This window comes from Streptomyces sp. V3I8 (assembly GCF_030817535.1).
GTDB lineage: Bacteria > Actinomycetota > Actinomycetes > Streptomycetales > Streptomycetaceae > Streptomyces.
This window is the reverse complement of the sequence record NZ_JAUSZL010000002.1, coordinates 8,330,387-8,388,057: the sequence shown is the minus strand read 5'-3', so window position 1 is coordinate 8,388,057 and position 57,671 is coordinate 8,330,387. Positions and strand designations below refer to the sequence as shown.

At 72.0% G+C, this 57,671-nt stretch carries 48 protein-coding genes (2 of these 48 running past the window's edge); 28 read left to right on the top strand and 20 right to left on the bottom strand.

The window, feature by feature from the left end; translation table 11 throughout:
* The 3 genes in view from QFZ75_RS37060 to QFZ75_RS37050 are tightly spaced (each overlapping or abutting the next) and all read left to right on the top strand, a layout consistent with a single transcriptional unit that may run on beyond the window.
* On the top strand, positions 1-703 hold the final stretch of the coding sequence (locus QFZ75_RS37060; RefSeq protein ID WP_307543809.1) for a serine/threonine protein kinase. 1,607 nt of this gene lie to the left of the window's left edge; 703 of the gene's 2,310 nt are visible here — the last part of the coding sequence; its start codon lies off the left edge, out of view; it ends in the stop codon at positions 701-703.
* A complete protein-coding gene (locus QFZ75_RS37055; RefSeq protein ID WP_307543808.1) occupies positions 700-1,938 on the top strand; it encodes a hypothetical protein in 1,239 nt (412 codons plus the stop codon). Before QFZ75_RS37060 ends, QFZ75_RS37055 begins: the two co-directional genes overlap by 4 nt.
* Complete coding sequence (locus QFZ75_RS37050) at positions 1,935-3,284, top strand: alpha-glucoside ABC transporter substrate-binding protein (RefSeq protein ID WP_307543807.1); 1,350 nt, start codon at positions 1,935-1,937, stop codon at positions 3,282-3,284. The genes QFZ75_RS37055 and QFZ75_RS37050 overlap by 4 nt, the downstream gene beginning before the upstream one ends.
* Positions 3,285-3,368: 84 nt before the next feature.
* Here the strand turns inward: QFZ75_RS37050 and QFZ75_RS37045 are convergent, their stop codons facing one another.
* The 3 genes from QFZ75_RS37045 to QFZ75_RS37035 all read right to left on the bottom strand — a co-directional run bounded on the left by QFZ75_RS37045 (position 3,369) and on the right by QFZ75_RS37035 (position 5,719).
* Complete coding sequence (locus QFZ75_RS37045; RefSeq protein WP_307543806.1) at positions 3,369-4,019, bottom strand: DUF4360 domain-containing protein; 651 nt, start codon at positions 4,017-4,019, stop codon at positions 3,369-3,371.
* Between the two features lie 368 nt (positions 4,020-4,387).
* Positions 4,388-4,921 carry a GNAT family N-acetyltransferase gene (locus QFZ75_RS37040; protein ID WP_307543805.1) on the bottom strand — a complete coding sequence of 178 codons (534 nt, stop codon included), beginning with the start codon at positions 4,919-4,921 and terminating at the stop codon, positions 4,388-4,390.
* 150 nt (positions 4,922-5,071) lie between these two features.
* A complete protein-coding gene (locus QFZ75_RS37035) occupies positions 5,072-5,719 on the bottom strand; it encodes an SRPBCC family protein (protein ID WP_307543804.1) in 648 nt (215 codons plus the stop codon).
* Positions 5,720-6,141: 422 nt separating this feature from the next.
* Here QFZ75_RS37035 and QFZ75_RS37030 point away from each other — a divergent pair, with 422 nt between their 5' ends.
* A complete protein-coding gene (locus QFZ75_RS37030; protein ID WP_307543803.1) occupies positions 6,142-7,104 on the top strand; it encodes a pyridoxal-phosphate dependent enzyme in 963 nt (320 codons plus the stop codon).
* A gap of 36 nt (positions 7,105-7,140) precedes the next feature.
* Here QFZ75_RS37030 and QFZ75_RS37025 read toward each other — a convergent pair whose 3' ends face one another.
* Both QFZ75_RS37025 and QFZ75_RS37020 read right to left on the bottom strand, forming a co-directional pair.
* Positions 7,141-7,296: a hypothetical protein gene (locus tag QFZ75_RS37025; RefSeq protein ID WP_307543802.1), complete on the bottom strand. Its 156-nt coding sequence runs from the start codon at positions 7,294-7,296 to the stop codon at positions 7,141-7,143.
* Positions 7,297-7,400: 104 nt separating this feature from the next.
* A complete protein-coding gene (locus QFZ75_RS37020; protein WP_307543801.1) occupies positions 7,401-8,216 on the bottom strand; it encodes a GNAT family N-acetyltransferase in 816 nt (271 codons plus the stop codon).
* A 104-nt stretch (positions 8,217-8,320) separates the two neighbouring features.
* Between QFZ75_RS37020 and QFZ75_RS37015 the strand changes: the two genes are divergently transcribed.
* From QFZ75_RS37015 to QFZ75_RS37005, 3 genes are all read left to right on the top strand, one after another.
* Positions 8,321-8,971, top strand: coding sequence for a beta-eliminating lyase-related protein (locus QFZ75_RS37015; protein WP_307543800.1), 651 nt, complete (start codon positions 8,321-8,323; stop codon positions 8,969-8,971).
* A gap of 116 nt (positions 8,972-9,087) precedes the next feature.
* Entirely contained in the window at positions 9,088-9,924 is an 837-nt protein-coding gene (locus QFZ75_RS37010) for an alpha/beta fold hydrolase (RefSeq protein ID WP_307543799.1), read from the top strand.
* A 98-nt stretch (positions 9,925-10,022) separates the two neighbouring features.
* The gene (locus QFZ75_RS37005) at positions 10,023-10,748 is read left to right on the top strand and encodes a type 1 glutamine amidotransferase domain-containing protein (protein ID WP_307543798.1); all 726 of its coding nucleotides are present in this window, start codon (positions 10,023-10,025) and stop codon (positions 10,746-10,748) included.
* Positions 10,749-10,964: 216 nt separating this feature from the next.
* On the opposite strand, the gene QFZ75_RS37000 is transcribed toward QFZ75_RS37005, so the two are convergent.
* Complete coding sequence (locus QFZ75_RS37000; RefSeq protein WP_307543797.1) at positions 10,965-11,774, bottom strand: aminotransferase class IV; 810 nt, start codon at positions 11,772-11,774, stop codon at positions 10,965-10,967.
* A gap of 129 nt (positions 11,775-11,903) precedes the next feature.
* Positions 11,904-12,989, bottom strand: a complete 1,086-nt coding sequence (locus tag QFZ75_RS36995) for a LacI family DNA-binding transcriptional regulator (RefSeq protein WP_373466001.1) — start codon at positions 12,987-12,989, stop codon at positions 11,904-11,906.
* Positions 12,990-13,185: 196 nt separating this feature from the next.
* Between QFZ75_RS36995 and QFZ75_RS36990 the strand changes: the two genes are divergently transcribed.
* From QFZ75_RS36990 to QFZ75_RS36970, 5 genes are all read left to right on the top strand, one after another.
* Positions 13,186-14,112: a carbohydrate ABC transporter permease gene (locus QFZ75_RS36990; RefSeq protein ID WP_307543796.1), complete on the top strand. Its 927-nt coding sequence runs from the start codon at positions 13,186-13,188 to the stop codon at positions 14,110-14,112.
* 5 nt (positions 14,113-14,117) lie between these two features.
* Complete coding sequence (locus tag QFZ75_RS36985) at positions 14,118-15,077, top strand: carbohydrate ABC transporter permease (protein WP_307543795.1); 960 nt, start codon at positions 14,118-14,120, stop codon at positions 15,075-15,077.
* 125 nt (positions 15,078-15,202) lie between these two features.
* Positions 15,203-16,540, top strand: a complete 1,338-nt coding sequence (locus tag QFZ75_RS36980; protein WP_307543794.1) for an ABC transporter substrate-binding protein — start codon at positions 15,203-15,205, stop codon at positions 16,538-16,540.
* 51 nt (positions 16,541-16,591) lie between these two features.
* On the top strand, positions 16,592-18,640 hold the full coding sequence (locus tag QFZ75_RS36975) for a beta-galactosidase (protein ID WP_307543793.1): 2,049 nt from the start codon (positions 16,592-16,594) through the stop codon (positions 18,638-18,640).
* A 69-nt stretch (positions 18,641-18,709) separates the two neighbouring features.
* Positions 18,710-20,773, top strand: a complete 2,064-nt coding sequence (locus QFZ75_RS36970; protein WP_307543792.1) for a glycoside hydrolase — start codon at positions 18,710-18,712, stop codon at positions 20,771-20,773.
* A 129-nt stretch (positions 20,774-20,902) separates the two neighbouring features.
* Here QFZ75_RS36970 and QFZ75_RS36965 read toward each other — a convergent pair whose 3' ends face one another.
* Positions 20,903-21,079, bottom strand: coding sequence for a hypothetical protein (locus QFZ75_RS36965; RefSeq protein ID WP_307543791.1), 177 nt, complete (start codon positions 21,077-21,079; stop codon positions 20,903-20,905).
* A gap of 288 nt (positions 21,080-21,367) precedes the next feature.
* Between QFZ75_RS36965 and QFZ75_RS36960 the strand changes: the two genes are divergently transcribed.
* A complete protein-coding gene (locus QFZ75_RS36960; protein WP_307543790.1) occupies positions 21,368-21,802 on the top strand; it encodes an ATP-binding protein in 435 nt (144 codons plus the stop codon).
* Between the two features lie 66 nt (positions 21,803-21,868).
* Here the strand turns inward: QFZ75_RS36960 and QFZ75_RS36955 are convergent, their stop codons facing one another.
* A complete protein-coding gene (locus QFZ75_RS36955; protein ID WP_307543789.1) occupies positions 21,869-22,345 on the bottom strand; it encodes an ATP-binding protein in 477 nt (158 codons plus the stop codon).
* A 147-nt stretch (positions 22,346-22,492) separates the two neighbouring features.
* Positions 22,493-22,864, bottom strand: coding sequence for a PRC-barrel domain-containing protein (locus QFZ75_RS36950; protein WP_307543788.1), 372 nt, complete (start codon positions 22,862-22,864; stop codon positions 22,493-22,495).
* 200 nt (positions 22,865-23,064) lie between these two features.
* On the opposite strand from QFZ75_RS36950, the gene QFZ75_RS36945 reads away from it, so the two are divergent.
* Positions 23,065-23,235 carry a hydrophobic protein gene (locus tag QFZ75_RS36945; protein WP_307543787.1) on the top strand — a complete coding sequence of 57 codons (171 nt, stop codon included), beginning with the start codon at positions 23,065-23,067 and terminating at the stop codon, positions 23,233-23,235.
* Between the two features lie 101 nt (positions 23,236-23,336).
* Positions 23,337-23,900, top strand: coding sequence for a Dps family protein (locus QFZ75_RS36940; RefSeq protein WP_307543786.1), 564 nt, complete (start codon positions 23,337-23,339; stop codon positions 23,898-23,900).
* Positions 23,901-24,024: 124 nt separating this feature from the next.
* Here QFZ75_RS36940 and QFZ75_RS36935 read toward each other — a convergent pair whose 3' ends face one another.
* The 3 genes from QFZ75_RS36935 to QFZ75_RS36925 form a co-directional block, all read right to left on the bottom strand.
* Complete coding sequence (locus QFZ75_RS36935; protein WP_307543785.1) at positions 24,025-24,969, bottom strand: sensor histidine kinase; 945 nt, start codon at positions 24,967-24,969, stop codon at positions 24,025-24,027.
* A gap of 219 nt (positions 24,970-25,188) precedes the next feature.
* Complete coding sequence (locus tag QFZ75_RS36930) at positions 25,189-25,482, bottom strand: DUF5133 domain-containing protein (protein WP_307543784.1); 294 nt, start codon at positions 25,480-25,482, stop codon at positions 25,189-25,191.
* Positions 25,483-25,616: 134 nt separating this feature from the next.
* Positions 25,617-26,534, bottom strand: coding sequence for a SigB/SigF/SigG family RNA polymerase sigma factor (locus QFZ75_RS36925; RefSeq protein WP_373466000.1), 918 nt, complete (start codon positions 26,532-26,534; stop codon positions 25,617-25,619).
* Between the two features lie 410 nt (positions 26,535-26,944).
* Between QFZ75_RS36925 and QFZ75_RS36920 the strand changes: the two genes are divergently transcribed.
* From QFZ75_RS36920 to QFZ75_RS36905, 4 genes are all read left to right on the top strand, one after another.
* The gene (locus tag QFZ75_RS36920; protein ID WP_307543783.1) at positions 26,945-27,823 is read left to right on the top strand and encodes an RNA polymerase sigma factor SigF; all 879 of its coding nucleotides are present in this window, start codon (positions 26,945-26,947) and stop codon (positions 27,821-27,823) included.
* 385 nt (positions 27,824-28,208) lie between these two features.
* On the top strand, positions 28,209-32,483 hold the full coding sequence (locus QFZ75_RS36915; protein ID WP_307543782.1) for a HAMP domain-containing protein: 4,275 nt from the start codon (positions 28,209-28,211) through the stop codon (positions 32,481-32,483).
* A gap of 91 nt (positions 32,484-32,574) precedes the next feature.
* Positions 32,575-35,064, top strand: coding sequence for a SpoIIE family protein phosphatase (locus QFZ75_RS36910; protein WP_373465999.1), 2,490 nt, complete (start codon positions 32,575-32,577; stop codon positions 35,062-35,064).
* Positions 35,065-35,261: 197 nt separating this feature from the next.
* On the top strand, positions 35,262-35,642 hold the full coding sequence (locus tag QFZ75_RS36905) for an STAS domain-containing protein (RefSeq protein ID WP_307543781.1): 381 nt from the start codon (positions 35,262-35,264) through the stop codon (positions 35,640-35,642).
* Between the two features lie 217 nt (positions 35,643-35,859).
* On the opposite strand, the gene QFZ75_RS36900 is transcribed toward QFZ75_RS36905, so the two are convergent.
* The gene (locus QFZ75_RS36900; RefSeq protein ID WP_307543780.1) at positions 35,860-36,339 is read right to left on the bottom strand and encodes a MarR family transcriptional regulator; all 480 of its coding nucleotides are present in this window, start codon (positions 36,337-36,339) and stop codon (positions 35,860-35,862) included.
* 144 nt (positions 36,340-36,483) lie between these two features.
* Between QFZ75_RS36900 and QFZ75_RS36895 the strand changes: the two genes are divergently transcribed.
* Positions 36,484-37,656, top strand: coding sequence for a PP2C family protein-serine/threonine phosphatase (locus QFZ75_RS36895; RefSeq protein WP_307543779.1), 1,173 nt, complete (start codon positions 36,484-36,486; stop codon positions 37,654-37,656).
* A gap of 365 nt (positions 37,657-38,021) precedes the next feature.
* A complete protein-coding gene (locus tag QFZ75_RS36890; protein WP_307543778.1) occupies positions 38,022-39,779 on the top strand; it encodes a PP2C family protein-serine/threonine phosphatase in 1,758 nt (585 codons plus the stop codon).
* A 38-nt stretch (positions 39,780-39,817) separates the two neighbouring features.
* On the opposite strand, the gene QFZ75_RS36885 is transcribed toward QFZ75_RS36890, so the two are convergent.
* Together QFZ75_RS36885 and QFZ75_RS36880 are read right to left on the bottom strand one after the other, a co-directional pair.
* Positions 39,818-40,294 (bottom strand): MarR family winged helix-turn-helix transcriptional regulator, encoded by a 477-nt coding sequence (locus QFZ75_RS36885; RefSeq protein ID WP_307543777.1) that lies wholly within the window; start codon positions 40,292-40,294, stop codon positions 39,818-39,820.
* A gap of 309 nt (positions 40,295-40,603) precedes the next feature.
* Positions 40,604-41,572: an alpha/beta hydrolase gene (locus tag QFZ75_RS36880; RefSeq protein ID WP_307543776.1), complete on the bottom strand. Its 969-nt coding sequence runs from the start codon at positions 41,570-41,572 to the stop codon at positions 40,604-40,606.
* 293 nt (positions 41,573-41,865) lie between these two features.
* Between QFZ75_RS36880 and QFZ75_RS36875 the strand changes: the two genes are divergently transcribed.
* From QFZ75_RS36875 to QFZ75_RS36865, 3 genes are all read left to right on the top strand, one after another.
* On the top strand, positions 41,866-42,285 hold the full coding sequence (locus QFZ75_RS36875) for a MarR family winged helix-turn-helix transcriptional regulator (protein ID WP_307545051.1): 420 nt from the start codon (positions 41,866-41,868) through the stop codon (positions 42,283-42,285).
* A 173-nt stretch (positions 42,286-42,458) separates the two neighbouring features.
* On the top strand, positions 42,459-45,266 hold the full coding sequence (locus QFZ75_RS36870) for a beta-L-arabinofuranosidase domain-containing protein (protein ID WP_307543775.1): 2,808 nt from the start codon (positions 42,459-42,461) through the stop codon (positions 45,264-45,266).
* Between the two features lie 32 nt (positions 45,267-45,298).
* The gene (locus tag QFZ75_RS36865; RefSeq protein ID WP_307543774.1) at positions 45,299-45,880 is read left to right on the top strand and encodes a GNAT family N-acetyltransferase; all 582 of its coding nucleotides are present in this window, start codon (positions 45,299-45,301) and stop codon (positions 45,878-45,880) included.
* 21 nt (positions 45,881-45,901) lie between these two features.
* On the opposite strand, the gene QFZ75_RS36860 is transcribed toward QFZ75_RS36865, so the two are convergent.
* The 3 genes from QFZ75_RS36860 to QFZ75_RS36850 all read right to left on the bottom strand — a co-directional run bounded on the left by QFZ75_RS36860 (position 45,902) and on the right by QFZ75_RS36850 (position 48,318).
* Complete coding sequence (locus tag QFZ75_RS36860) at positions 45,902-46,882, bottom strand: NADPH:quinone reductase (protein WP_307543773.1); 981 nt, start codon at positions 46,880-46,882, stop codon at positions 45,902-45,904.
* Position 46,883: 1 nt separating this feature from the next.
* Entirely contained in the window at positions 46,884-47,447 is a 564-nt protein-coding gene (locus QFZ75_RS36855) for a PadR family transcriptional regulator (RefSeq protein ID WP_307543772.1), read from the bottom strand.
* Between the two features lie 88 nt (positions 47,448-47,535).
* A complete protein-coding gene (locus QFZ75_RS36850; RefSeq protein ID WP_307543771.1) occupies positions 47,536-48,318 on the bottom strand; it encodes a thioesterase family protein in 783 nt (260 codons plus the stop codon).
* A gap of 129 nt (positions 48,319-48,447) precedes the next feature.
* On the opposite strand from QFZ75_RS36850, the gene QFZ75_RS36845 reads away from it, so the two are divergent.
* The 4 genes from QFZ75_RS36845 (at position 48,448) to QFZ75_RS36830 (ending at position 57,121) form a co-directional block, all read left to right on the top strand.
* Positions 48,448-49,398, top strand: coding sequence for a TauD/TfdA family dioxygenase (locus tag QFZ75_RS36845; RefSeq protein ID WP_307543770.1), 951 nt, complete (start codon positions 48,448-48,450; stop codon positions 49,396-49,398).
* 154 nt (positions 49,399-49,552) lie between these two features.
* Entirely contained in the window at positions 49,553-53,350 is a 3,798-nt protein-coding gene (locus tag QFZ75_RS36840; RefSeq protein WP_307545049.1) for a S8 family serine peptidase, read from the top strand.
* Between the two features lie 121 nt (positions 53,351-53,471).
* Positions 53,472-54,476, top strand: a complete 1,005-nt coding sequence (locus tag QFZ75_RS36835; protein ID WP_307543769.1) for a LuxR family transcriptional regulator — start codon at positions 53,472-53,474, stop codon at positions 54,474-54,476.
* A 296-nt stretch (positions 54,477-54,772) separates the two neighbouring features.
* Positions 54,773-57,121: a M4 family metallopeptidase gene (locus tag QFZ75_RS36830; protein WP_307543768.1), complete on the top strand. Its 2,349-nt coding sequence runs from the start codon at positions 54,773-54,775 to the stop codon at positions 57,119-57,121.
* A 123-nt stretch (positions 57,122-57,244) separates the two neighbouring features.
* Here the strand turns inward: QFZ75_RS36830 and QFZ75_RS36825 are convergent, their stop codons facing one another.
* Positions 57,245-57,671, bottom strand: partial view of a DUF6629 family protein gene (locus tag QFZ75_RS36825; RefSeq protein WP_307545047.1) — the 3' portion only. It continues 218 nt past the right edge of the window; the window shows 427 of its 645 coding nt (coding positions 219-645); its start codon lies off the right edge, out of view; it ends in the stop codon at positions 57,245-57,247.

The following is a 57,671-nucleotide window of genomic DNA, read 5'->3' as shown; positions in this document are numbered from 1 at the left end:
CGAGCGCCTCGGCCGCTGGCAGGAGGCGCTGACGTTCTACGAGGCGGTGCGGCTGCGCAACCCCTCGCTCGGCAGCGCGGCGTTCGGCGCGGCCCGGGCACGTCTCGCACTGGGCGGTGATCAGGTGTGGGACGACGCCGTACGGGCGCTGGACGCGGTGCCGCAGCACTCGCGGCACCGGACCGCCGCGCGGACGGCCGCCGTACGCGTCGGTGTCGAGCACGTGCGCACCGCCGGACACCCGGACGAGGGGGCCGAGCGGCTGCGCGAGGTACTGGCGCGGCTGGCACGGCTGTTCCACGCGCACGGACTGACGGACGAGCAGGCCAGGGTCCGTATGACGGCGGAGGTCTGGGAGGCGGTACGGGGCGCCCTGGCCCGGGGTGCCATCGACGCGGCGGGCCTGGCCGAACTGGCGGCGGGCGCCGACGCACGGCTGGGGCTCCCGTCCGACGAGCCCGGTCTGCGCCGGGAGCTCTCCCGTCTCTACCTCACCCTCGCGCACCAGGCCGCCCGGTCCGCCGCCGCCGAGGACGGGACCGTCGCCGAGACCCTGCTGGACCGCGCCTACGCGGTCCGCCCGCTCGCCTTCCGGCACCACCGGGACAGCCCGTGGCCGGGAAAACGGGTGGCGGCCTGGCTGCGCACGACCGCCCGCGCGGGCGCACGGGGGAAGAACTCCGGGACGGCGGCCGACGGGTGACCGGCACGGCGCGGCACGGGACGCGGCACGGGAGCACGCCCCGGGACACGGGGACCGCTGACGCGCCGCCCGCACGTCTGCGCCGTGCCGCGCGGGGCACGGTGGTCGTCGTCGCCGAACTCGCCCGCCGGCTGTGGCGCCACGCCTGGCCGTCGACCACGGGCCGCCGCAACCGCACCTATCTGCGGGAACGGCTGGTCGCCCTCCCCCTGCTCGCCGTGGTGGCGTTCGGCGCGCTCGGCTGGGCGTACGCGGACGTGCGGGACGACTCGGCGTATCTGCGCAGCCGGCTGGCGCCCGCGCTCGTCGGGCTCGCGAACGCCAGGGCGTCGCTGTTCATCGCGCACGGCGAGGCCGTGGCGAACCTCGACGGGACGGGGGCCGTCGAACTGGTCGGCCTCAGCCAGCGCTACCGCACGCGGGTGGCGCGGGCGACGCAGAGCCTGAACCAGGTCGCCCGCAGCGGTGCGCTGACCGTGGCCGAGGAACAGGAACTGCGTGTGGTGTCCGCGCTGGTCGTCGACTACACGGAACGCATCGGCCGGGCCCGGAGCAACGCGCGGGACGCCGTGCTGCGGGACGCCGAGCTCAGCTACGCGCGCAGCATGCTCTGTTCGACGCCGGTGGCCGCCGCGGACCGGCAGGAGCGCTATCCCCCGTGCCGGCCGGTGACCGGGGCCGGCGCGACCTCGATCGTGGACCGGGTGGCGGGCCTGGAACGGGAGTTGCGCGGACGGCTCGCGGACCGGGCCGCCTGGGGTCCGGGCGTGCTGGCCGCCGCGATGGTCGCCGGGGTCGCCCTCGTCCTGCTCGCCGCCGGCCTCTGGCGCACGACGGTGTTCCTGCGCCACCGCTTCCGGATCCGGCTCAGCCTCCCGCTGGCGGTCGCCGCGCTGCCCCTGCTCGCCGTACCCCTCCTGACGGCCGACGCGCTGCTCGCGCAGCACGCCCAGAGCCGGACCGTCCCCCTGGCCCACTCGCTCGCCGCGCGGACCTCGCCCCGCACGGAGACGATCGCCGAGGAACGCCCCTTCGACGGCCCCGACCCGCGGGCCGTCGAGGTGCTGGAGGCCCGGATCGACGACACGCTGTCCGACGGACGGCTCGCCTTCCTGGACGGGGTCGCCCCCTTCGTCCTCCCGGCAGGGTCGGCCGGTGCCGTCCTGGTCGGCGGCGCCCTGCACGCGTACCGCCGCGAGTACCTCGTCGTCGCCCGCCCGGGAGCCGTCACGTGATCCGTCGCGCCTTCGGTTCCACGGCCCGTCCGGGCCCCCGCGCCGTCACGGCCCGCCGTACGCTCCTGCCCGCGGCCCGTCTGCCGCGCGTCCTGCTGGCCGCCTGCCTGCTCGCCCTGGTCCCCGGCTGCACGTCGGAGAGCCCCCGTCCCCTCGTCGTCCTGGGCCCATGGACCGGCAAGGAGGGCGAGGCCTTCGAGGCCGCGCTCCAGCGGCTCGACGACGGGACCGGCCGGACGTACACCTACGAGGGCACCCGCTCGCTGCGCGAGACGCTCGTCTCGCAGCTGGAGGCGGACACCCCGCCGGACGTGGCGGTCCTCAACAGCATCGGCGAACTCACCGAGTACGCCCGCCGCGACCAGCTCGAACCGCTCACCGAGCCGACCCGCGAACGCGCCTTCTCCCCGTGGGCGCCGGACCTCCTGGTGGACGGCAGGAGCCGCACCTACTGGGTGCCGCTGAAAGTCGACCTGAAAAGCCTGGTGTGGAGCCGGAAGGGCACGCCGAGCGACGATCCGACCTGGTGCGTGGGGCTCGCCTCGCAGGCCACCTCGGGCTGGCCCGGCACCGACTGGATCGAGGACATCCTGCTCCACCAGGTGGGCCCCGCCCGCTACACGGAGTGGGCCACGAGCAGGCTCAGCTGGCGCGATCCGGACGTCGTACGGGCCTGGACGACGTGGGCGCAGCTGCTCGCGGGCCGCTCCGACCGCTCCGTCGAACGGTCCCTGACCACGTCGTACGAGGGCACGTCCGGACCGGCCGGGCCCCGCGGACTGCTGAACTCCCCCGGTTTCGACTGCACGCACGAGCACCAGAGTGCCTTCATCCGGTACGTGTACACGGGCGACGGCATCCGGGTGGAACCGTCGGCCCGGTTCCTGGGCGGGCGGGCCGAGTACCGTGACGCGTTCGAGGTCTCCGGTGACATGGCCGCCGTCTTCAGCGACGACCCGGCGGCCCAGGAGCTGGTGGAACGGCTGTCGAGCCCGCGGGGGCGGGAGCGCTGGCGGGCCGAGGCGGACCCGGCGGTGCGTCCGCTGTTCCCGGACACGAGGGGTCTGCCGCCCACGGAGTCCGCGAACACCGTCGAGCAGGAGATCGACGCCCTGCTCAACTCACGCGCGAGCGCGCTGTGCTTCGACGCCTCCGACGTGATGCCGCCCGAGCTCCGGGACGCCTTCCACCGGGCGGTGCTCGAGTACTTCCGTGATCCGGCGCGGGGGCACCTCGACTCGTTGCTGCGGCAGCTGGAGACCGTGCGGGTCCAGGTGGACGAGGACGCGGACGACACGCGCTCGTTCCGCCCGCCCCAGGAGATCTGCGACCGCCTCGGCGGCTGACCCCGCCGGACCGTCCCCGGCCGGCTCCCGATGCGGAGGAGTCGGCCGGGGCGGCCGTGCCGGACGGCCGGGGCCGGGGCCGGGTCAGGAGCTGGGGCACTCCTTCCAGGCCAGGTGGTAGACGGTGCTGATGTCACCGTCGGTCGAGTCCATGGTCATGAAGCTGGTGCTGCCGGGGGCCGAGGTGCCGGCGTTGACACGGAGTTCGGTGTTGATGTTGAAGTTCCGCTGGACGCCGCAGGGGGACCAGACGAGCTGGGCCCACTCCGTCGTGTCCGTGGCCTGCCAGTTGTCGTTGTAGGGGCCTTTGAAGGGGTGCGTGATGGCGACCGTGTTCGGTGAGCCCTGGAAGTAGTACGAGGCCTTCTCGGTGCTGTTCGCTCCGCTCTGGAGCGCGGCGAAGCCGCGGTAGTCCGCGCTGGCGATGGCGTACGTGAAGCCACCCGGCACGGCGACGATCAGGTTGAGCTGGCAGTTCTTGCGGAACGCGGTGGGGTCGGAGCTGCCGCCGGCCTGGGCGAGGTAGTCGCTGTAGGTCACCGTGAAGGCGGTGTTGTCCGGGGACACGGCGACGGCGGCGGTGCCCTGCGGACAGCCGGAGCCGTTCACCGTGGCGACCTTGATGACGATCTTGTCCGGGGGCGGGTCGACGATCCCCGTCGACGGGTCGTGCGCGGGAAGTGCGGTGGCGAACAGAGCGGCGATCGCGCCGCTCAGAAGCAGCCCACCAGTCATGGTGTTCCCATCCGTTGTGTCGGTGTTCCGGCGGCGGGGACGTGTCCCCGCCGCGAAATGGGGGGTGCGGCAGCGCGCGTACACGGGGCACGCGGCAGCCGTCGCTGACCGGTTGCGTGGATCGGATCGGGCCGTACCTCGTGCACGGTGCGTCATGCACATGTCAATCAATCAACCAATCCGCTGTCCGGTCGACCGCATGCGCACCGGGGCCCCGGCCCCTGTGAAGGAGCTGTGAAGGCCGGGAGTGACCGCATCGTATGCAGCCCGGCGGGGACCGGCCAGGTCGAACTCCGGCCATTTAAAGGCCACTTGTGGGCCGGGGCGGCCCGCGGGGCGAACCCGGAGCCGCCCCGCCGCACGGGCGGTCAGCCCTCGAACTCCGTCAGGTCGATGGCGTACAGCCGCAGCTCGTGCCCGTGCACCGGGTCGTGCGCGGTGCCGTCCGGCTGGAGGCCGAGCTTGTCCAGCACGTTCACGGACGCCGTGTCGCCCGGGCGGACAGCGGCCACGACCCGGTCGATGCCCCGGTCCTGCAAGGCGAACTCGAGCGCGGCGTGGGCGGCCTCGGAGGCGTACCCCTGCCCCCAGTAGACCCGGCCGAGCCGCCAGCTGATCGCGATCCGGTCCGCGATCGCGGCCGGGGAGTCGGCGACGTACAGGCCGACGGCTCCGGCGAGCTCACCGGACCCGAGGAGCTCGACGGCGAAGATCCCGAAGCCCTCCTCGTCCCACTCCTCCTCCCAGCCCTCGATGTCCTCGGCGGTCTCCTCCGGGGAGCGCGGCCGTCCGTCCCCGATCCACTGCATCACGGTCGGATCGGCGTGCATCTCGGACAGGGGCACGAGGTCGTCGTCCTGCCAGCGGCGCAGGAGGAGGCGGGGCGTACGGATGTCGTTCATGGCTCCATCCTGTCGACAGGGGGCGCCAGGAGGAAATCGACGGGGCGGCCGGCGCCCGGGGTGGCCGACGCCCGGAGCCGGGTGCGGATCCGTCGTGGCCGATCGCGCAGTTCCCCGCGCCCCTCGCAGGCGCCGGTGGCGCCCTCGGTGTCACCGCCTGAGCCAGATGACGAGGACGACGACGATCACGGCCAGGACCAGTGCCGCCGGGAGGGCCCGCCTGAGGGCGGCGCCGCGGGCGACGCCCATCAGGTCCAGGGACTGCGCCGCCGGCGCGGGCGGTGGTACGGGCGCGGGCGGCGGTGCCTGCGGTTCGTCTTCGGTCGGCCCCTCCACGAGGTGGTCCCGGCCTCTCTCCGCCGCCAGCAGGCCCTCCAGATTGTCCACGAACCGGGTCAGCAGTCGCCCGCTGACCTCCTCGATCATCCCGCGGCCGAACTGGGCGATCCGGCCGGTGATGGTGAGGCGGGTGTCCACCGTCACCGAGGTGCCGGCGGCGTCGGGGACGAGCCGGGCGGTGACGCGGGCGTCCGCGTTGCCCTGCCCGCGCGTGTCGCGGCCGCGCGCGTGGAGCACCGCCGTACGACCGGCCGCGTCCTTCTCCTCGAAGGAGACGACGCCCTTGTACTGGACGGTCATCGGGCCGACCTTGATCTTGACGATCCCGTTGTAGGAGTCACCGTCCACGCCGGTGAGCTGCGCGCCCGGCATGCACGGGGCGACCCGCTCCACGTCGGTCAGCAGGTCCCAGGCGGCGTCGGGCGGCAGGTTCACTCGGAACTCGTTGGTGAAGTCCATGACGGACACACCATGGACGCGGTCCGCCGGAGCGTCAACGACCTCATCAGGGTTTGTTCGATACCGTTCAGCCGCGCACCCACGACGCCGAGCCGCACCAGCGACCCGCGCCGCAGGTCGTCGCGTACGACCGGAGAGGGCTCGGGTCGGCACCGCTGTCGTACGCTGCGCACCGATGACCAGAGGTTCCGGACAAGTCCCCGGGGCGGCAGCAGCATCGTCGGCCCGCTGGGCGAAGTGCGGGCCGGGCCCGTCCTGGACCAGGAGGCTCTCCTCATCGCGGACCTCGACATGGCACCGATCCCACGCGCCCGCTACGACTTCGACCCCATCGGCCACTACGCGCGGCCCGGCATCTTCCGCCTCTTCGACCGACATGTCCATCCTCTCCCAGAGGTACCCGGCCCCCTTGGACACCGCCCATGAACGCACAGCCCGTCAGCATCCCCTCCCTGCACGACATCACGTCCGCAGCCGGACGGATCCGCAACGTAGTGCGCCGCACACCCGTGATACAGGTGGCGGCCGGGGAACTGGACGTGCCCGTCCCCGTCAATGTGAAGCTGGAATTCCTCCAGCACACCGGCTCCTTCAAAGTCCGCGGCGCGTCCAACACGCTCGCCCTCCTGGGCGCCTCGGAAGGCGGCGCCCCGACCGGCGGCGTCTGTTGCGCGTCGGGAGGCAACCACGGGGCCGCCGTGGCCTGGGCGGCGCGTGAAGCGGGCCTGCCGGCCACCGTGTTCGTACCCGACTTCTCGCCCAAGGCCAAGACCGACATCATCGAGGCCTTCGGCGCACGCCTGTGCTGCGTCGAGGGCTTCTACGCCGACGCGCTGACAGCCAGCCGGCACCATGCCCGGCACGAGGCCGCCTTCCACATCGACGCCTACGACGACCCGCAGACGGTGGCAGGGCAGGGCACGCTCGGCCTGGAGCTCGCCGAGCAGATACCGCAGGGGCGGCCCGTGCTGGTCGGGTGCGGTGGAGGAGGCCTGTACGCGGGGGTCGCCCTGGCGCTGGAGGGCCGCAACCGCGTGACCGCGGCCGAACCGTCCTCAGCGCCCTCGCTCACGGCAGCGCTGGAGGCGGGCAAACCGGTGGACGTGGAAGTCGGCGGGATCGCCCTGGACAGCTTGGGTGCCCGCCGGGCGGGCCGCATAGCCACCGCCGTCGGTCTCTCGCTCGGTATGAAGACCCTCACCGTCGCGGACGAGGACATCGCCGCCGCCCGCGCACTCCTCTGGCAGCGGCTACGCATCGTGGCCGAACCCGGCGGAGCCACCGCTCTGGCCGCACTGCTCGTCCACCCCGAACGCTTCCCGGACGGAGCCACCGTCGTCGTCTCAGGGGCCAACACCGCACCCTCCTCGCGTGGTGGCTCCTGAGAAGCCGTTACCCTGCCGGGAGGGCTTGGCCTGGGCTCATCGACCAGTCCCTCCAGCCGCTCGGCGAGCAGACGTGAACCCTGTTGACCATCGGCGAGGACGGTGGTCGAAGGAGAGCGCCAACTGTGCGGTGCAGCGTGGCTCGACACGTTCCCCTTGCCCGTCCTGGACCACCCACGGGGTGCGCCTCACGGCACCCGTCGCGAGGAAGGCGGCCTCCCCCGGGTTGGGGATGGGGATAGGGGGCCGGCCGACGGGTGGCCGGCCGACCGCGTCGGTGAGTCGCGAACCCCAGCTCAATGGGCCCCGTCGAAGAAGTGGCGGCGGTAGCGCGAGTTCATGTGGTCCAGGGAAAGGAGTACGTAGAACGACGCCACTCCGGCATCCGAATCGTACGCCGGCTCACCGCAGACCCAACTTCCCAATCGCAGGTAACCGCGCAGCAACGGCGGCATGACCAGGCCGGCCACATCGACGGTGTCGTCGTTCAGAAGCGGTTCACGCGCGGCGACCCGGAATTCGGGCGGGGCCATGTACTTCGCCCGTACCGCGTTCCAGGCGGCAACGGGCGGGCCTTCGTCACCCCGCAGGTGGACCCAGGCGCAGCCACCCAGCCAGCGGTGTCCGGTCCGGCGCATGTACTGGCCGATGCCGCTCCATATCAAGGTGATGACCGCGCCGTTGCGGTGATCGGGGTGTACGCACGAGCGTCCTGTTTCCACCAGGTCCGAGGCGATGGGCCGCAGGGCACCGAGATCGAAGGTCCGGTCCCCGAAGCGCTCACCCACGAGCGTTGCGCAGCGCGGCGGCATCATGCGATATGTTCCGACGATCTTCCGGCTGTTGTTCTCACGCACGATCAGATGGTCGGCGTGCTCATCGAACTCGTCGGCATCCAGGCCGCCGACCAGAGTGGACATGTGGGCGCCGAACTCGGCCGCGAACACGTCATGACGCAACTGCTGGGCCTCGCGTACTTCATCGCGGTCGGCAATCGTCAGGGTGTAGCCCGGGGCCAGGGAGACCAGTGCGGATTCGCTGTCTCCCGCGGCGGCATCAGCGGTGAGCCCGGTTGGGCCACCACCTTGCGCAAGATGAAAACGATTGCTCATGCTCCGCGTCCCTCTTCCCTTGCCGGCCGCCGCAGTCGGGCGATGCAAGACGGCTTTCGGTGCGGCGTCACGCGGACAGCGAGGCACAACAGGGGCGGACCGGCATGATCGTCACAACGCTTCAAAGTCATGATGGCAGAGGTGCGTCGCTCACCCGACTGCGGGTCCCTCACCTCGAAGTCCCGCCGAGCCGGCCGGTCGCCGGCCTGCGGCCGTCGCCACCGCACCGAACGGCGCAAGGACCGACCGGCACGTACCACCCGTGGAAAGGGAACTTCGACCTTCCGGCCCTCACCTCCGTCATCGAGCAGCACGGCGCCGAGAACGTGGCCGGTGCCATCGCCACCCTCACCTGCAACACCTCCGGCGGACAGCCCATGTCGGTCGCCAACCTGCGCGAGGTCTCCTCCCACTGCCGCGGCCTGGGCATCCCGGTCATCCTCGACATCGCCCGCTTCGCCGAGAACTCCTGGTTCGTCAAGCAGCGCGAGGAGGAGTTCAAGGACGGCACCATGTCCCACATCGTGGCGCAGACCATGACCTGCGGGGACATCGCCGTCGCCTCCGCCAAGAAGGACGGCCTGGTGAACATCGGCGGCTTCTGCGCCTTGTCGACGCCGGGGCCATGCTCCCCCACCTGGCCCACGACCCGGACACCGGCCTGCAGGAGAAGGCACCACTCGAACTGCTGCGGCTCACCGTTCCGCGCCGCGCCTGCACCAACGACCACATGGACTACGTCGCCGACGCACTGATCGAGGTGGCGGCCAGGTCGGCCACCATCGGCGGACGGACCCGCTTGACGGGCAAGTAGACCAGTCGTATAGTTCTGGGCAACGGAACGCGGAACACACTGTGGAGGTTGGACGTCATGGGGCGTATCAAGGTCGGCACGGAGAACAGCACCGACATCGAGGTGCACTACGAGGACAAGGGGGCGGGGCAGCCCGTGGTGCTGATCCACGGTTACCCGCTGGACGGCAACTCCTGGGAGGGGCAGACGGCGGCACTGCTGGAGGCCGGCTACCGGGTCGTCACCTACGACCGGCGGGGCTTCGGCAAGTCCAGCCAGCCCTCGACGGGTTACGACTACGACACCTTCGCCGCCGACCTGAACGCCGTACTGGAGGCGCTGGACCTGCGCGAGGCGGTGCTGGTCGGATTCTCGATGGGCACCGGGGAAGTGGCCCGCTATCTCGCCACGTACGGCTCGGACCGGGTCGCCAAGGCCGTGTTCCTGGCCTCCCTGGAGCCGTTCCTGGAGATCACCGACGACAACCCCGACGGCGCCGCACCCGCCTCCTTCTTCCAGGGCGTCTCCGACGCGGTGAAGAAGGACCGCTACGCCTTCTTCACCGACTTCTACAACGACTTCTTCAACCTCGACGAGAACCTCGGCACCCGCGTCAGCGAAGCCGCCGTCCGCAACGCCTGGAACGTCGCCGCCGGCTCCGGAGCCATCGCCTCGGCCGCCGCCCCCCTCGCCTGGCCCACCGACTTCCGCGCCGACATCCCCAAGATCGACATCCCGGCACTGATCGTCCACGGCACCGCCGACCGCACCCTCCCCATCGACGCCACCGGCCGCCGCTTCGCCAAGGCCCTGCCCACCGCCCAGTACATCGAGATCGACGGCGCCCCCCACGGCCTGCTCACCACCCACACCACCGAAGTCAACGACATCCTGCTGAACTTCCTCGCCCGGTAAGCCGCGCCCCGCGTCCTCGCACCCCGCTTCACTACGCCCCCTGCGCCGCTCGCCCCACCGAAGGCGAGCGGCGCACCGAATCCACAGGAGCAGTCATCATGAAGGTCCTCATCGTCCTCACCTCGCACGACCAGCTCGGCGACACCGGCCGCACGACCGGTTTCTGGCTGGAGGAACTCGCCGCTCCCTACTACCGCTTCCAGGAAGCCGGCTGGGACATCACCCTGGCCTCCCCCAAGGGCGGCAAGCCGCCCCTGGACCCCAAGAGCAACGAACCCGCCTTCCAGACCGACCTGACCCGCCGCTTCGAAACCGACCCCGACGCCACCGCCGCACTGGCCCACACCGTGCGCCTGGACACCGTCTCGGCCGACGACTACGACACCGTCTTCTACCCCGGCGGCCACGGCCCCCTGTGGGACCTCGCCGAAGACACCCACTCCGCACGCCTCATCGAAACAACCCTGCGCTCCGGCAAACCCCTGGCCCTGGTCTGCCACGCCCCCGGCGTCCTGCGCCACACCGTCGCCGAAGACGGCACGCCCCTGGTGAAGGGCCGGAAGGTCACCGGTTTCACCAACTCCGAGGAGGACGGCGTCGCCCTCACCGACATCGTCCCCTTCCTCGTCGAGGACGAACTCAAAAGCCTCGGTGGCATCTACTCCAAGGCCGGTGACTGGCAGCCCTACGTCGTCCAGGACGGCCTGCTCATCACCGGTCAGAACCCCGCCTCCTCCGGCCCCGCCGCCGACGCCCTCATCGCACTCACCACGGCTCGGGCCGGTTCCGCCGACGAGAAGACCCCGTCCGCCTCGGGGCTGTAGGACGCCTGGCTCCTCCGAGGTTTTCGTATCCGGGGCGCCGTGGCGGGGCGGCCACCCCTGCCGGCGGCGGCGAAGGCTCCGGGGTGGGAGCTGATCGCGGGCGACCGTGTCCCGAACGTGGGCATCGCCCCCCCTGACCGGACACCGGCGCCCCCAGGGCGCGGAGAACCACGCGACCGGCCACAGCCCGCCCGCACCCGACGGACCGCCCCCCGGTCAGAGGGCAGGAGAGGGCAGAGGTTCCCCGAGGCCGTCCAGCCACTCCTGCCACCCGCGGGCCCGCGGAGCCGCCCCCGCCTCCATGGGCCGCCCCTCCCAGCCGGTCACCGGACGGATTCCGTGCAGGGCGTTCACCAGCCACACCTCGCGGCCCGCCAGCTGCTCCAGGGTCCGCTCGCGGTGGGCCGGCTCGATCCCGCTGCGCACGGCGTGCTCCTGGACGAGCCCCGTGGTGACGCCGCCCAGGACCGGCAGATGCGGCGAGGGCAGGCACAGCGTGTCGTCCTCCCACCACAGCAGGCTCGCGGTCGCCGCCTCGAGCACCGCGCCGGACGGGGCGATCAGCACCGCCTCCTGCGCGCCCTGCCCGGCCGCCCGCTGACGGACCCGGGCCAGCACGTCCAGGTCCGGCCCCTTGCGGCGCGGCACGGTACGCGGATCGGGCTGCCCGGCCGCCCACACCCGTACACCGGGGGCGTCGGGGCCGGGCGGCGGGGCGTGCCGCAGGAGCAGCCGCAGCTGCAGTGAACCGGCCACCAGCTCGACACGCGGGAACCAGGACCCGGTACGGGGCAGCGCGGCCGTCATGTCCCGCCAGAAGTCGGTGAGTTGCTGGAGAGAAGGACCGCCGCAGTCCCCGCAGGCCCGCAGGAACCGCTCCCGGTGCCGGTCGAGACCGCGCACCCGCCCGTCCCTGACCAGCCAGGAGTCCGCGGCCAGCAGCTGGGTGTCGGCGGCCAGTCCCGAGATCAGCCCGTGCCCGGGCACCCATGCCAGCAGTCCTTCTGCGGTTGCCGGTTGTGTCATCAAAGAATCTCTCCTCTTCTCAGTACACCCGGGAGTACGTCCGCCGGCGCCCCTGGATTCATCCGCGAGCCCGTCCGGTGCCGTGACCAGCACCTCACGGGCGGCGCCCGAGGGGCGGCGCCTCGCGCGTCACGGCCGTCGCGGCGCCGCCGTGCTGTCGCGCACCACGAGACGCGTGGGCACGAGCGTCGTCCCGTGCCCCGGCGTGTCCTGCGCGTCCTGGCCCATCTGCCGCAGCACCCCCTCGACACAGCGGCGCCCCACCTCGGCGAAGTCCTGGTGGACGGTGGTCAGGGGCGGCAGGAAGGAACCGGCCTCGGGGATGTCGTCGAAGCCGATGACGCTGACGTCGTCGGGCACGTACCGGCCCCGCTCGTGCAGCGCCCGCAGCAGACCGAGCGCCATCTGGTCGTTGGCGGCGAACACCGCGGTGCAGTCCGGCCGTTCGGCCAGTTCGAGGCCGGCCCGGTAGCCGGACTCGGCGGACCAGTCGCCGCGTACCAGCGGGGGCGCCGGGCAGCCCGCGTCGGTGAGCTCCGCGCGCCAGGCGTCGGCCCGGCGCTGGGCCGCGAAGGACTCCTCGGGGCCCGCCAGGTGCCAGACGGTGGAGTGGCCGAGGTCGAGCAGATACCGTACGGCGTCGCGGCTGCCGCCCGCCTGGTCGGTGTCGACCACGGTGTAGCGGTCACCGGCGTCGGAGTCGGCGACCACCACCTTGATGTGCGGCGGCAACGAGAGGGTCACCGCGTCGAGCAGGTGCACCTCGAGGATCACGATGACGGCGTCGACGGCCAGCTCCCCGAGGCGGGAGAACGCGCCGCGCACCTCGTCCTGGGTGGGCACGGCGACGGGCAGGAGCGTCACGGCGTAGCCCTCGTGCGCCGCGGAGGTCGCGATCGCCTCCAGGGTGCGGACGTTGCCGGTGGTCGAAAGGCCGAAAGTGATCACACCTATGGTGCGGAACTCGCCCCGCTTGAGTGCCCGGGCGGCGCTGTTGGGCCGGTAGCCCAGCTCGCGCATGGCGGCCAGCACCTGCTGCCGCGTCTCCTCGTTCACACCCGCGTAACCGTTGGAGACACGCGAGACCGTCTGCGAGGAGACGCCGGCCAGCCGGGCGACGTCCGCCATGGACGCGTTCTGCGTCCGGCGGGACGCCCGTTTCCTGGTCCGTGCCGCCTGCGGCCTGCTCGGCAGGGCGCTGTCCGCTGTGTCCACCCGTCTCCCTCGTCGTAGCGAAACGTACTTTCCTCAAATGACCCTTGACCACCGTCAACGGGGCAGTGTAGACATGCCGCCATCAGATGTTTACGTAAACATAACAGGCCGCGGCTTCCTGCGGGTCTTCATGTTCACGCAAACATCATCGGCGTACGACGCCGGGTTTTCGCGAGAGGGACGAGCGAGGAACGACATGACGACGCTACAACCGCCGGTGGCCGCCGAGCCGCGCACGGCACGGCCCCCCGTGAAAGGGGACCGCCGCTCCTGGACCGGATGGGGTTTCATCGGTCCCTTCGTGGCCGTGTTCGCCCTCGTCTTCCTGGCCCCGATCGCATACTCGATCTATCTGAGCCTGTTCCGGGACCAGTTGATCGGCGGCACCCAGTTCGTCGGCTTCGACAACTACCAGCAGGCGCTGCAGGACGACCAGTTCTGGGCCTCCCTCGGCCGGGTCTCGCTGTTCCTGGCCGTCCAGGTGCCGATCATGCTCTTCATCGGCCTGCTGATCGCCCTGGCGCTGGACAGCGGCCGCCTCTACGGCACCGACTTCTTCCGCATCGCGATCTTCCTGCCGTACGCCGTGCCCGCCGTGGTCGCCACCCTGATGTGGGGCTTCATGTACGGCACCAAGTACGGCCTGGTGGGTGACATCAACGACGCGTTCGGCGTCACCCTGCCCGACCCGCTCTCCAGCGACCTGGTGCTGGCGTCCATCGGCAACATCGTCACCTGGGAGTTCGTCGGCTACAACATGCTGATCTTCTACTCCGCGCTGAAGGTCATCCCGAACTCGCTCTACGAGGCCGCCGAGATCGACGGCGCCGGGCAGATCCGCGTCATCACCGCCATCAAGCTCCCCGCGATCCGGGGCGCCCTCGTCATCGCGACGATCTTCTCGATCATCGGCAGCTTCCAGCTCTTCAACGAGCCGAACATCCTGCGGCCGCTGGCCCGCAACGCGATCACGACGGACTACACCCCGAACTTCTACACGTACTCGCTGTCCTTCAACGGCCAGCAGCACAACTACTCCGCGGCGGTCGCCATCATCATGGGCCTGATCACCATGGTCATCGCCTACGTCGTACAGCTGCGCGGCATGCGCAAGGGAGCGTGAACCCCGTGAGCGGCACGAGCAGCCCAGCCACCAGCGCCTCTCCCTCCCCGTCCGCGCCGGCCTCCGCCGGTACCGCCGGGCGGGTGCCCCGGCTGCGCAGGCGCGGTGACCAGGACACCCGGCGGCCCAAGCGCAGCGTCCTGCTGACGGTGCTGACCGGTCTGATCCTCGTCTACACCGTCGTCCCCCTGGTGTGGCTGCTGATCAGCGCCACCAAGACCCAGGAGGGCCTCGCCGACTCGTCCGGACTGTGGTTCGCCGACGACTTCGCGCTCTGGGACAACATCGGCGACACCTTCACGTACAACGACGGCATCTTCGGACGCTGGCTCCTGAACACCCTGATGTACGTCGTCCTCGGGGCCGGCGGCGCCACCTTCCTGGCGATCCTGGGCGGTTACGCGCTCGCCAAGTTCGACTTCCCCGGCAAGCGCGGCGTGTTCGCGGTGGTCATCGGCGCCGTCGCCGTCCCGGGCACCGCGCTCGCGGTGCCGACCTTCCTGATGTTCAGCAAGATGGGACTGACCGACACCCCGTGGGCGGTCATCGTCCCCTCCCTGATCTCACCCTTCGGCCTGTACCTGATGTGGGTCTTCGCCACCGAGGCGATCCCGGTCGAGCTGCTGGAGGCGGCCCGCATCGACGGGGCGGGCGAGGCGCGCACCTTCTTCCGGGTCGCCCTGCCGCTGCTCGCCCCGGGCATCGTGACGGTCCTGCTGTTCACCACGGTCGCGACCTGGAACAACTACTTCCTGCCGCTGATCATGCTCAAGGACCCCGACTGGTATCCCCTGACCCTGGGCCTGAGCGCCTGGAACTCCCAGGCCGAGACCATCGGCGGCGACGTGATCTTCAACCTGGTGATCACCGGTTCGCTGCTCACCATCGTGCCGCTGATCGCCGCGTTCCTGCTGCTGCAGAAGTACTGGCAGTCCGGCCTCGCCGCCGGAAGCGTCAAGGAGTGACCGGTTCCCGGATCGGCACCCCTCCCGGCCCCCTCCCCCCGACCGCCTCCACCGTCTCCGTCACCTCCACCGACCACCTGTCCCGCCACCACCCGTCCCGCCCACGAAGAAGTGGAACCATCCCCATGCGCAGAACGACCAGCCGCCTGATGCGCGGCCTCGCCGTCCTCTCCGTCCTCGCCCTGGGCGCGACCGCCTGCGGCGGCTCGGACGACGACAGCTCCGGCTCGAAGCCGGTCTCCGCCGACGACGTCCAGGCGGCCCTCAAGAAGGGCGGCTCGGTCACGGTCTGGGCCTGGGAGCCCACACTGAAGACGGTCGCCGCCGACTTCCAGAAGAAGTACCCCAAGGTCAAGATCAACCTGGTCGGCGAGCGCTCGGGCGACAAGCACTACACCGCCCTGTCGAACGCCATCTCGGCCGAGAAGGGCGTCCCGGACGTCGCGCAGGTCGAGTACTTCGCGCTCGGCCAGTACTCCCTCACCAAGGGCCTGACCGACCTGTCCTCCTTCGGCGCGGACAAGCTGAAGGACCAGTACACCCCCGGCCCGTGGAACGCCGTGAGCGAGGGCGACAAGGTCTGGGGCCTGCCGATGGACTCCGGCCCCATGGCGCTGTACTACAACAAGAAGATCTTCGACAAGTACAAGATCGAGGTCCCGACCACCTGGGACGAGTACGTCGAGGCGGCCCGCAAGCTGCACAAGGCCGACCCGAAGGTCTACATCGCCAACGACGCCGGCGACGCGGGCTTCACCACCAGCATGCTGTGGCAGGCCGGTTCGCGCCCCTACAAGGTCGACGGCACCACGGTGAAGGTCGACTTCTCCGACGCCGGTGCCAAGAAGTACACCGACACCTGGCAGAAGCTGATCGACGAGAAGCTCCTCGCGCCGATCAACGGCTGGACCGACGACTGGTACAAGGGCCTGGGCGACGGCACCATCGCCACCCTCGCCAGCGGTGCCTGGATGCCCGCCAACTTCGTCACCGGCGTCCCGAACGCCTCCGGTGACTGGCGCGCCGCGCCCATGCCGGCCTGGACCAAGGGCGACAAGGCCAGCGCGGAGAACGGCGGCAGCTCCCTCGCCCTGCCCGCGCTGGGCAAGAACAAGGAACTGGCCTACGCCTTCGTCGAGTACGCCAACTCCGGTGCGGGCGTGCAGAGCCGCGTCAAGGAGGGCGCCTTCCCGGCGACCACCGCCGACCTCAAGACCGACGCGTTCCTCAACACCGAGTTCGAGTACTTCGGCGGCCAGAAGGCCAACGAGATCTTCGCGGACTCCGCCGCCAACGTCGCCGACGACTGGTCGTACCTGCCCTTCCAGCAGTACGCCAACTCGATCTTCAACGACACCGTCGGCAAGGCCTACGTCGGCAGCACCAAGCTCATCGACGGCCTGAAGTCCTGGCAGGACGCCTCCGTCAAGTACGGCAAGGAGCAGGGCTTCACCGTCGAGTAGCCGACGCGAAGTCCCCGACGCCGCCCCCTGTGCAACCCCGGAAGGACCACGATGATCTCCACCCTCCTGTCCCAGCTGGACGGGCCGGACGGTGACCGCACGCCACGCCTCGCGTACGGCGCCGACTACAACCCCGAGCAGTGGCCTCGCGAGGTGTGGGAGGAGGACGTCCGGCTGATGCAGGAGGCCGGCGTCAACCTGGTCTCCGTGGGGATCTTCTCCTGGGCCCGCATCCAGCCGGCCCGGGACGAGTGGGACTTCGCCTGGCTCGACGAGGTGATGGACCTCCTGCACGCGGGCGGCATCGGGGTCGACCTGGCCACCGCCACCGCGTCCCCGCCGCCCTGGCTCACCACGGCCCACCCGGAGATCCTTCCGGTGACCGCCGCCGGTGAGACGGTGTGGCCGGGGGCGCGGCAGCACTGGCGGCCCACCTCGCCCGTCTTCCGCGACCACGCGCTGCGCCTGGTGCGGACGATGGCCGAGCGGTACGCGGACCACCCCGCACTGGTGGCCTGGCACGTCTCCAACGAGCTGGGCTGCCACAACGTCTACGACTACTCGGACGACGCGGCCCGTGCCTTCCGCGACTGGCTGCGCGCCCGCTACACCACCCTCGACGCCCTCAACCACGCCTGGGGCACGGCCTTCTGGTCGCAGCGCTACAGCGACTGGGAGCAGATCCTGCCGCCCCGGCTGGCCGCCTCCCACCCGAACCCCACCCAGCAGCTGGACTTCAAGCGCTTCTCCTCCGACGCGCTGAAGGAGTACCTGGTCGCGGAGCGGGACGTGCTGCGGGAGATCACGCCCGGCGTGCCCGTCACCACCAACTTCATGGTGATGGGCGGCACCAGGGGCATGAACTACCCCGACTGGGCGGGCGAGATCGACTTCGTCTCCAACGACCACTACGTCCACCCGGGCCCGCAGGACCGCGACGAGCTGTCCTTCTCCGCCAACCTCACCAGCGGCATCGCGAGTGGCCGCCCGTGGTTCCTGATGGAGCACTCCACCAGCGCGGTCAACTGGCAGCCCGTCAACGTGGCCAAGCTTCCCGGCGAACTGGCCCGCGACGCACTGCTGCACGTCGCGCACGGCGCCGACGCCGTGTGCTTCTTCCAGTGGCGCCAGTCGGCCGCGGGCGCCGAGAAGTACCACTCCGCGATGGTGCCGCACGCCGGCGCCGACAGCGAGGTCTTCCGCGCGGTCGCCGAGCTGGGACGGACCCTCAAGGTGCTGGCACCGGTCGCGGGCTCCGAGCGGGAGCCGGCCCGGGTGGGCATCGTCTACGACTGGGAGTCGTGGTGGGCGAGCGAGCAGGACTCGCACCCCACCGCCCTCCTCGACTACCGCCGGGAAGCCCTGGACTGGTACTCGGCGCTGCACACCCTCGGCGTCCGCGCCGACGTCGTGACCACGACGGCCGACCTCGACCGGTACGACGTCCTGATCACGCCCGTGCTGCACGTGGTCCCGGCCGCCCTGGCCAAGGAGCTCACGCGGTACGCGGAGACCGGCGGCCACCTCGTCACCACGTACTTCTCCGGAGTGGTCGACGAGAACGACCACGTCTGGCTCGGCGGTCACCCGGGCGCCCTGCGCGAACTGCTGGGCATCCGCATCGAGGAGTTCGGTCCGCTGCTCGAAGGTGACTGCGTCGAACTGGACGGGGCCCTCACGGGCACCCTGTGGACCGACCGGATCGACGTCACCGATCCCGCGGTGGAGGTACTGGCCCACTACCGCACCGGCGCGTACGCGGGGCGGCCCGCCGTCACCCGCCGTGCCACGGGTCAGGGGTCGGCGGCGTACGTGTCCACCCGGCTCGGGGCCGAAGGGCTGGCCGGGCTGCTGCCTGCGCTGCTCGGTCCGGCCGGCGTGGAGAGCGAACTGCCCGCCGCGGCGCGGGGATCGGTCGAGCTGACCGTGCGCCGCGGACCCGAAGGCCGCTTCCTGTTCCTGGTCAACCGGACCGACGGGAGCGTGGCCCTGGCCGGGCTCGCCGGAGAGGTCCTGGCCGGCGACACCGGCACCGACGCCGAGGGCGGTCTCGTCCTCGGACCCCGGGGCGTCGCCGTACTGCGCCGGCCCACCGCCTGACCGCACGCAGTCCTTCCCGCACCACCGCAATCCACCGCGCAGCGACCACACCCCCGTTGGGAGCACACGATGGCACGCACTGCCCGCAGCGGACGTCTCCTCGGAGCCGCCGCACTCACCGCACTGGCCACCGGGGCCGCCCTGACCCTGGCCCCCGCCTCCACCGCGCAGGTCCGGACGGCGGACACCGCCTCGGTCACCGTCCGGCCCGACCCCTCCTACGAGCAGCAGAAGTTCGAGGGCTGGGGCACCAGCCTGGTCTGGTTCGCCAACGCGACCGGCGACTACCCGAAGGAGATACGCGAGAAGCTCGCCCGGCTCCTCTTCGGGGACGACGGCCTGGCGCTGAACATCGCCCGCTACAACATCGGCGGTGGCAACGCCCCCGACGTCAAGGACTACCTGCGGGCCGGTGGCGCGGTGGAGGGCTGGTGGAAGGCGCCGGCCGGCACCACCCGCGAGGACACCGACTGGTGGAGCGCCGACGATCCGGCCGACTGGAACAAGGACGCCGACGCCACGCAGCGCTGGTGGGTCGACCGCATCAAGGACGACATCGACCACTGGGAGACCTTCAGCAACTCCCCGCCGTGGTGGATGACGAGGAGCGGCTACGTGTCCGGCGGGTTCGACGCGACCGAGGACCAGCTCAAGGCCGAGTCGGTCGACGACTTCGCCGCCTACCTGGCGGGCGCGACCAGGCGCCTCGAGAAGGCCGAGGGCATCGAGGTCGACACCGTCGACCCGTTCAACGAGCCCAACACCAGCTACTGGAGCACCCGCCTCGGCGCTGACGGTGAGCCCGTCGGCGGCCGTCAGGAAGGGGCCCACATCGGTCCCGAGCTCCAGCGGAAGGTGATCGACGCCCTGGCTCCCGCGCTGAAGAAGGCGAAGACCGAGGCGGACATCTCGGCGATGGACGAGACCAACCCGTCCACCTTCGCGCAGAACTGGAACAGCTACCCGCAGGACGTGCGGGACCTGGTCGGCCAGATGAACGTCCACACCTACGGCACCGGCCAGCGCACCGCCGTACGCGACCTGGCCAAGGCGGCCGGCAAGCCGCTGTGGATGAGCGAGGTCGAGGGCGACTGGGGCGACGGCCAGAGCTTCACGGACATGCGGCCGGGTCTGGGTCTGGCCCAGCACATCGTCGACGACCTGCGGGAACTGGAGCCCACGGCGTGGGTGTTCTGGCAGCCCGTCGAGGACCACGACAACATGAAGCCGGGCGGCGAGTCCGCCAAGGGCGGCAACTGGGGCAGTATCCAGCTCCCGTTCAGCTGCACCTCGAAGGACACCCTCGAGTCCTGCCCCATCTACACGAACACGAAGTTCGACACGGCCCGCAACTTCACGCACTACATCAGGCCCGGTGACCGGCTGATCAAGACGGACGACACGTCCAGCGCCGCCGCCGTCACCAGGAAGGGCGACGGAGCGACGGTCGTCCACGTCAACAGCACCACCGAGGCCCGCGCGGTCACCGTCGACCTCTCCAAGTTCGGCAAGGTCGGCCGCAACGCCACCGTCATCCCCGTCGTGACCAGCGCCGACGGCAAACTCGACCGCCGCGCGGCCGTCAGGGTCACCGACCGCAGGGCCACCTTCACCGTGCCCGCGCAGTCCGTGACCTCCTTCCTGGTCAAGGGCGTCTCGGGGGTCGCGAAGGACGCCGCCGAACTGCGCAAGGGCCACACCTACGAGCTGACCGGCGTCCAGAGCGGCAAGGCGCTGACCGTCGCCGACGACGGCACGGGCCTGGTCATCAGGAGCGCGACGGCCGCGGCGCAGCAGGCGGCAGGTCAGCAGTGGAAGCTGCGCCAGGTCTCCGGCGACACCGGCAACCGGCAGCGGTACGTGTTCGGCAACCCGGTGGAGGGCAAGCGGCTGGCCGTCCGTGACGGCGCCCCGGTGCTGGAGGCCGACACCGGCCCGCGCGACCGGGCCGCCCAGTGGATCATGTCGTCGACCGGTGACGGCACCTGGACCCTCGTCAACGCGGCCACCGGACGCCTCCTGGAGGTCGGCGGCCAGGCCACGCACGAAGGTGCGTCCGTGACGCTGTGGACGCCCAACTCCGGCGCCAACCAGCGCTGGAAGGTCACCGAGGTGTCCGGCCGGACCGGCTGACCGCGTACGGCACGGCGTACCCGGCGATCCGGGCCGTCCCGGGGAACGGGAGAGCGGACCGCACAGCGACGACTGTCGCCGTGCGGTCCGCTCTCCTGTGGACCACGTGCCGGGGCGGTGTCCCGCTCGTCACCGCCTGCGGCCCCTGCTCCCCCACCCGGTGCCCACGCCCGCGGTGTGCAGGGCCAGTACGGTCAGCCCGATGAGCATCACGTTCGTCGAGGTGAAGGTGTCGTTCGTCGCGATGTCCGCGGCGTTGATCAGGAACGCGATGAAGAAGAGTACTGCAGCTGCGATGCCGAGCACGGATTTTCCTCTCTCCGGTCACGGAGCGGGATCGGCTCCCGCTCCAGACCTCCGTATGCCCCCGTCCGGCGGAAACAGGCCCGGGACACGGTCTGCCGGACAAGGACCCATGACTCGCCCCGATCGTGGTACTCGCCGACCGCACGGGAATCACTGGAGACCACCGCATTCCGGATCGTTTACCATCCCCACCGGACCTGTACGAGTAAGCCTCCCGCCGTCGGGAAGCAGCAGCGGTGAAAGCACGGGATCAGCACAGCCTGCGGGGAACGGGCTGGGGAAGGCGCAATGGCGACCGAGCCGCGTGGGGACAGAAAACTGCCTTCTGAGGAGAAGTACACCCGGACGACCACCTTCGACGGGGAGCTGCCCAATGTGACGGGCGCGCGTATCGCCGCCGAGGAGTTCCTGCTCGCGCTCACGCGCGCTTCACCACCGGCCGCCCCGGAGCACTGGGACGACATCCTCCTGGTCGTCACGGAGCTGGCGGCCAATGCGGTGCAGTACGCGCCGGGCCCGTTCGAGCTGTGTCTGCGCCGCACGTTCGACGGTGTGCACGTGACCCTGCACGACACCAGCACCACACCGCCCGCGCCCCGCCCGTTCCATCCCGGCCGGGGCGGCGGAGGTGTCGGCTGGCACCTGATCCACACCCTGTGCGACCAGGTCAGTGTGGTGGTCACCGACAAGGGCAAGGACATCCATGTGTTCCTGCCGTGGTGACGGCCGGCCGGGGGCGGACCGGTGTGGGCGGACCCCCCGGAGAGGGCCCGCCGGACGAGCGGCCCGTCAGACGAGCGGCACCAGTACGCTGATGATCTTGCCGCCTTCCGGGCACCTCTCGACGGTGATCTCGCGCGCCAGCCGGATGATCACCGGCCAGCCGTAGCCGTTGCCGTGGTGCCGCGCGGGGAAGCCCCCCGTGCCGAAGGCCGCGGACGGGACGACATCGCTGTGGTCACGCACGGCCAGTCGCACTCCCCCGTCGCTGGGCGTCACCTCGAAACCGGCCAGTCCGCCGCCGTGCCGGACGGCGTTCGCGGCCAGTTCGGAGACGACCAGCAGCAGGTCGATGACGGCGGCCTCGGTGGCCGCGCGGCCCGGCCGGTTCCACTGCTCCAGCACCACGTCGCGCGCATACGCACGGGCCATCGCCGCGGTCGTGACCGGTGCCGTGGCGGACGGCGTCGCGATCGGCACCGCCGCAGGTGACGTCCCCCCGGGCAGACCCGCGGACCCGATGATGGTCGTGTCGGTTCGGTCCATATGCGTCGTGTCCCTGCACTCTGCTTCCTCGCTGCCGGGCCCCGGCCCGGAGCCGCTCCGGCGGCTTCCCGGACGGGATCGTCGCTTCCTGCCGCCGCATCCCGTCGGGGTCCGCCTTCCCCCTGGGTCCTCATCCATTGCGGGCAATCAGGTCGCGCTCGTCTCCCGGGGCGGCAGGCCCAGGTAGTAGTCGCCGACCCCGGCGAGGTAATCGGGATCCAGTGTCTCGCGGTCGGTCCGGAACCGGGGCGCGGCCTTGATCTCCTCCTCGGTGCAGGTCACCTTGATCTCCCGGGTCTGCGGGTCGATGGACTCGACGACCCCCACCGGAATCAGGACACTCCTGCCGAACAGCCAGCCCCCGGTGTCGACGATCAGGTGCCGCATCCCGGACTCGTCCACCTGCCGGTCCACGTGCCCGATGGTCCCGTCGCTCGCGGCAACCGTGAACCCCGTGAGCAGCAGCCCCTCCGCGTATCCGCTCACCGGTGCGTACGACCAAATCCTGTCGGTGGTCACGTCGCTCCCTTCCCTTCCCCGTGGTCATGTCCCCGTGGTCATGTCCTCGGGCAGCAGATACCCTCCCGCCGGACCGGCACTCTCGACGGTTTCGTCACAACGGCCGCATCCGGCCCTTCGAGGCCCGCCCGGCTGTTTCCGCGGAAAGGATGCGTATCACCGGGTAAGCAGGGAACTCGTCGTGCTGGAGGTCGATAGAAATGGTTCCCCTTATTCTTGTCCTGCTGCTCGCCCTGCTCCTTTTCGGTGCGGGTTTCGCACTCAAGATCCTGTGGTGGGTCGCGGTCGTCGTGCTCGTCGTCTGGCTGCTCGGCTTCGTCGTGCGCCCCAACGCCTCCGGGGGCCGCCGCGGACGCTGGTACCGCTGGTAGGAGTGCCTGCGGGCCCCACGGTGCCCGGCACGGCACCCGCCGCCTCGAACGCCACGGAACCGCATCACCGCACCACCGATAATTCCCAGGGAGGAATGGAAATGACGTCGTCTGCACAGGAACCCCGGTACACCGTTCCCGGACTCAGCACCCAGGACGGCGGGAAGGCAATCGAACTGCTCCGCCTGCGGCTGCACGCGCTCAATGACCTCTCGCTCACGCTGAAGCACATTCACTGGAATGTGGTCGGCCCGCATTTCATCGCGATCCACGAGATGCTCGACCCGCAGGTCGACCGGGTCCGTGAGATGGCCGACGACACCGCCGAGCGCATCTCCGCCCTGGGCGGGGTCCCCGCCGGCACCCCGGGCAGCATCGTCGCCGAGCGGACCTGGGACGACTACGACGTCGGGCGGGCGGACGCGATCGCGCACCTCGGCGCCCTCGACCTGGTCTACACGGGCGTCATCGAGAGCCACCGTGCGGCCCGCGAGGAGATCGGCAAGTTCGACGCGGTGACGGAGGACCTCCTCATCGAGCACCTGCGCTCCCTGGAACAGTTCCAGTGGTTCGTGCGCGCACACCTCGAGAGCGCCGGTGGCGTCCTCTCCACGGCGGACGCGCGGACCGAGACCGAGGCCGCCCGCTCGGCCGAGGCCCGTTAACGGGGTCTGCCGACGGCGAGGGGCCCGGATCCGTGACGGATCCGGGCCCCCGCGCATGCTCCGGTTACGCGGACGGCCGCCCGCCCGGACGGGGACGGACGGGGACGGACGGGGACGGACGGAGTCAGGCGCGTGCGACGTAACTGCGGATCGTCGTGCCCTCGTCATCGGTGTGCAGGCGCACCAGGTCCGACAGGCAGTGGACGAGCAGGAGGCCGCGGCCGCCGATCTGGTCGGGGCGGGCGGGACGCCTGCCCACGAGGGGATCGGACAGCCGGCCAAGGTCCTGGACCTGGCAGACGATCCGCCCGTCCTGCTCCCACAGGCGCAGCGTGCCCCCGCCGCCCGCGTGGACCACGCTGTTCGTGGTCAGCTCGGCGACGACCAGGGCCAGATCCTGCAGCCGTACCTCGCTCATCCCCCACTCCCGCGCCGCGGCGAGCGCGAAGTCCCGGACGGCCGGCAGCGTGTCCGCGTCGTAGGGGAACGCCGCCGCGCCGGGCGGCGGGCGCAGCGGTTCGTTGCAGCGGGCGAGCGCCTTCTGGGGGTCGTACGCGTCGCTGACGCTCCGGCGTCCCCCGTCGATGAGCAACGGGTGCGTGGCACGGGCGTCGTCGAGCACGTCCGACGGCAGCGACCGGGCGTCGTACGGGCACAGGATGATCACGTCCCGGCCGCTGAACGCCTCGTTGATGAGTGCCTCGTGCTGGACGCAGGCGGGGTACTCCTCGGCCGTGCGGCCGGGCCAGACCGGTTCGCCGACGATACGGACGCGGACGCCGGTCCGGGCGTCCGCGAAGGCGCACAGCACGGAGGGGATGATGCGGCCGGGGTTGCGGCCCGCCAGCGTCATGTCGACGAGGTGCACGGCGTCCGCCGCGCGTCCCAGTTCCGCGGTGATCAGGGCGAGCCGGGCGGCGGGAGCGGCCACCGCCACGGGCTCCGACGCCGCGAGCCCTTCCCGTACGAAGGGGACCGTGCCCGCCAGGTACTCCTGGTCGTCACGGTAGAAGAGCGCGGGGTGCACGAACAGGGTGGCGGTCCCCCGCTCGGTGGCCGTCGTCGTCATACGGGCACCCCGGCCGGCCGGGCCGGCCCGCCGCCGCCGTACGGCGGCGGCGACGCGTCGTCCGTGTTGTCCGTGCTGTCCATCAGGTCCACCGGCCTCACCCCGCCGGACACCCTACGCTGCCGTACAGACGTTCCCTCATCGCCTTCCCGTGTCCGCGGACACCCGTCGGGCCGGCCGCACACGCGTACGACCGGCCCGACGGGTTCGACGGTTCGACTACGCGACGGCCTCGCCCGTGTCACGGACCTCGGCGATGTCGGTGACGGCGGTGGCGGTGGGCCGAAGAGGCATCCGCACCACGGGGCCGGGCTCCCGGGACGCCGCGAGGTGGCGGCGCGCCCTGTCCAGGGCGGACCGCACGTCACGGGTGCCGGTCGAGACGCAGAGGGTGTACTCCAGGTCCTGCGTCCGCTGGTCCGGCTTCACGGCGCCGGTCTCGGTCCGGTGCGCGACGAGCGCCTCGTACTCCTCGACGAGCTTGCGCAGGGTGGCGGGGTGGGGCATCAGCATCTGGCCTGCTCCTTGACGACGTGACTGTGTTTCCACCGGGGTCCCGGAAGGCGCGGGCCCGGAAGGTGCGGATCCGGAAGGTGCGGAGGTTCTGGTCGGGGCGCCGGCCGCGGCGCCGGGGCGGGAGGCCCGCGTCACGCGGTCCCCGTACGGCCGTCGGAGTCGCCGGAGCGCGACCGCGCGCCGAGCGCCTCGTCCCTGACCCGGGCGCAGCTGCGGGTGATGAGACGGGAGACGTGCATCTGGGAGATGCCCAGCCGGTCGGCTATGCGGTTCTGCGTCATGTCCTCGAAGAAGCGCATGTACAGGATGTTCCGCTCGCGTTCCGGCAGCCGGCGCAGCCCTTCCTTCGCCGCCTCGCGGTCGACGACCACGTCGAAGGAGGAGTCGGAGTCGCCCAGGGTGTCGGCCAGGCTGTAGTTGTCGTCGGTGGAGGTCAGTTCGGCGTCCAGGGACAGCGTGCTGAAGCTCTCCATCGCCTCCATCCCCGCGCAGACCTCGTCCTCCGTCAGTCCGGCGTGCGCCGCGATCTCGGCCGTCGTCGGCTCGGGCGCCCCGGGGTTCTGCGTGAGTTCCCGCCGCGCGATCCGCACCTTGTTGCGCAGTTCCTGCACACGGCGCGGCACCCGCAGCGCCCACATGCGGTCCCGGAAGTGCCGTTTCACCTCACCGGTGATGGTGGGCACGGCGTAGCTCTCGAACGCCCCGCGCGAAGGGTCGAAGCGGTCGATCGCCTTCACCAGACCGACGGCCGCGACCTGGCGCAGGTCCTCGATGTTCTCGCCCCGGTCGCGGAACCGCCCCGCGATGCGGTGCGCCATGGGCAGCCAGGCCGTCACCAGCTCGTCGCGCACGGCGTCCCGCTCGGGCCCGTCCTCCAGGGCCGCCAGCCGGGCGAAGTCGGTCGCCGAGTCGGGGGCGTCGTCGTGCGGATGGCGTGCGGTGGCGGACCCGACGGACGAGGCCGGTGCGGCCGCCGGGGCAGCGGACGCGGTCATGGCCTCGACAGGTGCGGTCTCCTCGGGGCGGCTTGTCGACAAGTCGATAGACATGCGGATTCGCTCCTGAACAAGTGACGTGCGAGGGGGTGCCGCAGGAGGAGGTGCCTCCCGCAAACGCCGGAGGAGCCACCACAGTTCGGCCGAGCCGCTCCTGCGGGCGTGCCTCCGGTCCGAAGCACGAAGGTCCGCGTGCCCGGCCTTTTCGAAGCAAAACACCACGTCCTGAAATCGATGGCGCAGGACGTCGTCGCCTCGCGAGCCGAACCGGGCCACAGCGCGCCCGTACGTGCCATCGGGGCCTGTCGCGTACCGCCGACACCACCTCTCCCGGAGGGTGGACCGTCGACTTCCGGCCAGATGCGGCGCGGCTCCGATCTCTTTCAAAAAAAGATGGCATGAGCCGCGGGAAGCGGGGCAGACGCCGTGTGTCATCAACAGCGACGGTGAGTGGGGTGGGCGGTATGACAGCCGTGACGGCAGACGGGGCGACGGCCACGGCGCAGGGGATCCGGACGGCGGACGAGACGGAACTGCCTCTCATCGAGGACCCGTCGCGCGTCAGGCCGAAGGACGCGCGGGAGCTGTCCCGGCAGTTCTTCGACCGGCTGGCCGTGCTGGAGGAAGGCACGCACGAATACCAGTACGCGCGCAACACCCTGATCGAGATGAACCTGTCCCTCGTCCGGTACGCGGCCTCGCGGTTCCGCGGCCGGGGCGACTCGATGGAGGACATCGTCCAGGTCGGCACCATCGGGCTGATCAAGGCCATCGACCGGTTCGAGCTGTCGCGCGAGGTGGAGTTCACCTCTTTCGCCGTCCCCTACATCGTCGGTGAGATCAAGCGGTTCTTCCGCGACACCAGCTGGGCCGTGCACGTGCCGCGGCGCCTCCAGGAGGCCCGGGTCGAGCTGGCCAAGGCCACGGAGGAGCTGCGCACCCGCCTCGGTCGCACCCCCACGACCAAGGAGCTCTCGGAGCTCATGTCGCTGCCCGAGGCGGAGGTCATCGAGGCCCGCAAGGCGGCGAACTGCTACAACTCCTCGTCCCTCGACGCGGCCCTGGCCCCCGACAACGGTTCGCACGGCGAGTCCGTCCTGGCCGACTTCATCGGTACGGACGACCACTCGCTGGAGCTCGTCGAGGACCTGCACTCGCTGGCGCCCCTGGTCGCCCAGCTCGACGAGCGCGAGCGCCGCATCATCCACCTGCGCTTCGTCGAGGAGCGCACCCAGGCCGAGATCGGCGAGCTCCTCGGCATCTCGCAGATGCACGTGTCCCGTCTGATCAGCCGCATCATCAAGCGTCTGCGCGCCGGCCTGCTGGACCCCGCCGTCGCCTAGACCTCCCGTACGGCCGGCGTCCCCCCTACGCCGGTGAACCGGCGTCTCCCCCCTTCGCCGGTGACCGAGCCCGCCGTCGCACCCGTGAGCCCCCGCTCACCGGACCGCGACGGCGGGCTTCGTGGTGCCCGTCCGGGGTCCGGCCCACGCCACCCGTACGCCCCGCTCGTCCTCGATTTCCTCACCTCTCGGACCCGCCGCGTCCCCGGCTTGGCGATTTCGGCACCACACTTTGTCCACAACCTCGCTCACGGGTTAGCCTGCGGCGTATTTCCTCGTCGTGGCCCCGTGCAGCGGGTCGTCCGGCGGGGTCCGGTCCGGCAGTGGGCCTGATGTTCCGAGTCCCTTCACCCGAGGGACCCAAAGGCATGGGACGAGGGCGTACATGACGAGCCAGACGACCGACACCGTGGACCGCACACCGGGCGACCAGGAGCTGCGGCAGCTGCTGGCCGGCCTGACGGCCGTGCGGGACGGTGACTTCGGCACCCGGCTGCCGGACGACGGTGACGGTCTGCTGGGCGACATCGCCACCGTCTTCAACGGCATGGTCGACCAGCTGTCCGTCTTCACCTCCGAAGTGACCCGCGTGGCCCGCGAGGTGGGCACCGAGGGGACCCTCGGCGGCCAGGCGGAGGTGCCCGGCGTCTCCGGGACCTGGGCCGACCTCACCGACTCGGTCAACGCCATGTCGGGCAACCTCACGACCCAGGTCCGCGACATCGCGCAGGTGGCGACCGCGGTGGCCAAGGGCGACCTCTCCCAGAAGATCGACGTGCCGGCCCGGGGCGAGATCCTGCAGCTGAAGGAGACCGTCAACACGATGGTCGACCAGCTGTCCGCCTTCGCCGACGAGGTCACCCGGGTGGCCCGCGAGGTCGGCAGCGAGGGACGGCTCGGCGGCCAGGCCCAGGTGCCCGGCGTCGGCGGTGTCTGGCGCGACCTCACCGACTCGGTCAACCTGATGGCCGGGAACCTCACCGCACAGGTCCGCAACGTCGCCCAGGTGACGACCGCGGTGGCCAAGGGCGACCTCTCCCAGAAGATCACCGTGGACGCCCGCGGTGAGATCCTGGAACTCAAGAACACCATCAACATCATGGTCGACCAGCTGTCCGCCTTCGCCGACGAGGTCACCCGGGTGGCCCGCGAGGTCGGCACCGAGGGACGGCTCGGCGGCCAGGCCGACGTCAAGGGGGTCAAGGGCACCTGGCGGGACCTGACCGACTCCGTGAACTTCATGGCCGGGAACCTCACCGCACAGGTCCGCAACGTCGCCCAGGTGGCGACCGCGGTGGCCAGGGGCGACCTGTCGCAGAAGATCACCGTGGACGCCCGGGGCGAGATCCTCGCCCTGAAGGAGACCCTCAACACGATGGTGGACCAGCTCTCCGCCTTCGCCGACGAGGTCACCCGCGTCGCCCGCGAGGTCGGCACGGCCGGCAACCTGGGCGGGCAGGCCACCGTCCGGGGTGTCTCGGGCACCTGGAAGGACCTCACCGACAACGTCAACGTGATGGCGTCGAACCTGACGGGCCAGGTCCGCTCGATCGCCCAGGTCGCCACGGCCGTCGCCCGCGGCGACCTCTCCCAGAAGATCACCGTCGAGGCCAAGGGCGAGGTCGCCGCCCTCGCGGACGTCATCAACACGATGGTCGACACGCTGTCCGCGTTCGCCGACGAGGTCACCCGGGTGGCCCGCGAGGTCGGCACCGAGGGACGGCTCGGCGGCCAGGCCCAGGTGCCGAACGTGGCCGGCACCTGGAAGGACCTCACCGACAACGTCAACTCGATGGCCAACAACCTCACCGGCCAGGTGCGCAACATCGCCCTGGTGACGACGGCGGTGGCCAAGGGTGACCTGTCCAAGAAGATCGACGTCGACGCCCGCGGCGAGATCCTGGAACTCAAGACCACCATCAACACGATGGTCGACCAGCTGTCCGCCTTCGCCGCCGAGGTCACCCGGGTGGCGCGCGAGGTCGGCAGCGAGGGACGGCTCGGCGGCCAGGCCGAGGTGGAGGGCGTCTCCGGCACCTGGAAGCGCCTGACGGAGAACGTCAACGAGCTCGCGGGCAACCTGACGCGGCAGGTGCGCGCGATCGCCGAGGTCGCCAGCGCCGTGGCCGAGGGCGACCTGACCCGCTCGATCACGGTCGAGGCCTCCGGCGAGGTCGCCGAGCTCAAGGACAACATCAACTCCATGGTGGAGTCCCTGCGCGAGACCACACGGGCCAACCAGGAGCAGGACTGGCTCAAGACCAACCTCGCGCGGGTCTCCGGCCTGATGCAGGGCCACCGGGACCTGTCGGTGGTGGCCGAGCTCATCATGGACGAGCTCGCGCCGCTGGCCTCGGCCCAGTACGGGGCGTTCTACCTCGCGGAGGAGGGCGGGCAGGGCAGCGGGCTGCGGCTCGTCGGCTCCTACGGACGGCCCGACGAGGAGGGCCGGCCCGAGCGCATCCCCTTCGGCCGCTCGCTGGTCGGCCAGGCCGCACGCAGCCGCCGTGCCATCACCGTCGACGAACTGCCGCCGAACTACGTGTCCATCTCCTCGGGGCTCGGCCACACCGTGCCGACCGCCCTGGTGGTGCTGCCCATCGTGGTCGAGGACCAGGTGCTCGGTGTCATCGAGCTGGCCTCGGTCACCCGTTTCACCCAGATCCACCTGGACTTCCTGAACCAGCTGATGGAGACCATCGGCGTCAACGTCAACACCATCGTGGCCAACGCCAGGACCGACGAGCTGCTCGACGAGTCGCAGCGTCTGACCGCCGAACTGCAGGCCCGCTCGGAGGAGCTGCAGGTCCAGCAGGACGAGCTGCAGCGCTCCAACGAGGAGCTGGAGGACAAGGCCTCCCTGCTGGTGGCGCAGAACAGCGACATCGAGGCGAAGAACCTGCAGATCGAGCAGGCCCGCCAGGAGCTGGAGACCCGCGCCCAGCAGCTGTCGCTGGCCTCCAAGTACAAGTCGGAGTTCCTGGCGAACATGAGCCACGAGCTGCGCACGCCCCTGAACAGCCTGCTGATCCTCGCCCAGCTGCTGGCCCAGAACCCGTCGCGCAACCTCACCCCGAAGCAGGTCGAGTACGCGGGCATCATCCACTCGGCCGGCTCCGACCTGCTGCAGCTGATCAACGACATCCTCGACCTGTCGAAGGTCGAGGCCGGCAAGATGGACGTCAGCCCCGAGGTCGTCCCGCTGCGCCAGCTCCTGGAGTACGTCGAGGCCACCTTCCGGCCCATGACGACGCAGAAGAACCTGGAATTCACCGTGCGTACGGCGCCCGGCGCGCCCGCCGACCTGCTCACCGACGACTCCCGGCTGCGGCAGGTGCTGCGCAACCTGCTGTCGAACGCGGTCAAGTTCACCGAGCACGGCGGCGTCGAACTGCGCATCGAACCGGCCGCCGACCACGAGGTGCCCGGCGGGGTGTTCCGCGGCGGCACCATCGTCGCCTTCCGTGTGCAGGACACCGGCATCGGCATCCCGGAGCAGCATCTGGAGACGATCTTCGGAGCCTTCCAGCAGGCGGACGGGACCACGAGCCGCAAATACGGCGGCACCGGGCTCGGCCTGTCCATCACCCGGGAGATCGCACACCTGCTCGGCGGCGCCGTCACCGTCGACAGCACACCGGGACAGGGCAGTACGTTCACCCTGTTCCTGCCCGTGGCCCGTCCCGACTACGAGAACCTGGTCGTCGCCGACCGGGCCCTCGAACCGGCGCCGGGCGCCGGGTCCTCCGAGGAGTCGGCGGCGAACGCCGGCCCGGGTGCCGCCGCCCCGGCCAGGCGTCGGCGGCGCCGGCTGCTGGTCGTCGAGGAGCGGCAGCGCGGACTGCTGACGCTCGTCGCGGAGAGCGCCGTCTCGGACGTCACCCGCGGCCAGGACGCCGGTGACCCGCGGGGCACGGTCGACGTCATCACCACGTCCGGAGCCCACGAGGCGGCCAGCGCGCTGGCCGCGGGACCCTGCCACTGCGTCGTGCTGGAACTCGGCATGCCCGGCGGCGAGGCGCCCCGCTTCCTGGACGCGATGCAGGGCGACTCCGCGCTCGCGAACGTCCCGGTGCTCGTCCACAGCGGTCATCGCGCGGACCTGGCCCAGGAGCACGCGCTGCAGGCCCGTTCCGGCACCCGCGCCCTGGAGTTCCTGTCCAGCCTGGACGAACTGCGGGAGCGGATCGCCCTGCACCTGTCCGCCGAGGAGCTGGGGGACGTGCCGTCCCTGGCCCGTGCCGAGGAGCCGCGCTCCGACACGCCCCGGGCGGTCGAGGACGCCTTCGTCGGCCGTACGGTCCTGGTGGTCGACGACGACGCGCGCAACCTCTTCGCGCTGAGCGGCATCCTGGAGCTCCAGGGATTCCACGTGCTGCACGCGGACAACGGCCGCAAGGGCATCGAGACGCTGGTCAACCACCCCGACATCGCCCTCGTCCTGATGGACGTGATGATGCCGGAGATGGACGGGTACGCGGCCACGGCCGAGATCCGGAAGATGCCCCGGTACGCGCAGCTCCCGATCATCGCCGTCACGGCGAAGGCGATGCCCGGCGACCGGGAGAAGAGCCTCGCGTCCGGTGCCAGTGACTACGTCACCAAGCCGGTCGACACCGACGACCTCATCGCCTGCGTCCGCCGCTGGCTGCCCGCGTGAGCGACGGCGCCCCGCCGTGCGTGACCGCCGGCCGGGCGCCGTCCCCGCGCCCCGCCCGTACGGGCATCCCAGTCGAGGAGCATGTGCCACCGTGAGCCTTTCCGAACAGCGCCCCGAGCAGGCCGACGACGCGTCGCGCGCCGAGGCCGACTCCCCCGCCCCGCCGTCCGCCGCCGGCGCCGTCGTGGACGCCGGGGACCTGCCGGCGGACGGGCGGAGCATCCTGAACGCCCCCTACCCGGTGGGGAAACTGGCCGCCACGGTGGAACGCCTGCGCCACGAGGTGCGGGCGGCGCAGGCCGAGGCCGACGGGCGGGCCCTCATCGAACTCGCCAAGGGCATCCTGGTCGAGCGGCTGGGATGCGGGCCCGCCCAGGCCGCCCGCCAGCTCGCCGAACTGGCCGAGCAGGCCAAGGTGACCCGGCTCGAACTGGCCGTCGACGTCATCAACCAGTCCGCCCGCGACCGGCTGTCCGACGTCACCGGCGCCTTCCTGGCCGGCGCGCAGGGCGGCGAGGGCCCGCCGGCCGTCCGCCCGGAGGCCGGGCGCTCGGCCGCGGTGCGCCTGCGGGAGGCCGAGAGCGGCGCCCTGGCGGCCCCCGACACCCAGGCCGTCGCCGACTCCCTCTTCCACCACGCGCTGACCCCGCTCGGCGCGGTGGCCGTGGCCATCTGGACCGCGCGGTCCGACGGTGCCCTCACGCTGGCGGGCAGCGCCGGGTTCTCTCCCGCGGAGGCGGACCGCTGGCACTACGTACCGCCCGGCGTCACGACGGTCGCCCGTACGTGCCTCACCGAGCGTGCGGGACAGTGGATCGGTTCGCTCTCCGCGTCCGGCCTGCCCTCCATCGGCCAGCACCAGCACCCCGACGGAGGCAGGGCCGCGCTGCCCGCCGGTACCGGAGGCCGCGTCCACGGCGTCCTGGAGGTCGTCTGGGCCGCTCCCCTGCCGCCCCAGTCGCCCCAGGTGGTCCGCCAGGTGGAGGCGTTGGCGGAACTGTGCGCCCACACGCTGGAGACGTACGCCTTCGTGCACGACGGTGAGACCGCCGGCGAGCCGCGTGTGCTGCCGGACGCCGCCGAGCTGGTGGACCTGGCCGACGGACTGCACGACCCCGCGCTGGTCCTCGTCCCGTACACCGACGGCGGACAGCTCGTGGACTTCCACATCCACCACGTCAACAGTCACTTCCTCGACCCGGCCGGCCGCCCGCGCGGTCTCGTCAGCGGGGCCCTGCTCCTCGAGGCCTACCCGATGGCCGCCGGGGAGAGCGAACTGTTCCAGCGGGTCGAGCGCGTCTACGCCACCGGGGAGCCGTTCCGCGCGCAGCGCATGAACCTCACGGCCCTCGTCGACCAGGTGCCGCTGGCGGCCGTGGCCGACATCAGCATCAGCCGGCACGGCGGCAGCGTGCTGCTGATATGGCGCATCGAGGACGAGACGGCGCGGCTGGCGAGCCTCCTCCAGCACGCCCAGCGTCTGGGCCGTATCGGCGGCTTCGAGGAGAACCTGCTCACGGGCGAGATCACCTGGAACGGCCAGCTCTTCAGTCTGTACGGCCGCTCGCCGGCGAGCGGCCCGGTGCCGCTGGAGGAGCTGGCGCTGCACGCGCACCCGGACGACGCCGTCGCCATCGGCCGCTTCCTGCGCACACTGCTCCACCACCGGCGGGCGGCGTCCGCGGCTTTCCGGCTGCAGCGCCCCGACGAGGTGACCCGGCACATCCGGGTGGTGGCGGAGCCCGTGCTCGACGCCGACGGCCGGCCGTTCGTGGTGCGCGGTGCCTACCAGGACATCTCGGCGCAGCACTGGACGGAGGTCGCGCTGGCCGCCACGCGTGACCAGCTCGCGCACTCCGAGCAGCAGGCGGCCGAGCGCAACCGGCTGACGCTGCAGCTGCAGCACGCCATCATGCCCCCGACCCAGGCACCTCTGCGGGCGCCGGGGCTCGACGTGGCCGTCCGCTACCGGCCCGCCGAGACCGAGCAGCTGGTGGGCGGCGACTGGTACGACGCGGTCGTCCTGCCGTCCGGCATGGTCCTCCTGTGCGTGGGCGACGTGGCGGGGCACGGCATGGAGGCGGCGACGAGCATGGTCGTGCTCCGCAACGCCCTGCGGGGTCTCGCGGTGACGGGCGCGGGCCCCGGCCAGCTGCTGTCCTGGCTCAACAGCGTGGCGCACCACCTGTCGGGCTCCATCACCGCCACCGCGGTCTGCGGCGTCTACGATCCGGGCACCCGTACATTGCGCTGGGCCAGGGCGGGGCATCTGCCCCCCGTGCTGGTGCGGGACGCGGAGGCGGTGTCCCTGCCTCTCGTCAAGGGTCTGCTGCTGGGCGCCGTGCCCGAGGTCACGTACGCCGAGGACGAGGTGCAGCTGGCGGCCGACGACACCCTGCTGATGTACACGGACGGCCTGATCGAGCGGCGGGACCGCACCATGGAGGAGTCCATGACCCAGCTGCTGACCACCGTCCGGGCGGCGCCGTGCACGCTCGACCAGCAACTGGACCGGCTGCTCACCTACAGCAGGTCGGACACCGACGACGACACCTGCATCATCGGGATCCGGGTGTCGTAGTCCGGTACGGGAAAGACGTCCGCATACGCGAGTGACGAGAGGGTAGACGCGCGGGCAGGGGTCCGTCCTGCGCACGGCACGAACCGGGTCGGCACGGCGAGGAGAGCTTGATCACGTCGTGCTGCCGATCTCGGCTGCATCGAATCGGCGCGAGGGGGTATCCGGGCTCCACCATTGTTGCTCCGCGGGAGGTACTCGTGTCCATAGCCCAGAATCCGTTGTCCGTCGAGGTCGCCCTGCTTCGCGAGGACACCGTCCTGCTCACGGCCGAAGGACACCTGGACATCGACACCGCGACCGGGCTCCAGCACCATCTGGCGAACCAGTTCCAGCACGGCCGCCGGCACTTCCTGCTGGACCTCTCGGCCGTCCCCTTCATGGACTCCTCCGGCATGAACATCATCATCAGGGCCTACCAGCAGACCCGGGAGCTGGGCGGCAGCGTGCACATCATCTCGCCGACGCCGGCCGTGCGACGGATCCTGGACCTCACGGGCGTGAGCATCACCGTGCCGGTGTCGGACGGCGTCGACGACGCGCTCGCCCTCGTGGACAAGCAGCAGGGCGATCACGCCTGATCCCGCCCGGCACGCTCCGCGTCCCTGGGGGACGGCGGATCTTTTACACATACAACAGTTGCCGTTTGACAACAGTGGACCGAAGCAAGAAAGTGGGCAGCGCCGAGGCGCGGGAGGATTCCGGTATGCACACAAGGACAGGGACGGGCTCTCGCGCCGAGCACGTCCGGCGCGGGCACCCGTGGGTGTACCCGTCCCCCGGCGGACGGCAGGGGGATCAGGCGGTCCTGGCGCCGGCGGCCGTGCCGTCCTCGTGGATCTCCCCCGCCGCGGCGGCGCAGAACGCCACCAGGCCCTCCAGCAGCTGCGCGCGCCCGACCGCGGGCATCTGCTCCAGCACGGACTGCAGCGCCCGCTCACGGCGGGCGCGCAGGTCGTCCAGGAACGTACGCCCGCGGCGGCTGAGGTGCAGCCGCAGTTCGCGGCGGCTCGTCGTCCCGGGCCTGCGTTCGACGAACCCCACGGCCTGCAGGCGGTCGCACAGCCTGCTGGCCGACGGGGGCGTGGACCCCAGGGCCTCGGCGAGGGTGCGCAGGTTGATGCCTTCGTTGTGCTCGAGGATGAACAGCACCCGCAGCTGGGACGCCGAGACGGGCGCCGTCGAGGCGCGCCCCCACAGGACCTCGAGCAGCTCCGCCGCCTCCGAGGTCACTCGCGCCACTTCGCGGCGCTGCGGACGCGGGGAGGGGGAAGTCACGCAGACACTCTCCCAGGCTTCCCCGGCGCTGTCAGCCCACCGGTTCGGGCCGCCCGCCCCGCTCCACCAGGACAGACCCCCGGCGCCGCGCACCCGGCGCGGACCTGCAGCCACCGACGCCCAGAGAACGGCGTATCCGACATCGTGAACAGATTCGTGGCAGCCGAGCGCGCGCTGCGCTCCGCTGCTCCGCACCAACTGCTGGACGCCGTCCGGGAGGTGCTGTGCGGCCGGTACGCGGCCGAAGAGGTCGAACTCTTCATGGCCGACTACGGACTGACCCTCCTGCAGCCCGTGTCCACGCTGCCGTACACCCTGGCCCCGCTGCCCGTGCACACCGGTCCGGCCGGACGGGCCTTCGTCTCCCAGGAACCGGTCCCCGAGAACTGCCCCGGTGGTTCGGTGCGGGTCCATCTGCCGGTCACCGTGCGCGGCGACCGGCTGGGAGTGCTGTCCGTCACCCTGCCCTCGGCGGACACGGCCGCCGACTGCACGGCCGAGCTGGCCGAGGTGGCGGAGGTCCTGGGGCACGAGGTGATCGTCGCCGAGCGGGACACCGACCTGTATCTGCAGGCCCGGCGCAAGGACCGGCTCACCCTCGCCGCGGAGATGCAGTGGCAGCTGCTGCCGGCCCGCTCCTGCGCACGCCCCGAGTACGCGCTCGGCGCCCAGCTGGAGCCCGCCTACGCCGTGTTCGGCGACAACTTCGACTGGTCCGCCACGGCCGACCACCTGGCGCTCTACATCACCAACGGCATGGGCGAGGGCATCGAGGCCTCGCTGCTGACCAGCCTGGGCGTCAACGCGCTGCGCAACGCGCGCCGGGCGGGCCTGCCGCTCGCGGACCAGGCGGCCCTGGCCGACCAGGCGGTGTACGCCCACTACCGCGGTGACGCCCATCTGTCCGTGCTGATGCTGGATCTGCAACTGTCCACCGGCCGGCTGCAGGTCGTCGACGCCGGTTCGCCGCGGATGCTGCGCCTGCGCGACAGGACCGTCACGGCCGTCGACTTCGAGGAGCAGCTCCCGCTGGGCATGTTCGAGGAGACCGACTACTTCGTCCAGGAGTTCGCCGTCGAGCCCGGTGACCGGCTCGTCTTCGTCAGCGACGGGGTGCACGCGGTGGCCGCGCCGGGCGGCGAGAAGTACGGCGAACACGCGCTGGCCCGCGCCGTCACGGCCACCAGCCTGGTGCCGGCGGCCGAGGTCCCCGGGGCGGTCCTGCGGGAACTGACCGGACACCGCGGCGGCCCCGACCCGGACGACGACGCGCTGGTCGCCTGTCTCGACTGGTTCGGGGGACGTCCGGCGCCGTGACGGCCGGCCGCCCGGCGCCTCCGGCGCCGGAGGCGGTGTTGTGCCGGCCGGTACCACCGATACAGTTGCCGTCCGGCAATGGTTTCTTCGTCCCCCGTTGCCCTCGGCGAGGCCGGGACGATGCGCAGTACATGAGCAGTACGTGAGGAGATGCAGGTGCCGGAGCACGAAGCGGGGGATGTGCCGGCGCACGTCCGGAACGTACCCGGGCGCGCGCGTGTGCCGGTGCCGCACCCCGGCGGCCTGCCCGGCCGGGACGCCCCGCCCGCCGCCGTGAGCACGCGTGGCACGGACCGATCCGCCCGGCCCGTACGGGACGGCAGCGCCGTCGCCCTACCCGGCCCCGTCCCGTCGGACTGCACACCATGACTCGTACCTGGCACATCACCACCGTCACCGACGCCGCGCGGGCCCGGATCGGCACGGCCCGCCTGGCCGCCGCGTACGGGGTGCCCGCCCTGGAGCGGACCCGGCTGACGGCCGCCCTCAGCGCGCACCTGCGCCAGTGCCTCACCAAGGGCGGCAGCTGGCGGCTCGACCTGGAGACGGCCGCGGCACCGTCCGGGGACGGTCTGCTGCGGGCCGTCGTGACCCCGTGCGACGACGCGGACCCCGAGGGGCGGGAGCCGTGGCGGACGGCCGTCACCTGCCCCCGGGGCGCGGAGGCGACAGATCCCGGGCCCGTGGCGGACGATCCGCAGACGCTGGCCGAGGGACTGCTGGGCGCCGACGAGGACACGGTCCTGGTGCTGGAGAAACTGGGTGAGCAGGAACTCCTGGTCACCTCGCACCGGGAGGAGCTCGACCAGACCAACCAGGGTGTACTGGCCCTGCACGCCGAACTGGACGCGGCGGGCCAGGCCCAGCGCGACCTCTTCGCCGCCGAGCGGAAGGCGCGCACGGAGGCCGAGACCGCGCGCCGCAGGCTGACGTTCCTGGCCGACGCCAGCGCCGTGCTGACGGCCTCGCTCAACCACGACGAGATCGTCCGCCGCCTGGAGAACCTCCTCGTCCCGAAGTACGCCCGCGGTGTCGACGTGTGGCTCTTCGACGACGGGGACGAGGAACAGCAGAACGTCCCGAGGCCGACCGCCGCCGTGGTCGCGGCCCGCAGCGGGCGCCCGCAGTACGCCGCCGACCATCCGGGCGGGCTGCCCGGCGTGGACGACCAGCCGCCCGCCACCCCGCACTCCGACGGGCCCCTGCTGTGCGTCCCGCTGGGGACGCGGCGGGAACCGCTGGGGGTCCTGACCCTCTCGCCGCCCGATGCGCGGTGGGACGCCGACGACGCCGTCATGCTGATCGAACTCACCCGCCGGGCCGGCATCGCCATCGACAACGCCCGGCGTTTCGAGCACAACCGCGACATCGCCGAGACCCTGCAGCGGGCCCTGCTCACGGACCTGCCCACCACCCCGGGACTGCACCTGGCCGCCCGCTACCTGCCGGCCACCCACGGCCTGAACATCGGCGGCGACTGGTACGACGCCTTCCGCCAGCCCGACGGCAGCCTGATCACCGTCATCGGCGACGTGACCGGCCACGGGCTGCACGCCGCCGTCATGATGAGCCAGCTCCGCACCGCGCTGCGCGCGTACGCCGTCGACGGAGGCACCCCGGGGCAGCTCCTCACCCGGCTGCACATCTTCCTGCACCACCTGCAGCCCGACCTGTACGCCACCGCCGTCATCGCGCGCTTCCACCCCGACGACCCGACGCTCACCTGGGCCGCCGCGGGCCACCCGCCGCCCGTGCTGCGCACCCCCGACGGGCAGGTGCACACGCTCGACGCCAAGCCCGGCGCGATGCTCGGCATCCCGCTGGAGCAGAAGATCCTGGACCACACCGTGACCCTCGCGCCGGGATCGACCCTGGCGCTCTACACGGACGGGCTGGTCGAGCGGCGGGCGCAGGGCATCGATCCCGGCATCGAGCGCCTCGCCGCGGCGCTCGGGACCTTCCGGTCCGCCGACCTCGACGCGGACCTGGACGGCTCGGCGGACCTGCTCCTGAATCCGCTGCTGCGCGACTCCGAGCGGGACGACGACGTGTGCCTCCTGCTCTGCCACCTGCACAGCCGGGCGGCCGAGATGGCCCGCACGCCCGTCAAGCTGGCCTTCTGACCGTAACAGCCCTCCCCCGGTCCTCCCGGTCCGGCGCCCTAGCCGTTCGCGGGCGGCTGCGGCCGGGCGAGGGCACGGGCCCGGTGGAAGGCGTGCAGTCCGTGCCGCAGGGAGTCGCGCTCGCTCTGGGCCATCGCGTCGAACACGCCGCTCAGGCGCAGTGTCCGGCGCTCGGTGACGTCCGCCAGGAGCCGGCGCCCCCGCGAGGTGACCAGCAGCTGGACCTCACGGCGGTTGTGCGGCTGGACGGTCCGCTGCAGCAGCCCCACGGCTTCGAGCCGGTCGCACAGACGGCTCGCGGTGGGCAGCGCCACGCCCAGGTGTTCGGCGAAGGCGGTGAGGTTGAGCTCGGGCAGCCGGTGAACGGTCTGCAGCGCCAGCAGCTGCCGCGTGGACATGCGCGGGGTGCCGTCCTCGGCCGCCGCGGACCACAGTGCCACCAGGCTCTCCACCGCGTCGAGGACCTGTGCGGCGAACGTGTCCGGCACGGGAGCGGGTGCCTGTTCTCGATCCATGGCGCGGTCAGCGTCCGCGAGCCGTGCGGGGACGGTTCGGCGCCCTGCGGGGACGACGGGGGAAGGCGCCCCGCCGGGTTGGGCCGCGGTCCGGCACGGGGGTGTTCACACGCACTTCTCTTTCGGTCGGCTCCGGCCTGGACGGTTGTCGTGTACGTCGGCCCTACCCGAAGAACCGGACCGTACACGGACTGATCGGTTCCAATAAGTGCCCGCCGGGGTCCGGAAGCCACGAACGGCCCGGCCCGCCCCCTCCCGCGTGCGTGGTACGGGAGGGGGCGGGCCGGGCCGTCGCCGGTGGTTCGGGGGTCAGCCGGTGGCCAGGGCGCTCTTCAGCACGGCGATCGCCTGGGCGATGGCGGCTTCGGCGGCGTGGGTCTCGCGCAGCGCGTTGAGCATCACGAAGTCGTGGATGACGCCCTGGTAGCGGACGGCGGTGACGGGGACGCCGGCTTCGCGGAGCTTGTTGGCGTACGCCTCGCCCTCGTCGCGCAGGACGTCGGCCTCACCGGTGACGACCAGGGCCGGGGGCAGGCCGGTGAGCTGCTCGGTGGTGGCGCGCAGCGGGGAGGCGGTGATCTCGGCGCGCTGCTTCTCGTCGGTCGTGTACTGGTCCCAGAACCACTGCATGCCGTCGCGGCGCAGGAAGTAGCCCTCGGCGAACTGGTGGTAGGAGCCGGTGTCGAAGGAGGCGTCGGTGACCGGGTAGAACAGCACCTGCTGGACGAGCGCCACGTCACCGCGCTCCTTGGCCATCAGGGTCAGGGCCGCGGTCATGTTGCCGCCGACCGAGTCGCCCGCCACCGCGATGCGGGAGGCGTCGAGCCCGTGGTCGGCGCCGGCGGTGACGACCCACCGGGCGACGGTGTAGTTCTGCTCGATGGCCACCGGGTAGCGGGCCTCGGGCGAGAGGTCGTACTCGGGGAAGACGACCGCCGCGCCGGTGCCGACGGCGAGCTCGCGCACCAGGCGATCGTGGGTGTGCGCGTTGCCGAAGACCCAGCCGGCGCCGTGGATGTAGATGATCACGGGGAGGGTGCCGGTGGCTCCGGCGGGGCGGACGATCCGCGTACGGACCTCACCGGTGGGGCCGCCGGGGACGGTGATCCACTCCTCGTCGACGGCCGGCTTGGCGATGTCGCCCGACTGCACCTCGTCGACGGCCTTGCGGCCCTCGGCGGGGGCGAGATCGAAGAGGTAGGGCGGATTCGCGGTCGCTTCGGCGAAAGCCGCCGCGGCGGGCTCCAGGACGGGACGGCTGCCGGTCGTGTCGGTCATGACGGACTCCTCGGATCTGGTGCCGTGGGGACGCTCCGTCGGCGGACCTCGCCGGGAGTGGCGGCACAACCGTGACAGTAGCTCGCGATTAAGTCGCGCGCAACCTATTAGGGCACGATACGATCGGGGGGACTCGACGATAGGGTGGAGATCACCGAGCGGGAGTACGCGGTACGCAACAGGCGCGGGCGGGCACACGGACTCGGCGCACGGACACAAGGAGGTAGGCCGTGAGCACTGCCGGAGCCGGATCGACACCGGAGGGGCCGCCCCCGCCGGCGCGGACGGGTTCACTGCTGCTGGACGACCAGCTCTGCTTCGCCCTCTACGCGGCCTCGCGGGCGGTCACCGCCCGCTACCGCCCCCTGCTGGACGAGCTGGGCCTGACCTACCCCCAGTACCTGGTGATGCTGGTGCTGTGGGAACAGGACTCGATCTCCGTACGCGACCTGGGCACCGCCCTCCAGCTGGAGTCCAGCACCCTCTCCCCGCTCCTCAAGCGCCTGGAGGCGAACGGCCTGCTGCGGCGCGAGCGCCGGACGGACGACGAGCGGTCCGTCGCCCTGCGGCTCACCGACGCCGGGGTGCGCCTCCAGGAGCGGGCGGACGCGGTCCCCCTCGCCATGGGCGACGCCATGGGACTGACCCCCGAACAGGACGCCATGGCCAAGCAGTTGCTCCGCCTGCTGACGGCCAACGTCAGCGCCTTCTAGGACCCCGGCGCGTCCTCCACCGGAACCGGCCGTGCCGTAAGCGTTGACGTGCTCGCTTCATATACCTATGTTCTGGTCGACTTCCCGCACGTCGTGCGGTATTTCGAACGCCCTGCGAGCTCGGTCGGGCCGCTCCCCGACGAGGTCGTCCCCCGCGCAGAGACGAGGAACGCATGGCACCCGCCCTCCCCAGACGCACCCTCCTCCGGGCCGCCCTGCTCGCGACCGCCGCTCCGGTCATGGCCCATACGGCCGGCGTCGGCCGGGCCGCCGCCGCCACGCCGCCGCCAGCACCGGCCGCCTGGACACTGCGGCCGTTCGAGCTGAAGGACGTACGGCTCGGCCAGGGGATCTTCGCCACGAAACGGCAGTTCATGCTCGACCACGGCCGCGGCTACGACGTGAACCGGCTGCTCCAGGTGTTCCGTGCCAACGCCGGCCTCCCGACGGGCGGCGCGGTCGCACCGGGCGGCTGGGAGGGCCTGGACGGCGAGGCCAACGGCAATCTCCGCGGCCACTACACCGGCCACTTCCTGAGCATGCTGTCGCAGGCGTACGCGAGCACCGGGGACCCGGTGTACGCCGACAGGATCCGGACCATGATCGGGGCGCTCACCGAGGTGCGCACGGCCCTGCGCGGGGCACCGGCGGTGCTGGGCACCGCAGGGAGGTTCGGTACCGCCGCCGAGAACGTGCGCGGCTCCCACCAGTACGTGGCCCTGCCGCCCGGCGTGCTGAACGGCTCCGCCGCGATCACCCTGTCCGCCTGGGTCAAGCCCACCCACGACGCCGCCTGGACGCGGGTCCTCGACTTCGGCGACGGCACCACCCGGTACCTGTACCTGGCCGCCCGCAACGCGAGCGGCGTACCGCGGTTCGCGATCACGACCGGCGGCCCCGGCGCCGAACAGGGCCTCGACGGCACCGCCGCGCTCTCCCTCGACCGGTGGAGCCATCTGGCGGTCACGGTCTCCGGCGGCACCGGCACCCTCTACGTCGACGGCACCCGGGTCGCCCGGAACACCTCGATGACCCTCGATCCGTCGTCGCTCGGCACCCCGGCGAACAACTGGCTGGGCCGCTCGAACTTCGACGACCCGGTGTTCGCGGGCGCTTTCGACGAGTTCAACGTCTGGTCACGGGCGCTGACCGCCGCCGAGATCACGTCCCTGCAGAGCAACCGCGCCGCCGCCTCCGCCGCGGGCCGCGGCACGCTGGCCTCGTACGCCTTCGACGAGACGACCGGCGGGACCTTCGCCGACGCCTCCGGCCGCGGGCTGACGGCCACCCTGCGCCGGACCTGGGGCGGCCCGAGCCACCCCGGGTTCCTCGCCGCCTACCCGGAGACACAGTTCATCGACCTGGAGTCGAGGACCGCCTCCGACTACACCAAGGTGTGGGCGCCCTACTACACGGCGCACAAGATCCTCAGAGGCCTGCTGGACGCCCACCTCGCCACGGACGACGCCCGGGCGCTCGATCTCGCGTCGGGCATGTGCGACTGGATGCACTCCCGGCTGTCCAAGCTGCCCGACGCCACCCTGCAGCGGATGTGGGGCATCTTCTCCAGCGGCGAGTTCGGCGGCATCGTCGAGGCGATCGTCGACCTGTACGCGTTCACCGGCAAGGCCGACCACCTCGCGCTGGCGAAGCTGTTCGACCTCGACAAGCTCATCGACGCCTGCGCCGCGGACACCGACACGCTCGACGGCCTGCACGCCAACCAGCACATCCCGATCTTCACCGGCCTGGTCCGGCTGTACGACGCGACGGGCGAGGCCCGCTACCTCACCGCCGCGAAGAACTTCTGGGGCATGGTCGTCCCGCACCGGATGTTCGGCATCGGCGGCACGAGTTCGGCCGAGTTCTGGAAGGCCCGCGGGATCGTCGCGGGAACGATCGGTGACACCAGCGCCGAGACGTGCTGCGCGTACAACCTGCTCAAACTGAGCCGGATGCTGTTCTTCCACGAGCAGGACCCCAGGTACATGGACTACTACGAGCGGACCCTCTACAACCAGGTGCTGGGCTCGAAGCAGGACACGGCCGACGCCGAGAAACCGCTGGTCACGTACTTCATCGGGCTGACCCCCGGCCACGTCCGGGACTACACGCCCAAGCAGGGCACCACCTGCTGCGAGGGCACCGGCATGGAGAGCGCCACCAAGTACCAGGACTCGGTGTACTTCAGGAAGGCCGACGGCAGCGCCCTGTACGTGAACCTGTACAGCCCGACCACCCTGACCTGGGCCGAGAAGGGCGTCACCGTCACCCAGACCACGGACTATCCGCGGGAGCAGGGCTCGACCCTCACCATCGGCGGCGGGAGCGCGGTGTTCGAACTGCGGCTGCGGGTGCCGTCGTGGGCGACGAACGGCTTCCGGGTGACCGTCAACGGCGCCGCGGTGAGCGGGACTCCGGCCGCCGGGACCTACTTCGCCGTCTCGCGGACCTGGCGCGGCGGTGACGTCGTGCGGGTCACCGTCCCCTTCCGCACCCGGGTCGAGAAGACCCCCGACGACCCCGGACTCCAGACCCTCTTCCACGGTCCGGTCAACCTCGTCGCCCGCACCAGCGGTACCGGCTATCTGCGGTTCGGGCTCCACCGCAATGCCGCGCTCTCCGGCGACCTGCTGCCGAGCCTCGCCCCCGTGTCCGGCCGCCCCCTGCACTACACGCTCGACGGCACGGAGTTCGCCCCGTTCTTCGAGGGCACCGAGGACCCCACGCACGCCTACTTCCGGCGGTCCGAGCCGAAGGTCGTCCTCGGCGGCACCGACTCGGGCGTCGCCAACCCCGCCGGGAGCGACGGCACGACCCTTCTCGACGAGATCTGGGCCGGCGCCCCGTTCGCCACCAAGGCCGCGCTGGTCGCCCGGGTGCAGAGCACCGTCACCTCCTGGGTCTCGGCGGGTCTGCTGTCCCGGTCCGACGGCCAGAAGGTGGTGACGACGGCGCAGAACGCCTCGTACGTGTCCTGAAGGATCCGTGGCGGGCGTGGGACGATCGGGGCATGCTGCTGGAGACCCCCAGGCTCGTCCTGCGCCGCTTCCGTGCCGCGGACGCGGCGCCGCTGGCCGCCTACCGGTCCGATCCCGCGGTGGCCCGCTTCCAGAGCTGGACCCCGCCCGTGTCCCTCGACTCGGCCGCCCGCACCGTGCGGGCGCTGGCCGAGGGGTCGCCACGGGAGCCGGGGTGGTTCCAGTACGCGGTCGAGCTCCGGGCCGACCGCTGTCTGGTGGGGGACGTCGGGGTCCGGCTGCACGAGAACCTGATGCAGGCGGAGATCGGGTTCACGCTGGCCGGTGACCGGCAGGGGCACGGTTATGCCGCCGAGGCCGTGGGCGCGGTGCTCGACGACCTGTTCCGGCGCGGGCTGCACCGGGTCTGCGCCGAGTGCGACGCCCGCAACACCCGTTCGGCCCGGCTGCTGCGGCGGCTCGGATTCGTGCAGGAGGGGCTCCTGCGGCAGGCCACCTGGATCAAGGGCGAGTGGACGGACGACCTGCTGTTCGGCCTGCTCGCCACCGACCGGCGGCCTCCCCACGGGACCACCGGCCGGGAACTCCTCCACGGGCCCGGGACGGCCGACTAGGGCCGGGAGACCCCGCGGTACCTACCGGGGGACGTCGATCAGCACGCGGCCGCGCAGGCCGGCGTCCACGTGGTCGTGGGCCTGCGCGATGTCGGCCAGTGCGTAGCGGGCGCCGGTCGTGACGGTGAGCGCGCCCGCCGCCGCCACCGCGGTGAGGTCGCGGACGGCCTGCCGCCTGGCCGCCGCGGGGAAGTCGTCGCTGCCGAGCATGCGCAGCGTGACGTTCTTGAACAGCAGGGGCCAGAAGGGGAGTTCGGGGCGGTCCCGGCGGGTGGCGTACGCGGCGACGACCGCGTCGTCGGCGACCACGGCGCAGTCCAGATCGGCGTTGTCGGACAGGGCCACCTCGATGACGCGGTGCACGCCGCCGGGAGCGTGGGAGCGGATCGCGGCGGCCGGATCACCGGTGTCCAGCGCGACGGCACGGGAGACGAGAGCGGGGTCGACCAGGTCGAGGTCGGCCCCGCGCCGGACGGTGCCGACGACGGTGGCCCCGCCCCACCGGGCGAGTTGCGCGGCCAGCGAGCCGACGGCGCCCAGGACGCCGTGCACCAGCACGGTCCGGCCGTCGACCGGGCCGTCGGCGAAGACCGTGCGGTGCGCGGTGATGCCGGAGATGCCCAGACTCGCCCCGAGGTCGTCGCCGAGGTGGTCGGGCAGCGGCACGGCCTGCGCGGCGGGCACCACGGTGAACTGCGCGGCGGTGCCGAACGGCCGGTAGGACTGGGCCCCGTACACCCACACCCGTTGGCCGACGCGCAGTCCCCCGACGTCTTCGCCGACGGTGTCGACGACGCCGGCCGCGTCGCTGTGCGGGATCACCCGCGGGTACGGCATCGCCGAGCCGAGCCAGCCGCGCCGCTTCTTGGTCTCGCCGGGGTTGACCCCGCTGACGGTGACGCGGACGCGGACCTCGCCCGGCCCGGGGACGGGGTCGGGCAGTTCACCCACCCTCAGCACCTCGAAGGCCGGGCCCTGTTCGTCGTACCAGGACGCGATCACGTCAGTCCTCCAGTTCAGCGGGGGCGGGGGACGGTTCGTGCGTCCCCCGGTCGTCACCGAGCGCCTCGCGGAGCCAGGCCCGTTCGGCGCGGTTGGTGGCGCGGGCCGTGAGCAGCATGCCGCGCCGGTAGGGGTCGGCGACCTGCTCGGCGCGCAGCGGCGCGTCGGCGTCGTCGTGGAAGAAGGAGGCGGGCGCCTCGACGAAGGCGAGGCGGCGGCGCAGGACCGCGTGCCGCTCGGCGGTGCCGGGCAGCAGCGAGAGGAACGCCAGGACGGTGAACCACCGGGAGAGGTCGGTGATCTCGTGCTCGGCCGGCTCGCGCAGCCGCCCGAGCATCTCCTGGCGGCCCTCGTCGGTCAGGTTCAGCAGGTACCGGCCGCCGCCCGCCGCGGGGGCGGGGCGCCGCTCGATCAGGCCGGCCCGGGTCAGGCGGTTCAGCGCCGGGTAGAGCGTGCCGTCGCTGACCGGGCGGCTCCAGCCGGTCAGGCGTCCGAGGCGGCGGCGCACCTCGTGGCCGGGCAGGGGGCCTTCGGCGAGGAAGCCGAGGATCGCGAGTTCGAGCATGCCTCCAGCGTCGCACACTCCACATCGAAACGATGTGAATATCGATTCGATGCGATCGTGGGTACGGTCGGGGGGCTCCGGACGGCGCCTACCGCGGCCGGACCGTGAGCATCTGCTGGGCGTGGCCGACGGGTCCCGCGACGTCGTGCAGGACCGTGCTGGTGATGCCCTGCCCGGTGGGGCCGAAGGTGACCGTGGTGTCGAGACCGGTCCAGCGGCCCTCGGGCTGCCGGTGGAGGTGGACGGTCAGGTCGACGTTCGGGAACATCCAGTCGGTGGGCGACTCGCGTACGGCGATGCCGTTGGCGGTGTCGACGAGGGCGAGGTAGGACGCGAGCGGGCCGACGGGCTCGCCGGCCACCAGGTCCAGGCCGGTGGAGACCCAGGCGGTCGTGCGGCCCGGCCGGGGCGGGGCGATTGGCCGGACGTCGAGGGAGGCGATGTAGCCGCCGGGCCACACGGACCCCAGCGGCCAGGAGGAGAGGCCCCCGGGCGCGGTGAGCGGGGCGGCGGCCCCGCCGGCGACGGCACCGGTGTCGGCGGCGGCGAGGAACCAGGCGCGGGCGCGCACGACGGGGCGGCCGGCGATGACGACGACGGCCTCGACCAGTTCGATGGTGCGGCCGGGCCGGATCGTCCCGACACGGATCTCGCACTCGTCGAGGGCGAGACGCCCCAGGATGTCGAAGCCGATCCGGGACAGGACCAGGCCGTTGTCCGGGCGCGCCGCCCTGTACCGGTCCATGGCGTGGACGACGAGACCGCCGAGCGGGCTGAAGTGCTGCTCGTCCGGGTCCCACGCGCCGCTCGCGTGGGGGGTGGCCTTGTAGCGGTGCTCGTCGATGGGCTCGTAGTAGCTGCCGGTGCTCAACGGGTGGGTTTCCTTTCGGGTCGGCCGTTCCAGAACGTACCCCGGCCCCCCGAGGCACCCTGTCGCACCCCCGGTGGGACAGGACATGCTTGCCGCGACGAGCCGCCACGCACGATCTACGGAGCGCACATGACGACGGACAGGGGTACGCGGATCGAGGTCCGGCCGGCCGCCGGGCACATCGGTGCCGAGATCACGGGCGTCGACCTGGCCGGGGACCTGGACGACACGGTGGTCGCCGGGATCCGGGCGGCGGTGCTGCGCTGGAAGGTGGTGTTCTTCCGCGGGCAGCGCCTGGACCACGCCTCGCACGTCGCGTTCGCCCGGCGGTTCGGCGAACCGGTCCGCCTCGGGAAACGCGGCGGCGCCTCCCCCGCCGGCGTCCCGGAGGTGGAGACGACCGCCGACCGGCTGGAGCTGGGCGGACGGTACGGCATGGAGCACGACGAGTGGCTGCGCAGGCGCCGCCACTCGCTGCTGCGCGGCTGGCACTGCGACCACGGCGCCCGGGTCGATCCGCCGGCCGCGACCGTCCTGCGCGCCGAGACCGTGCCCCCGTACGGCGGCGACACCACCTGGTCGAACCTGGCCGCCGCCTACGCGGGGCTCTCGGCCCCGCTGCGGGACTTCGTCGACGGGCTGCGCGCGGAGCACCGGCTGGGGGTCGGCTACCAGGCGCGGCCGGGCGAGGACGCGTACGTACGCCATCTCCTGGACCGGCAGATCGCGTCCGAGCATCCGCTGGTGCGGGTGCATCCCGAGACGGGCGAGCGCGTGCTGTTCGTCAACGGCTACTACGTCGAGCAGATCCTGGGCCTCTCCCGCTCGGAGAGCGCGCCGCTGCTGGAGATGCTGCTCGGGCAGGCGACCCGGCCCGAGTACACCGTGCGGTTCCGGTGGGAGCCGGGGAGCGTGGCCTTCTGGGACAACCGGGCCACCATCCACCTGGCGCCGGGCGACACGGCCCACCTCGACCAGCCGCGGATCATGCACCGGGTGATGCTCGCGGGCGACGTCCCGGTCGGTGTGGACGGCAGGCCCTCGACCGCGATCGTGGGGAGCGAACCGCACATCTGGTGAGGTGCCGGGGGCCCGGCCCGGCGCGGTGCCCCGGTGTCGCGCTTGCGACATGTCCCACCTGTGCCAGCGGAAACGGGTGACACGGCGATCGGTACCGCCGGATTCTGTCCAGCGCATGAACTTCTCTGCGCGTACGACGGAAGGCACGGCACTGATGAGACGGATCCGCCTGGTGGCGGCGATATCGACAGGACTCGCCCTGGCCGCCGGGGCCGTGGCGCCGGTCGCCGCCCGCACCGGTACGGCACCCGCGGCACCCGCGGCGGCCGGCGGCCCCGCGGCGAAGAGCCTCGGCACCGTTCACCTGATCACCGGTGACCGGGTGGCCGTGGGCACCGACACCGCAGGACGGCGGACCGCCTCGGTCACGCCCGCACCCGGACGACGGCACATCCTCTTCAGGACCTACGAACAGGACGGGCGGCTGACGGTCCTGCCCTCCGACGCCGGTGACCTGGTCTCGGCCGGTCTGCTGGACCGGAACCTGTTCGACGTGGACGCGCTGCTCGCCCAGCGGTACGACGAGGCGCACAGCGACGCGCTTCCCCTGATCGTGGCAGGCGCCGAGGGGGCCGCCGGCTCCGCCGTGCGGCGGCTGACCGGTCTCGCCGAGGACGGTTCGCCGGTCCGCCGGCTGGACAGCATCGGCGCGCGGTCCGTACGCGTCGCCGGGGAGGACCTCGGCCGGTTCTGGAAGCAACTGGCGCCCGACGAGGGCCGGGCGGGCACCGCACGGGCGGCCGGCACGCCGCGGGTGTGGCTCGACGGCCGGGTGCGGTCCACCCTGGACCGCAGCGTCCCGCAGATCGGCGCGCCCGCCGTGTGGAAGGCCGGCCAGCAGGGCGAGTCCGTCAAGGTCGCCGTGCTGGACACCGGCGCCGACCGGTCCCATCCGGATCTGGCCGGCCGGATCTCCGAGGCCCGGGACTTCTCCGGCAGTTCGGGGACCGGAGACGTGTTCGGGCACGGCACGCACGTCGCGTCCATCGTCGGCGGCAGCGGAGCCGCGTCGGGCGCGGGCAAGGGGGGCAAGGGTGTGGCGCCCGCCGCCGACCTGCTCGTCGGGAAGGTCCTCGGGGACGACGGCTTCGGCACCGAGTCCCAGGTGATCGCCGGTATGGAGTGGGCGGCGGGCACGGGCGCCAAGGTCGTCAACATGAGCCTGGGCTCGGACAGCCCGAGCGACGGCACGGACCCGATGAGCCTCGCGCTGAACGAACTCACCGAGCGCACCGGCACGTTGTTCGTCGTCGCGGCGGGCAACAGCGGCGAGCAGGGCACGGGCACCATCGGCTCCCCCGGCGCCGCGGACGCGGCCCTCACCGTCGGCGCGGTCGACCGCGACGGCGGCCTCGCCCCGTTCTCCAGCCGCGGCCCGCGGCCCGGGGACGACGCGGTCAAGCCCGACCTGACGGCGCCCGGCGTCGGCATCGTGGCCGCCCGCGCGGCCGGGACGACGATGGGCGACCCGGTCGACGCGCAGCACGTGGCGGCCTCCGGTACGTCGATGGCGGCCCCGCACGTGGCGGGCGCCGCCGCGCTGCTCGCCCAGCGGCACCCCGGCTGGAGCGCGGCGCAGCTGAAGGACGCGCTCGTCAGCACCGCCCGCACGGCGGCCGGCCAGGAGGTCACCGAGCAGGGCGGCGGCCTCGTCGACGTGGCCGCGGCGGCGCTGGGTCCGGTCACCGCCACGGGCACCGTCGCCCTGGGTCCGTTCACGACCGGCGACGGCGGGACACGTACGACACGGCTGCGGTACACGAACACCTCCGACGCCGACCTCACGCTCGCCCTCACCGCCCGGCTGGCCACGTCGGGAGGCCGTACACCCGCCCAGGGCTCGGTGGCGCTCGGCTCCGGCTCGGTCCGGGTGCCCGCCGGCGCCACCGCCGACGTCCCGCTGACGGTCGATCCGGCCCGGGTCCAGCAGGGCGACTACTACGGGTACGTGACCGCGGTCTCCGGCGACGGGAAGGTCACCGTGCACACCACGGTCAGCCTGGCCGTGCAGGGGCCCACGCACCGGCTCACCGTCAGGACGGTCGACCTCCAGGGCAAGCAGGTGCAGGCGCTGCCGACCATCTGGGGCGCCGACGGCTTCGTGGGCTACACCGGCACCGACCCGGCCGTCGCCGAGGTCGAGGAGGGCACCTACCAGCTGGACCACTCCTCCCTGGACCCGGCCGCCGACGGACAGGAACTGCGGCACGTGGTCCTGCCCGAGGTGAAGGTCACCAAGGACATGTCCGTGACCCTCGACGTGCGCAGGACGACCCTGGTCGACATCCGCACGCCCCGGCCGGCCGAGCAGCGCGGCATCCTCAGCTACCAGACGTACCGGAAGATCGACGGGCACAGCCTGCTCGAGGGCACGATGTACTTCGACGTCGGCAAGCGGCTGTACGTGAGCCCCACCTCCCAGGTCACCGACGGCACCTTCGAGTTCGCCTCGCGCTGGCAGTTCGCCGCGCCGCTCCTCGACATGACGGTGTCCGGCGGCAAGGGCGGCAAGGAGGCGCCGGACGCCTACTACATGCCCGCCTCGCCGCTCTTCGACGAGAAGGGAGAGCGCCTGACCGCGGTCGACGCGGGCGACGCCGCCGCGCCGGTCTTCCGGCGGGCGCGCGGGAAGCTCGCGGTCGTCACCGACGAACAGGGCGCCGACGAGAGGGAACTGGCCGAGCGGGCGGCGGCCGCCGGTGTCCGCGGCATCGTGCTGGTCCACTTCGGCGACGTCGCGTGGACCCGCTGGCGCCCGGACGGCGACCGCTGGGGCGTGCCGACCGTCAGGATCGGCAAGAGTGCGGGAACCGCCCTGCTGAAGCGGATCGGCAGGGGGAGCACCACGGTCGGGTTCACCGGCACCGCGCGCAGCCCGTACCTGTACGACATCATGCAGGTGTCGTCGCAGCGCGTCCCCGAGAAGGTCGTGCACACGGTGTCCGAGCGCAACAGCGCGGTCGTGAAGGCGCGGTACGCCGACAACGGCGGCGCGCGCTGGGCCGGTGAGCAGCGCTTCGCCCGGCGGCCCTACCAGGACACCGCCTGGCTGCAGTACACCCGCCAGGTGCCGACCGGCTTCGACCGGACCGAGTACGTGAGTTCGGGCGACACCGCCTGGCAGCACCTCGTGCACCACGAGACCACGTACGACGTGGACACACCGCTGCTCGTCGGCATGGCGGACGCCCCGCGCACCTACCGGGCGGGCGAGCGGACGGCCGACACCTGGCAGGGGGCCGTCGTGCGGCCGTCGATCCCACGCGGCACCACGACCCCGTCCGTGCGCTCGGGCGACGTACTGAGCCTGCGGATACCGGAGTTCACCGACTCGCAGGCAGGTCACCGGTCACGGCTGCTCGCGGGCGGCGGCGGCATCGGCACCTCCGGCGGAGCGGAGGCGGCGCAGAGCGACTCGGCCGCCGCCGTGCTGTACCGCAACGGGCGCAGGACGGCCGAGGCCGACGGCGGGTACGCGGACATCGAGGTCCCGTCCGGCGCCGCCGATTACCGGCTGGACCTCACCACCTCGCGGGTGTCGCCGGAGTGGGCGTACGGGACGGGCACCGAGACGTCCTGGTCGTTCCGCTCGGGCAGCACGGGCGCGGCGACGGCCCTGCCGCTGCTCCAGCTCGACTACGACGTGCCGGTCGACGCGTACAACGCCGTCCGCCCGGGCCGCACGCACACCGTCGGCCTGTCGGTCCGCGCCCAGGACGGTCTGGCCGCGCCGCGCGGGGTGAGCGTCCAGGTCGACGTCTCGTACGACGACGGCGAAAGCTGGAGCCGGGCCGGGGTGAAGGACCGCGGGCACAACGTGTTCGAGGCCGCCGTCAGGAAGCCGTCGCGGGTACGTGGTGACGCGTACGTGACACTGAGAGTGACGGCGCGGGACGCGGCGGGCGACTCCGTGCGGCAGACCGTGCAACGGGCCTACCTGCACCGCGGTTAGGCATTCCGGCGCATACCGGGGGTGGGCGGGGCGCAGGACGGCCCGCTCACCCTCACCGCCCGTAACACCCGTGCAGTACGGTGTCCGATCAGTGAAGCCGGTCGGGCTCGGGGAGGGCGCCATGACGCTGGGGGCTGCAGGGGTTTCGGACGCCGAGGAGTCCGTCTACCGGCATCTGGTGACGGCGGGCCAGGCGTCGGCCGGTGACGTCGCCGCGCGCACCGGGCTGAGCCCGGCCGAGGCCGAGGCGGTGCTCGACGCGCTGGCCGTCAAGGGCATGGCGAGCCACACCGACATGCTGCCCCGGCACTTCCGGGCCACTCCCCCGGACGTGGCGCTGATGCCCCGGCTGAAGCGGAACGCCGACGCGCTCGACCTCGCCCGTGCCGAGGCCACCGGCCTGCTGCAGGTGTACCGCGACACGATGCGCCGGCGCGACGCCAGCGAACTCATCGAGGTCATCACGGGCGCCGAGGCGCTGCGCCAGCACCTGCGCCAGATCCAGGCGAGCGCCCAGGACGAGATGCTCTGGTTCTGCAAGGCCCAGTACGTGGCGATGCCGTCGGGCAGCAACGACTCGGAGTTCGAGGCGCTGGGGCGCGGCGTGCGCTACCGGGTGCTGTACGAGAAGGCGTTCTTCGACGACGAGGGAGCCGTTGACAACGTTGTTGCGGGGGTGCGGGCCGGGGAGGTGGCCCGCGCCGTCCCGCATCTGCCGCTGCGGCTGGCGGTCGCGGACCGCGCCATCGCGGTCTGCCCGCTCGTGCCCGGCGGCCCCCAGGGCAGCCCCGACGAACCGACCGCCGCGCTGGTGCGGGACAGCAATCTGCTGGCCGCGCTCATCGCCCTGTTCGAGCGCTACTGGGAGGACGCCGTCCCGCTGGACGTCGACGACTCGGGCGCGGTCGCCGGGACGGAGGGGGTCGGCGGACCCGACCCGCTGTCCGCGGTCGACCGGCGTCTGCTCGCCCTGCTGGTGGCGGGGGTCACCGACAAGGCGGTGGCCACCCAACTGGGCCTGAGCCGCCGCACGGTGCAGCGGCACATCCAGCGCATGATGGAGCTGGCCGGCGCGGCGACCCGGATGCAGCTGGCCTGGCAGGCCGCCCGCCGGGGATGGCTGTGACGGGCACCGGACCGTACCGGCCACCGTCGGAAAATGGCCAAAGTGGCCGATGAAGGCCGTGTTGCCGGCACGTAAAGGCCCATGTGATCCACTGCGCGCGGCCGTGGACACGACGGCCGGCCGCTGACCGTATTTCGGACAACGATCTCCGCAATGGTGACAGCCGCGCCTGCCGCTGAAACGATCCAGTGACCGCACGGTCGCCACGCGCACCTCTCCCGCCGCAGGCCCGCCGGCCTCCGGTCCCTTGTTCTGATGGGCCGTCAGCAGACGGCCGACACATAGGAGTTGCAGCAGTGACGGACATCTTCCGTACGAAGGGGACGACATCGTCGTCCCCGAGTTCTCCACCAGCCCGCCGCTGCGGCCCCGGCCGCTCGCGCACGGCGGCGATCGCGGTCACCGCGCTGGTCGCGCTCACCGGTTCGACACTCCCCGCCTGGAGCGCCGGCCCCGGAGGCACCCGCGCGGACCGGGCGCCCCGGCAGATCGAGGCGGAGCCCAGACCCGGCGCCGAAACGGTCGGGCTCTCCGCGCCGCAGCGGAGGAAGCTGCTCTCGGCGGCGACCGACTCCCGTACGGACACGGCTCGTTCGCTGAAACTGGGCGCGCGCGAGAAGCTGATACCGAAGGACGTCGTCAAGGACGCCGACGGGACCGTCCACACCCGCTACGAGCGCACGTTCGCCGGGCTGCCCGTTCTCGGCGGTGACCTCGTGGTCCACGAGCGCGGCACCGCCCGCACCGTCTCCAGGTCGTCGCCGGCGACCGTCTCGATACCGACGACGAAGGCCACCGTGACGGCCGCGAAGGCGGCGCTGAAGGCGGCCGCGTCGCAGAAGACCGGCGAGGCCGCCGCGGAGGGCGCGCCGCGGCTCGTCGTCTGGGCGGGAGACGGGGTCGCCGAGCCCGTACTCGCCTGGGAGAGCCTGGTCACCGGCGTGCAGGAGGACGGGACGCCGAGCAGGCTGCGAGTGGTGACCGACGCGGACAGCGGCGCGCGGCTGGGAAGCTTCGAGCAGGTCCACTCCGGCACCGGGGCGAGCCGGTACAGCGGCACCGTGCAGGTCGGCTCCGTCCGCGACGGCGACCTCTACCGGCTGACCGATCCCCAGCGCGGCGGGCACACGACGTACGACATCAGCGCGGGCGGCAACGGCGTCCCCCTGACGGATGACAACGATGTCTGGGGCGACGGGACGCCCGCCGACCCGCAGACGGCCGCCGTGGACGCCGCCTACGGCGCGCAGCAGACCTGGGACTTCTACCACGACCGGTTCGGCCGCAACGGCATAGCCGACGACGGCGTCGGCGCCCGCTCCCGCGTGCACTACGGCAAGGGGTACGCCAACGCCTTCTGGGACGACCTCTGCTTCTGCATGACCTACGGCGACGGCCTGGACGACACCCGGCCGCTCACCGAACTCGACATCGCCGCCCACGAGATGACCCACGGCGTCACCTCCGCCACCGCGAACCTCACGTACTCCGGCGAATCGGGCGGCCTCAACGAGGCCACCAGCGACATCATGGGCACCGCCGTGGAGTTCTTCGCCGACAACGCCGAGGACGTGCCGGACTACCGGATCGGCGAGCTGGCCGACGTGCGCGGCACCGGAAAGCCCTTGCGGTACATGGACCAGCCGTCCAAGGACGCCTCCGCGAAGGGCACCTCGCAGGACCACTGGACCGAGCAGACCCGCAAGCTCGATCCGCACTTCAGCTCGGGCGTCGCCAACCACTTCTTCTATCTGCTCGCCGAGGGCAGCGGCGAGAAGACCGTCAAGGGCATCGCCTACGACAGCCCCACCTACGACGGCCTGCCGGTCGCGGGGCTCGGCCTGCACAACGCCACCAACGTCTGGTACCGGGCCCTGACCCGCTACATGACCAGCGGCACCGACTACGCGGGGGCCCGCACCGCCACCCTCCAGGCGGCCGCCGACCTGTTCGGCAGGTCCAGCGACGCGTACGAGGCGGTCGGCAACGCCTGGGCGGCCGTCAACGTCGGCCCGCGCTACGTCAACCACATCGCCGCGGCGACGCCCGCCGCCCGGGACTCCGCGGTCGGCCAGCCGACCAGCCGCCAGGTCGAGGCGACGACCACCCGGCCGGGCGCCCTGACGTACTCCGCCACCGGCCTGCCGGACGGCCTGTCCGTCGACGCCGCGACCGGGCTCGTCTCCGGCACTCCGGCGACCGCCGGCGCCTTCCCCGCCGCCGTCACGATCAGGAACTCCGCCGCGGAGACCCGCACACTGTCCTGGACCTGGACGGTGCTGGCCTCCGGCGGCGACCACTTCGTCAATCCCGCCCGCTTCGACATCCCCAACTGGCGCACGGTCGAGTCGCCGATCACCGTCACCGGCCGCGAGGGCAAAGCCGCCGGCGACCTCAAGGTCACCGTCGACCTGGTCCACGACTTCATCGGCGGCCAGGTCATCCACCTGGTCGGCGAGGACGGCACGGCGCTGCTCGTGAAGGACTTCGTCTGGGACACCGGTTCCGAACTGCACGCGACCTTCACGGTCGACGCGTCGGCGCTGCCCGCCGACGGCACGTGGAAACTGCGCGTCACGGACAACACACCAGGCATCTTCACGGTCGACCCGGGCTACCTGGACGGCTGGAGCCTCGACTTCTGAGCCCGCGCACGGCACCGGCCCCGTCCCGTCCCGCCCTGCCCGGGGCGGGACGGGACGGGGCGGGGCGGGCGTCTCCGGGCACGCCCCGCCCTGACCGCCCCGCCTTCAGCGTCCTCACCGCCCTCACCGTCCCGCGGACACACGGGCGCCATCCCGTGGCACGGACCGCTCCCGCACCCAGCGGTACAGCACCACCGAGCACAGCGCCGCGAACGCGCACCACGTCGAGATGAACTCCGCCCGCCACAGCGCCCAGCAGGTGGCCGCGCCGACGGCCACCAGGACGCCGAGGACGCGCAGGGTGCGGTCGCCGGAGAGCAGGAGGGCGCCGATCGTGGCCAGCAGGTAGCCCGCCACGAGCAGCTCGGCGCCGGGCAGGGAGACGGCGTAGCCGACGGTGCGACCGCGGATCTCGGCCGTCACGGAATGCGTGGCGAGGCGGTACGAGAGCACCGCCGCGGTGGCGAGTCCGGCGACGAGCGGAACCACCAGCCGCCGCACGGCACTCCTCGGCGCCACCCACAGCACACCCACCGGCACCCACACCGCG

Excerpts from the sequence above, each read along its gene's own strand:
- QFZ75_RS37045 (WP_307543806.1), bottom strand. The coding sequence starts at position 4,019 with ATGACTGGTGGGCTGCTTCTGAGCGGCGCGATCGCCGCTCTGTTCGCC.
- QFZ75_RS37040 (WP_307543805.1), bottom strand. The coding sequence starts at position 4,921 with ATGAACGACATCCGTACGCCCCGCCTCCTCCTGCGCCGCTGGCAGGAC.
- QFZ75_RS37035 (WP_307543804.1), bottom strand. The coding sequence starts at position 5,719 with ATGGACTTCACCAACGAGTTCCGAGTGAACCTGCCGCCCGACGCCGCC.
- QFZ75_RS37030 (WP_307543803.1), top strand. The coding sequence starts at position 6,142 with ATGAACGCACAGCCCGTCAGCATCCCCTCCCTGCACGACATCACGTCC.
- QFZ75_RS37020 (WP_307543801.1), bottom strand. The coding sequence starts at position 8,216 with ATGAGCAATCGTTTTCATCTTGCGCAAGGTGGTGGCCCAACCGGGCTC.
- QFZ75_RS37015 (WP_307543800.1), top strand. The coding sequence starts at position 8,321 with ATGATCGTCACAACGCTTCAAAGTCATGATGGCAGAGGTGCGTCGCTC.
- QFZ75_RS37010 (WP_307543799.1), top strand. The coding sequence starts at position 9,088 with ATGGGGCGTATCAAGGTCGGCACGGAGAACAGCACCGACATCGAGGTG.
- QFZ75_RS37005 (WP_307543798.1), top strand. The coding sequence starts at position 10,023 with ATGAAGGTCCTCATCGTCCTCACCTCGCACGACCAGCTCGGCGACACC.
- QFZ75_RS37000 (WP_307543797.1), bottom strand. The coding sequence starts at position 11,774 with ATGACACAACCGGCAACCGCAGAAGGACTGCTGGCATGGGTGCCCGGG.
- QFZ75_RS36990 (WP_307543796.1), top strand. The coding sequence starts at position 13,186 with ATGACGACGCTACAACCGCCGGTGGCCGCCGAGCCGCGCACGGCACGG.
- QFZ75_RS36980 (WP_307543794.1), top strand. The coding sequence starts at position 15,203 with ATGCGCAGAACGACCAGCCGCCTGATGCGCGGCCTCGCCGTCCTCTCC.
- QFZ75_RS36975 (WP_307543793.1), top strand. The coding sequence starts at position 16,592 with ATGATCTCCACCCTCCTGTCCCAGCTGGACGGGCCGGACGGTGACCGC.
- QFZ75_RS36970 (WP_307543792.1), top strand. The coding sequence starts at position 18,710 with ATGGCACGCACTGCCCGCAGCGGACGTCTCCTCGGAGCCGCCGCACTC.
- QFZ75_RS36960 (WP_307543790.1), top strand. The coding sequence starts at position 21,368 with ATGGCGACCGAGCCGCGTGGGGACAGAAAACTGCCTTCTGAGGAGAAG.
- QFZ75_RS36955 (WP_307543789.1), bottom strand. The coding sequence starts at position 22,345 with ATGGACCGAACCGACACGACCATCATCGGGTCCGCGGGTCTGCCCGGG.
- QFZ75_RS36945 (WP_307543787.1), top strand. The coding sequence starts at position 23,065 with ATGGTTCCCCTTATTCTTGTCCTGCTGCTCGCCCTGCTCCTTTTCGGT.
- QFZ75_RS36940 (WP_307543786.1), top strand. The coding sequence starts at position 23,337 with ATGACGTCGTCTGCACAGGAACCCCGGTACACCGTTCCCGGACTCAGC.
- QFZ75_RS36935 (WP_307543785.1), bottom strand. The coding sequence starts at position 24,969 with ATGACGACGACGGCCACCGAGCGGGGGACCGCCACCCTGTTCGTGCAC.
- QFZ75_RS36930 (WP_307543784.1), bottom strand. The coding sequence starts at position 25,482 with ATGCTGATGCCCCACCCCGCCACCCTGCGCAAGCTCGTCGAGGAGTAC.
- QFZ75_RS36925 (WP_373466000.1), bottom strand. The coding sequence starts at position 26,534 with ATGTCTATCGACTTGTCGACAAGCCGCCCCGAGGAGACCGCACCTGTC.
- QFZ75_RS36920 (WP_307543783.1), top strand. The coding sequence starts at position 26,945 with ATGACAGCCGTGACGGCAGACGGGGCGACGGCCACGGCGCAGGGGATC.
- QFZ75_RS36915 (WP_307543782.1), top strand. The coding sequence starts at position 28,209 with ATGACGAGCCAGACGACCGACACCGTGGACCGCACACCGGGCGACCAG.
- QFZ75_RS36890 (WP_307543778.1), top strand. The coding sequence starts at position 38,022 with ATGACTCGTACCTGGCACATCACCACCGTCACCGACGCCGCGCGGGCC.
- QFZ75_RS36885 (WP_307543777.1), bottom strand. The coding sequence starts at position 40,294 with ATGGATCGAGAACAGGCACCCGCTCCCGTGCCGGACACGTTCGCCGCA.
- QFZ75_RS36880 (WP_307543776.1), bottom strand. The coding sequence starts at position 41,572 with ATGACCGACACGACCGGCAGCCGTCCCGTCCTGGAGCCCGCCGCGGCG.
- QFZ75_RS36870 (WP_307543775.1), top strand. The coding sequence starts at position 42,459 with ATGGCACCCGCCCTCCCCAGACGCACCCTCCTCCGGGCCGCCCTGCTC.
- QFZ75_RS36865 (WP_307543774.1), top strand. The coding sequence starts at position 45,299 with ATGCTGCTGGAGACCCCCAGGCTCGTCCTGCGCCGCTTCCGTGCCGCG.
- QFZ75_RS36855 (WP_307543772.1), bottom strand. The coding sequence starts at position 47,447 with ATGCTCGAACTCGCGATCCTCGGCTTCCTCGCCGAAGGCCCCCTGCCC.
- QFZ75_RS36845 (WP_307543770.1), top strand. The coding sequence starts at position 48,448 with ATGACGACGGACAGGGGTACGCGGATCGAGGTCCGGCCGGCCGCCGGG.
- QFZ75_RS36840 (WP_307545049.1), top strand. The coding sequence starts at position 49,553 with ATGAGACGGATCCGCCTGGTGGCGGCGATATCGACAGGACTCGCCCTG.
- QFZ75_RS36835 (WP_307543769.1), top strand. The coding sequence starts at position 53,472 with ATGACGCTGGGGGCTGCAGGGGTTTCGGACGCCGAGGAGTCCGTCTAC.